The following is a 54,368-nucleotide window of genomic DNA, read 5'->3' as shown; positions in this document are numbered from 1 at the left end:
GTGCTGAAGCGGCGTTGGCGACGGCGAATGCCGTATTGAAGTAAGCGAAATATGCAGGCTGTGTGAAAACGCTGCCTGCACCGGTGAAAGCAAATGCCCTGAAAAGAGATCTGGACGTCTGGTATTTCCAGTGCTCACTTGTTTCAAAGACGCTGATGTTTAAACGACTACTTTCTCAACCATGGCAGGACGCCATGAGCTGCACAGTTGCACCCATCCCACTTATTTCATCTGCTGCCATACATTTCACGTCTATACAGCGTGGCCATATAGCCTCATCCACTACAAGACAACTGAAAAGTGTAGTCCGGGCTATTGAAGGTCTTGCCGGTCATGCTTTCAAGAAGGCCGACTTGCGCTGGTGATAGGTCGTACTCATAGATCGCGTCTTCAGGCTCACTCCAGGACATTAGCTCCGATAACTTGTCGTACCGGTCGGCAGGAATTTCAATACTGAAAGCCAACTCCTCGGTTTTTTTATTAAATGCAAGAATTTCATGCTGCATGTCTGATGCTCCTATCGAAATTATTTTGGCGTGGTTCGGCCTGGCTCGGCGTCCTTTGTGCGCTCTCCCGTATCAGGGTTGAACTCTCCAAGATGTTTGCCTTGCTTGTCGTAAAGTTCAACCCGGCCATTTTCATAGTCCCACTCATAAATGCGTCCCTTGCGATCTTTCCAGCGCTTACGCTTTTGCCCCCACGCCTTTAACTGAACTCTTCGAGGGGCTGAGTACCGCATCGGGAAACGCTGTCAGCCCCTTGGGGGCAGGGTGGTAGCTGTGATCGCGGCGGAACTGAAAGCGGACGCGGGTTGGTGCGCGGCTCATTTGGCGCAGTGCGTCGTCGCTGTAGAGCGTTCCGTCACCCATCTGGGTAAGGGAGCATTCCCGCAATGAACACTCCGGCAGGATTGCCGCGAAGAGTCCATCTGAATCCCTGCTGCAAGATGCCGCTACCGGCTATGCGTCCCAATACCGCGTCGAAGCCTACCGCGAATGCAATTGCTTCGATTGACGAGGGAACAAGCATCGGCGCGGCAAGCATGACCTTCCCAAAGTCTGAGGCGGGGACGGTGGCAGAGCCAGGCTTGGTACAGCTCCAGTTTTCAGCGACACAGGACTTGGCAAAGACCAAGTCTGTACGTTCCTTGGGGCGCGGCCATTCATCTTTTTTGATATAGGCCGCCGGCTCTGGCTCGCGGGGTGGATTAAACGCGGCCCATGAGGCACCACCGTTCGGAAGTTTCCGGCTCCATTCGTTGTCAAAAATGCTTTTCGGTGTGTCCTTTTCCATGACAAGTCTCTGTATCACTTGATGTCGAGTCGGGGAGATTGTCGTCCAAAAAGGATGACGGTCAATTTTGCTCGGTAACCTGAAGTTCCAGAGTGCGTTGAGCATGAGCCATATGACGCACAAAGCTCATGTAGCGCTTTTGTCCATTTCTGGGACGGAGTTGGGCGCATCTGTGGAATTTGAATCATCTGGATACGCGATAAGCAAAAGGTGAAAACGCGACAGGCTTTCGCCTGATATGTATACATCTTAATAATCAAACGCGATGAAGTAGTCGCTTTCTAAAAGAATAATCTCACGAGCGAAGTACGCTTAGATCAGTGGTAACCACCTCTGTCGCAGTTCAAACATGCCGTTATTGACGTCCTCGTTTATTGGCAGCCCGAGTTTGGAAATCACGGCGCAATCGTTTCCTAAGTCCGCAGGTTCATCCCTTTCGCTTAGCCACTTTTTGGTTCTGTCGAACCATTCCAATCTAACTTTTAGTCCCGTGTGGCCCCTATCTCGGAACTGGTCACTTACTACCAGTACATAACTCAGTATGGCCAAGACTCCTGATGGTGGAATGATATCTGATAGTCGTAGTTGTCTTGTTTTATCTCATGTTTGAAGTGAGGCTGTAGGACCGTTACCCACTTACTTGTGAGGTCATAAGAACCGTCAAAAATCTGATAGTCGCTTTCTAGCTCAAGCGAGGCGAGTATTGAATGGTTGTTTTCAAATATAGCTGATGGTTCTTCTCCAATTCCAAGCCCAGTATTTTTTTCAAACCATTCGAGTATTACTCTGAAACTCATAAACCTTTTTCCTCACGGGATTTTAGAGAGGAGCGTTCAGGCATGACGGGCTCACTTCCTTGTGTGGGGGAGTGAGCCTACGCGGGAGGAACAAGGGCCTGGAATCGGCATTTATTCGATGGGAAACGTGGGAAAAGTAGACGGAAAATTCAGCTTGTTTCGAATACATTTTTTCGAGAGCCATTCACCGGCTTTTTAAAATCACACCACTCATGTATTGATTCAAATCGCGAAAATCCTCAACGCTCCACGCATGCGGCGGTACGCGCACACCGTTTTCCTGCAATGTTTTTGGAATCAGGTTCCCATTGGGACGAAGGATCACCGAAGAGACAATCACGCCCGGATAATCAGCCAGGCGTTTTTTGAACGCGGCGGTTGTAAGGTCAGGTGTGGGCGGGCTGCTTTTCCTGGCCAATGGTCCCGTTGCCTTGAGGTCCGCTCCATGGCACATGGCGCATCGCTGGGAATAGAGATTCTTGCCGTTGGCACTATCGGCGAAGGCCTGCGCAGTTTGAATGAGTGATAAAGTGCCTAGCACAGCGATCAAGGGTATTTTCATTTTTACAGGTGGCCTTGTTGTCGATGTTGTTCCACGTTTGGCTTATCCGTTGCCTAAGGTCTTTGATTCATGCTGGTCATTTCCAACAACGTGCACCTGCCCGACGCCGAGATCGAGTTGACGGCCATCCGTGCGCAGGGCGCCGGCGGGCAGAACGTTAACAAGGTGTCGAGTGCGGTGCACCTGCGCTTTGATATTCCGGCGTCCTCGCTGCCCGAGTTCTACAAGGAACGCCTGCTGGCCCTGCGTGACAGTCGCATCACCAGTGACGGCGTGTTGATCCTCAAGGCCCAGCAATACCGGACCCAGGAGCAGAACCGTGCCGATGCGCTGGAGCGCCTGGTGGAGCTGATCCTCAGCGCCACCAAGGTGGAGAAAAAGCGCCGTCCGACCAAGCCCACCCTGGGCTCGAAAAAACGTCGCCTCGAATCCAAGACCAAGCGCGGCAGCATCAAGGCGGGGCGCGGCAAGGTCGACTTCTAGGCGTCGCGTGTTTCGCGGGCCTTGGGCGCCTGCCGGTACAGGTACACGCTCAGCAGCAAGCCACCCAAGGCGGCGAGAGCGGCGAACAGGAAGATCGACGCAAAACCGAAGCCTGCCGCTACGGCCCCGGCCAACGGGCCGGTGATTCCCAGGGACAGGTCGATAAACAGTGAGTAAGCCCCCACCGCCGAACCGCGGCTGGAGGCGGGCACCAGGTTGACGGCCTCGACCCCCAAGGCCGGGAACACCAGGGAAAACCCAAAGCCGCTCAACGCCGCGCCGGCCAACGCCAAGTTGGCATCCGGCGCCAGCCACAGTAACAGCAGGCCAAGGATCTCCACCGACAGGCAGGCGATCGCCACGCGAAAACCGCCGATGCGGTTGATCAAATTGCCGAACAGCAGGCGCGCGCCGATAAAGCTGGCGCCGAACAGGCTCAGCGCCCACACCGCGTTATCCCAGTGCTGGGTGGTGTAATACAGGGTGATGAAGGTGGCGATGGTGCCAAAGCCGATCGAACCCAAGGCCAGGGCGCAGCCGTGCGGGAGTACCCGGCCAAGGACATTCATGAACGGCAGGCGTACCCCGGCCACAATCGGCGCGGCGACCTTGTTCCACGCCAGCAACAAGCCCACCGCCGCCAGCAGGATAATGCTGACGCCCATGCTCCACAGCCCAAATTGTCTGACCAGCAACACCCCCAACGGTGCACCGACCGCCAGCGCCCCGTAACTGGCAATGCCATTCCACGAGATGACCTTGGCGGTGTTGGCCGCGCCTACCCGGCCGATGCCCCAGCCGATCGCGCCGGACCCCACCAGGCTTTCCGCGCTGCCCAGTACCAGGCGGCCGACCAACAGGCTGCCCAGGCTCAGCGCCGGCAGGCTTGAAAACCACGCCGCGAATAACATGAACACACCGCTCAGGCCACAGCCCGTCAAGCCGATCAGCACCGCACGCTTGCTGCCCAGGTTATCGATGATTTTGCCCGCATACGGCCGGCTCAACAGGGTCGCCAGGTATTGCACGCTGATCACCAGCCCGGCAATCACCGCGCCGTAGCCCAACTCGCTGTGGACATAGCCGGGCAACACGGCCAGGGGGATGCCGATATTCAGGTAGCCGATAAAGGTGAACAACACGATGGAAACAACTTGCAGCGTGACCGCCAAGGGGCGCTGGGTATCTGGCATGGGGAGAGGTCCACTGTCGCAGCAGGTAAAGATAGGCTGCTAATGATAGCGGTGCTTTGGCCCGAACAGGGTAGTAAAACGCAAAAACGTCAGGGGTCAGGGCTTGGCGGGTGCCAGCAACTGGGTAGTAACCAAGGCGGCCAGGGCGTTTTCCTGGGTGCCGAAGCGCTTGAGCAGTACGGCTTGCTTGTCGGCGCTGAGGCGGTTCCATACCTCGACCATCTGCAAGGCAGCATCGAGGACGGCGGTGTCCGGGGTGTCGGGGAGCGTGTCGGTCATGGCGGGTACCTCGGGTGATTCAGGCAGTGTGGAAAGCGCTCAAAGCTGCGCTTTCCACACGGTCTGGTACGGCGTCAGTCCTGGCGTTTGCTGTCGACTGGTTTGGCTTCTTTGGCCTCAGGCTGCTTTGGGCTGGCCTGCTGCGGTGTTGGCTGCTCAGTTTCGTGCAGGCTTGGGAAGGGGAGATTAGGTATCTCGTGCATCGTCGTCGCTCCTCGCAAAGTCTGTTTTTTCAATCGCAGGTGATTCCGCGCTCTCAAAAAGCCTTGGCAGGATACCGCACTGCAAATGACAAAAAGACTTTTATCTCCACCCGGCCTAGAACGGCACTTTGCCCAGAATCATGTCGCGATACATCACAAAATCCCCCAGCAAGCTGTAGAACGGGTGCTGAAACGTGGCCGGGCGGTTCTTTTCAAAGAAGAAATGGCCGACCCAGGCAAAGCTGTAGCCGGCGATCGGCAGCGCCAGCAGCAGGCCTAATGAGCCCCGGCCGATGGCATAGGCCAGAATGCCGATCACCAAGGTGGTGCCGATAAAGTGCAGGCGTCGGCAAGTGCTGTTGCCGTGTTCGCGCAGGTAGTACGGGTAAAATTCGGCAAAACTGTTGAATTGCTTGACGTTTTCCACGTGGCCGGCCCTTTGATTGTTGTGCCGCCCAACAGATGTTCGGCGGGGGGATTATTTGAGTCTAGAGTGATCAGTGGTAACAGCCAGTGACATTAAATGCCACTTTAGTATCCTTGACTTCCTGGCTGCCGTTTTGAGCCTGCTTTATTAAGAAGACGCCATGAGCGAACGAACAACTTCTGCAAGCTGGGCGATGGGGATAGTCAAGGCGCTGGAAATGGATGGCCTGGACTGCCGCACTCTGTTCACGCAACTGGGCCTGGATTACGCCGCCCTCAACGACCCCGACGCGCGATTCCCGCAGGATTCCATGACGCGCCTGTGGCAGCGCGCGGTCGAGTTGTCGGGCAACCCGGCGATCGGCCTGAACATGGGCAAGGTGGTGCGTCCGGCGTCGTTTCATGTAGCCGGCTACGCCTTGATGTCCAGTAACACGCTGGCCGAAGGCTTTATGCGACTGGTTCGCTACCAGCGGATCATCGCCGAAAGCGCCGACTTGAGTTTTCGCCTGTTGCCCGAAGGCTATGCGCTGATTCTGACGGTGCATGGCGACCATCTGCCGCCCACCCGGCAAAGCGCCGAAGCCTCGCTGGCCTGCGCATTGGCGCTGTGCGGCTGGCTGACCGGGCGCACCCTGCAACCGCGCAAAGTCATGTTGCAAGGCGAGCAACCGGTGGACCTGGCGCCCTACAAACAGGCATTTCACGCGCCGCTGCAATTCAACGCGGCCTACGACGCATTGATCTTCGAGCGCGCCGACATGGACGCGCCGTTGCCCACGGCCAACGAAGCCATGGCGCTGCTGCATGATCGGTTTGCCGGTGAATACCTGGCGCGTTTTTCCGAAAGCCGCGTGACCCACAAGGCGCGACAGGTTTTGTGCCGGTTGTTGCCTCAGGGCGAACCCAAGCGCGAAGTGGTGGCCCAGACGCTGCATCTGTCCCAGCGCACCTTGCAGCGGCGTTTGCAGGAGGAGGGCACCAGTTTCCAGACCCTGCTCGACGACACCCGCCGCGAACTGGCCGAGCAATACCTGGCGCAGCCAAGCATGACGTTGTTGGAGATCGCCTACCTGTTGGGGTTTGCCGACCCAAGCAACTTCTTTCGCGCGTTTCGCCGCTGGTTCGATACCACGCCCGGCGAGTACCGGGCGCGGTTGTCGACGATCAGTGACGCCAGAACGCCGGGATGCACAGAACAAAGACAGTGATGATTTCCAAGCGGCCCAGCAGCATGCCCAGCGACAGGATCCACTTGGCCGCATCCGGCAGGCTGGCGAAGTTGCCGGCCGGGCCGATGGTTTCGCCAAGCCCCGGGCCTACGCCGGATACGGTACTGGCGGCGCCGGTGAGCGCGGTCATCCAGTCCAGGCCCAGCAGCGATAGGGCCAGGGCGATGGCGCAGATGGTGATGGCGAAGAAAAACGAAAAGGTCAGGATCGAACGCACAATCTCTTCATCCAGACGGTGGCCGTTGTACTTCTGCTTGATGACCGCGCGCGGGTGAATCAGCTGGTTCAAGTTGGCCTTGAGCAGGATATAGGCGACCTGGAAGCGGAAGATCTTGATCCCGCCGGCCGTCGATCCCGAACAACCGCCGATAAAGCCCAGATAGAAGAACAGCATCAGTGAGAAGTTGCCCCACAGGCTGTAGTCCCCGAGTGCAAAACCGGTGGTCGTCACGACGGAGGTCACGTTCAGCGCCACATGGCGCAGGGCTTCCAGCCAATGCAGGTTGGTGGTCCACCAATACCAGGTGCCGAGCACCAGCCAGGTCACCACCAGCAAGCCGAGCAAGCCCTGAACCTGTTGGTCTTTTATCAGTGCCTTGCGGTTGCCACGCAAGGTGGCCACGTACAGGGTGAACGGCAGGCTGCCGAGGATCATCACCACCACCGCCACCCAGTGCACCGCCGGTTGTTTCCAGTGGGCCAGGGACTCGTCGGAGGTGGAAAACCCACCGGTGGAAATCGCCGACATCGCGTGGTTGATCGCATCGAACAAGCCCATGCCGGCCCACCAGAACGCCAGGCTGCCGAGGATGGTGATGCCCACGTAAGCCGCCACGATCAAGCGTGCCACCATGTGCGAACGCGGCATGACCTTTTCCGAGCGGTCCGAGGACTCGGTCTGGAACAGGCGCATGCCACCAATGCGCAGCAGCGGCAGGATCGCCACCGCCATGCCGATAAAGCCGATACCGCCCAGCCAGTGGAGCAACGAGCGCCATATCAGGATGCCCGGCGACATGCTGTCCAGCCCGCTCAATACCGTGGAGCCGGTGGCGGTGATGCCCGACATGCTTTCGAAGAACGAGTCGGTGTAGCTGATGTGCTGGGTCAGCAGAAACGGTAGCGCAGCGAACACGCAGACCACCAGCCAGCTTGTGACGGTCAGTAGGTACATGTCGCGGGGGCGCAGGTTGACGTGTTCGGGGCGGCCGGGGATCACCAGGGCCAGGCCGGCGACAAAGGTAATCATGCTGGCCCAGAGGAACGAGGGCAGGTCGCTGGTGCGTTCGAAAATCACCAGGGTCGCCATGGGCACGACCATGGCGATCGCGAGGGTGATCAGGAAGATGCCGATGATGAAACCGATGATACGTAGGGTCGGCAACGCCATGAAGTTCGCTCGATATAGGGCAGAGGCGCCATTCTACCTGGGGTGTGGGGCATGTAAACCGGGCCCTCCACATGGGTTTGCCGGTGGTGGTACTACTGTGGACAACAGGCATGAAAAAGGCGACCCGAAGGTCGCCTCGTTCAACGCACCACTGATCAGAACTCGTGATCAGCGCTGTCGGGGTTCAGGTCGCTGATGCCCAGCTTGCCTGCCGCGGCTTCGATCGAACCGGTCTGCTTGACCAGCGAGGCGATGGCGTCGCGCACGATCTGGTTGCCCGCGTCGTTGCCGGCCGCGATCAACTGGTCGTAGTGCTCACCCTTGTTGGCGTGGTCAACCATGACCTGGATCTTCGCTTCGGTCGCGGCCAGGTCGGCCTTCAACGCGGTGTCGGCGGCTGGGTCCACCTTGGCCACCAGGGACGACAGGCTGGCGCCGGTCAGTTTGGTGCCGTCAACACGGGTGTACTCGCCCAGGTAGACGTTGCGGATGCCCTTGGCGTCATAGAAGTGCGAGTAGTGGGTGTTGTCGCTGAAGCAGTCCTGCTCATCTTCCGGCGAGTTGGCTTCCAGGGACACTTTCATACGCTCGCCGGCCAGCTCGCCCAGGGACAGGCTGCCCATGCCGAACAGCATCTTGCGCAGGCCGTCGGTGGCAGGTTCTGCCTCCAGGGTGGCGCGGTAGTTATCGTCAACCTTGGGTTTCCAGTTGCCGACCATTTCTTGCAAGTCGCTGACCAGCAGTTGGGTCACGGCGCGCAGGTAGGTACGACGACGCTCGTTGTGACCGCCAGTGGCGCCGTCGCCGGTCAGGTAGTCCGACGCGGGACGGTTGCCGGCGCCTGGGCCGGTACCGTTCAGGTCCTGGCCCCAGAGCAGGAATTCGATGGCGTGGTAGCCAGTGGCGACGTTGGCCTCGGAACCGCCCAGCTCGTTGAGGCTGGCGAGTTTTTCCGGGGTGATTTCCTTCACGTCGACCTTGTCTTCGCCGACCTGGACTTGAGTGTTGGCGATGATGTTGGCGGTGGCGCCTGGGTTACCCAGGGCGTGCTCGTAGGACTTGTCGACATAGTCGATCAGGCCTTCGTCCAGGGGCCAGGCGTTCACCTGACCTTCCCAGTCATCAATGATGGTGTTGCCGAAGCGGAATACTTCGCTCTGCAGGTAAGGCACGCGCGCGGCAACCCAGGCAGCACGGGCGGCCTTGAGGGTTTCGTCGTTCGGCTTGGCGAGGAAGGCGTCGATGGCGGTCTGCAGGGTTTTCGCAGTGGCTTCGGCGTCGCTGTACACCGCGAACACCATGTCGGCGTAATGCGCGACCACGGCTTTGGCGGCGGCTTCGTCGACCTGGCCGGCAGGAGTGGCAGCCGCTGGAGCGGTAGTGCTGGCAGCCGGGGTCGGCGCCTGGTTGGCTGCGGGCTTGTCTTTACCTTCGCCGCAACCGGCGAGAGAAATGGCAATAGCCAGCAGACTGGCGGTGGCCAGGGGCATACGAATCATGGCGAACATCCTGCTTCGGTTGTTGATGGGACGCGCGGGGGAGCGCAAAAACTGCGACATAATGCGAAAGATTTGCATTTTGTGTAAAGGGGTACACGCGGGAAATATTCAGTATCGTATTGCCGCGTCAGAGAATGGCCGCGTTATTGCGCTCGGCCTGCTTCAAAAAAGCCGCCAGCTCGCGTGCCTGCAAGGGTTTGCTGTAGTAGTAGCCCTGACCTTCGTGGCAGCCCTCGGAAATGACGTAAGCCTCCTGTTCCGCAGTTTCCACGCCTTCGGCGATCACCTGCATGCCCAGGCTTTTACCCAGTTGGATAATGGCGCGCACGATGGTCGCATCGTCGTCATCGTCCAACAGGTCCTGGACGAAGCTCTTGTCGATCTTGATCTTGTCCAGCGGCAGGCTCTTGAGGTAGCTCAGGGACGAGTAGCCGGTGCCGAAGTCATCGATGGCGATCAACGCACCGGAGCGGCGCAGGCTCAACAGGTGCTGGGCGGCGGTGCTGATGTCTTCCATCAGGCCGGTCTCGGTGACTTCCAGCTCCAGGCTGCGCGGCGGCAGGCGGTAGATCTGCATCAGGTTGTTGACCACCCTCGGCAATTCGGAGTGGTGCAACTGCACGGTGGACAGGTTGACCGCCATGCGCAGGGCGGTGAAGCCCTGGTCGTGCCATTCGCGCAATTGGCGGCAGGCCTGGTCCAGCACCCATTCACCGATCGCAATAATGGTGCCGTTCTGCTCGGCCAGTGGGATGAACAGGTCCGGCGGTACCAGCCCATGCTCCGGGTGCTGCCAGCGAATCAGCGCTTCCACGCCCACCACGTGCTGATCGCGGTAGCTGATCTGCGGTTGGTACACCAAGTGAAACTGGTCGCGGCTCAACGCGTCGCGCAGGTCTTTCTCCAGTTCGCGGCGGCGGCGCATTTCGCTGTCGACGCTGGCGATATAGAACTGATAGCGGTTGCGCGAACGGCTCTTGGCCAGGGTCATGGTCTGTTCGGCCTTTTGCAGCAGCTTTTCGGTGCTGTCGCCGTCTTCGGGGAACAGGGTGATGCCGATAGTGGCGCGCAGACGGATCTGCTCGTGGTCGAGGGCGAATTCCGCTTCCAGGTCGTCGAGGATGCTTTGCGCCAGCTCGGCGGCTTCGTAAGGTTGGTCGATGTCGGCCTGCACCAGGGCGAACTGGTCGCCGCCCAGACGCGCGAGGGTCCCAAGGCGGCCACTATGGGCACGCAAGCGGTCGGCCAGGGCCAGCAGCAATTTGTCGCCGGCCTGGTAGGTGAACTGCTCGTTGATGCTTTTAAAGTCATCCAACCCTACACATAACACCGCCACCCGGCGTTGCCGGCGACCGGCATCGATCAGGATCTTGTCCAGTTGCTCCTGCAGCTTCTGGCGGTTGGGCAGACCGGTCAGGAAATCGTACTGGGCCATGCGCAACAGGCTGCTTTCGGCTTCGTGGCGCAGGTGGGTGTTGCGTTCGATGGATTCCAGCAACTGGTTGGCGGTGTTGATCCACAGCCCCAACTCGTTGTGCTCGTGCCCCTTGAGTTGCGGGATCTTATGCTCGCTGGGCCGATCCGGATTGATGGAGGTCAGGTGTTCGATTATCCGCGACAACGGTTTGGTCAGCAGCCAGTGATACACCAGGTACAGCACCAGGCCCATGGCCAGCGCGCGTAACACGCCGGAAATAAAGATGACCACCGAGCTGACAATAAAACCCTTGCCGTAGGTGGCGGTGTCGAGGGTCAGGCTCAGGTCGCCGTAATACTCGCTGTACGGGCCTTTGCCAACCAATGCAGTGGTGAAGGTGCGTTCCTGGCCAAGAATCAGGTCGGTCAGCCAGCGGCTGGGGGACTGCTGCAACGCGCGGCTTTTTTCCGCCAGCATGGTCTCGTTGGGATGGCCGATGGAGGCCATGCGCACGGCCTCGTCCTGAAACAGCCCTTCGATCACCTGCATGCCCATTTCGCGGTCCAGGCTGTAGACGGCCTGGGTCGAAGGGTCGCGAAACATGTCGAGGATGCGCTGGGCATCGCCGGCTACGGCCTGGCGTGTCTTATAAGCATCGAACACGATCTGCGCCACGCTCAGCGCCACGCCAACGATCAATGCCGAGAGCAGCACCACCCTTAGCAACTTCACCGACAAGCTGTTTTTGAGTTCCAGCTTCAAAGGGGCATTCCTTGTCTCATGCGGGTGGCCTTCAATATGCCATGAGTATTGGCAATCTGATGGCGGCCGTCAAAGGAACATTGGGGCGTGGGGTAACGGGAAGCGGTCGAATGCAGGTGGGGCAGGAAGAGGGCGGATAAAATCCGCCGCTCTCTGGTGTGGCGCGGGGCCCAAAGGGCGCGAACCTTTTGGCTATCCCGCCTGGCGGGACCCGCTGTTTTATGCGTTGTAACTGATCTGAACAGTGTTGCTCTGGTGCGTATCGGCGCCGATTTTGCCTGGGTCCTGATTGGCGCTCGTGCTTTTTGCGTCCACGATCTTCCCGAGCACATCCAAGCCTTTGCCCAGCAAATCCAGGCCTTGGCCGACGACTGGCATCACTGATGACAATGCCGACATACCCATCGATAACGGATCCATTGCGGAGTCTCCTACATGAACTGAGAGAGGTATTTCTCTCGTCGTCTGGGTGGCGAATTCGTTTCAGTGAGTTCCACACTTCCTGCACGGCGTGCATTTTCAAGCGCCCACAAAAAAGCCCGGCGATCGCCGGGCTCTTTCTACTGCACGCGTTGCTTAGGCAGTGAAGGTCTTGCCTTCGAACTGCTCAGCCACGAACTTCCAGTTGACCAGGTTCCAGAACGCTTCCACATACTTGGGACGCACGTTGCGGTAGTCGATGTAGTAGGCGTGTTCCCATACGTCGCAGGTCAGCAGCGGGGTGTCGCCGTTGGTCAGTGGGTTGCCGGCGCCGATGGTGCTGGCCAGGGCCAGGGAACCGTCAGCTTTTTTCACCAGCCAGCCCCAACCGGAACCGAAGGTGCCGACGGACGTCTTGGTGAATTCTTCCTTGAACTTGTCGAACGAACCGAACGCTGCGTTGATAGCTTCAGCCAGTGCGCCGGTAGGTTGGCCACCGGCGTTTGGCGCCAGGCAGTTCCAGTAGAAGGTGTGGTTCCAGACCTGAGCGGCGTTGTTGAAGATACCGCCCGAAGAGGATTTAACGATCTCTTCCAGGGTCTTGCCTTCGAACTCGGTGCCTGGCACCAGGTTGTTCAGGTTCACGACATAGGTGTTGTGGTGCTTGTCGTGGTGGTACTCCAAGGTTTCCTTGGAGATGTGCGGCTGCAGGGCATCGTGTGCGTAGGGCAGCGGCGGCAATTCGAAAGCCATGATAATTCTCCTAATCAGGTCAGTTGCGGTGAGCGCAAGGCCGATCACGGGCGGCCAAACAAGCGCCGGGGAGTTTGTACTCTTTGCGGCGCAGGGGCAGGATCATAGCACCGGGGGTGCGGCAAAACCACGCAACAACTGTGTGGGATAGAGGTTCCAGAGCCTTTTGGAATAAGTTCAAGGCGCGCTTATTAACTGATAGGCCACGCTGAACATCATCACGGCCACCAACAGATCCAGCAGCCGCCAGGTCGCCGGGCGTGCGAGCCAGGGCGCCAGCCATGCCGCGCCGAGTGCCAGCGTGGCGAACCACAGGAACGACGCGCTGGCCGCCCCCGCCACGTAAGCGCCCGGTTCGGTTTGTTGCGCGCCCAGGGAGCCGATCAGCAGCACGGTGTCCAGGTAGACATGGGGGTTGAGCAGGGTCACCGCCAGGGCACTGAGCAGCACGGCGCGCAATGAGCGGGTCTTGAGACTGGCGCCCTGGTCCAGGCTCTGTTTCGAACACGCCCTGCGTAGCGCGCACGTGCCGTACCACAACAGGAATGCCGCACCGCCCCAACGCGCCACGGCTAACAGTATCGGGCTCTGCGCCAGCACCGTCGCCAAGCCGAAAACCCCGGCAGCCACCAGCACGGCATCACAGATCACACACAGGGCAGCGACGGGCAGGTGATGCTCGCGGCGCAGGCTCTGAGCCAGGACAAACGCATTTTGCGTACCGATTGCCATGATCAGGCCAAGGGCCACCAGCAGTCCGTTCATATAGCTTTGCCACATAAATAAAGATCCTCAAGGCGATGCTGGTCATTCTCGGGGTCGAGGCTGTATAAGAAAAACCAATATTGCTGATCGCTCATTAGAGAAACTGATGTTCGACTATAAATTACTGTCTGCCCTCGCGGCCGTAGTGGAACAGGCTGGCTTCGAGCGCGGCGCCCAGGTGCTGGGGCTGTCGCAATCGGCGATCTCCCAGCGCATCAAGTTGCTGGAGGCGCGCGTCGGCCAGCCGGTGCTAGTGCGGGCCACGCCGCCGACGCCCACCGATATCGGCCGACGCCTGCTCAATCACGTGCAACAGGTGCGCTTGCTGGAACGTGACCTGCAAAGCCAGGTGCCGGCGCTGGATGAAGAGGGCATGCCCGAACGCCTGCGTATCGCCCTCAACGCCGACAGCCTGGCGACGTGGTGGGCCGAGGCGGTCAGCGAATTTTGCGCCGAGCAACATCTGTTGCTCGACTTGGTTGTTGAAGACCAGGCCGTCAGCCTCAAGCGGATGCGCGCCGGTGAAGTGGCGGCCTGCATTTGCGCCAGCGAACGCCCGGTAGCCGGAGCCCGCAGCCTGCTGCTCGGCGCCATGCGCTACCGCGCATTGGCCAGCCCGGCCTTTATTACCCGGCATTTCCCGCAAGGCGTGCGCGCCGATCAACTGGCGCGCACGCCCGCGCTGGTGTTTGGCCCGGACGATTTCCTGCAGCATCGCTACCTGGCATCCCTCGGGGTGGACGGTGGTTTCGAGCATCATTTATGCCCATCGTCCGAAGGCTTTATCCGGCTCACGGAGGCCGGGCTGGGCTGGGGGCTGGTGCCGGAATTGCAGGTGCGCCACCAGTTGGAAAAGGGCGTGTTAGTGGAGTTATTGCCCGATAAACCGATCGATGTGCCGTTGTACTGGCATCATTGGCGCAGCGGCGGGCAATTGTTGGGCCTGTTGACCGACCATCTGGCCCAGGCGTGTGGTCAATGGTTGGTGCCGTTGGACTGACAGCGGGCGTCAAGGCAACAGCAATGAAAAACGAAAGAACACGGGGTAACACATGAAGATTCTGGTCACCGGCGCAAGCGGCTTCATTGGCGGGCGCTTTGCGCGTTTCGCCCTGGAGCAGGGCCTGGACGTGCGGGTTAACGGGCGCCGCGCCGAGGGCGTGGAGCACCTGGTACGGCGCGGTGCCGAGTTTATCCAGGGTGACCTCAATGATGCCGACCTGGTGCGCGACCTGTGCCGCGATGTCGAAGCGGTGGTGCACTGCGCCGGTGCCGTGGGGCTGTGGGGGCGTTACCAGGATTTTCACCAGGGCAACGTGCTGGTCACCGAAAACGTCGTCGAGGCCTGCCTGAAACAGCGGGTTGGGCGCCTGGTACACCTGTCGTCGCCGTCGATCTATTTTGATGGTCGCGACCATCTGGGCCTGACTGAAGAACAAGTGCCCAAGCGCTTCAAGCATCCCTATGCGGCCACCAAGTACCTGGCTGAGCAGAAAGTGTTCGGTGCCCAGGAGTTCGGCCTTGAAGTGCTGGCCCTGCGCCCACGTTTTGTTACCGGCGCCGGCGATATGAGCATCTTCCCGCGCCTGCTTAAAATGCAGCGCAAGAACCGCCTGGCGATTGTCGGCGACGGTCTGAACAAGGTCGACTTCACCAGCATCCACAACCTCAATGAAGCACTGCTCAGCAGCTTGCTGGCCCCTGGCTCGGCGCTGGGCAGGGCCTACAACATCAGCAACGGCGCGCCGGTGCCGGTGTGGGATGTGGTGAACTACGTGATGCGCCAAATGGAGTTACCCCAGGTGACCCGTTATCGATCCTACGGCTTGTCCTACAGCGTGGCGGCGTTGAACGAAGCTTTCTGCGCCCTGTGGCCGGGGCGACCGGAGCCGGCGTTATCGCGCCTGGGCATGCAAGTCATGAACAAAGATTTCACCCTCGACATCAGCCGGGCCAGGCATTATCTGGACTACGAGCCCAAGGTCAGCCTGTGGGCCGCCCTCGACGAGTTCTGCGGTTGGTGGAAAGCCCAGGACCCGGGTGGCAAGTAAGGTCACACCAGGCAACACATCGGGAACCGAATGGGTGGTTCCCGGTCGATCAGTGCGATGGGACTGCGGTTTATACTCCCGTCGCCTGGCGTTCCCGCCAGCCATTTCAGCGATTCAGGGTTGATTCATGCGTAACGATGCCAACGACGACTTCGACAACGTTCCCAGCCTGCGGGCCGATCCAGGGGATGACGATGATTTCGAACCTTCCCCGGCCACTTCGGTGCGTTCGCGCAACACACCGGTAGTCAAGGTCAAGAGTGCCAGCACCGGCCCGTTGTGGGCATTGATCGGCGCGCTGCTGATCGCCTTTGCCGGCTTGGCCTGGTGGAGTTTCCAGCAGATCTCCCTGATGGGCCAGCAGTTGGTTGCCACCCAGGAAAGCTTTGCACGCATCAGCGAAGAAGCGGCGGGGCGCCTGCAGGACATTTCCGGCAGGGTCGTCGCCAGCCAAGCCAGCGTGAATAACGGCAGCGAAGCGCTGAAGTCGCAGATCAAACAGTTGGAAAGCCAGTTGCAGGAGCAGGGCAAGCAGCAACTCGGCGTCGCCGGCCAGGCCACCGAACTGGACAAGCGCCTGGCGCAAATGACCGCCAGCACCGCCGACCTCTCCACTGCCAACAGCAAGTTGCAAGGCCAGGTACAAGCCCTGACCGACGCCGTGGCCAGCCTCAAGGCCGCGCAAGGCGATGCCGGCAAGCGCGATGCCGAGATAAAGGAACTGGTGGCCGACGTTGCCGCCCTGAAGAAACAAGGCAACCCGAGCGCGGCCATTGCCCGCCTGGAGCAGGACCTCGTAGTGCTTAAAAGCGCACAGGACGCCCAGCCGGCCAACAGCGATGCACCCACCAATAAAGAGTTCGACGTCTTCCGCATCCAGACCACGCGCAATATCACTACCTTGCAGAGCCAGGTGCAGAACCTGCAGCAGCAGCTCAATACGCCGGCGAAGATCACCCCGCAGGCTCAATGACTAAAGCTGGCCAAAATGTGGGAGGGGGTTTGCTCCCACATTTGGATCATTGTCGAGAGTTGAATCACGCTCGCTTGTAGCATTGTCACTGCTTGGTGACATTTATGATCCCCTTCGTTACTTGCCCCTCTCACGCCCTTGTTTAGACTCCCGTCACCCCACCAAAAACAATAAGGGCCACCCATGACCACGCAACCACTGCCTGCCAGCAGTTGGCTGAATGCACCTGCCCATCACGCCTGGCTTGCCGCCGAAGGCCAGCGCCTGCTGTCATTCGCCAAGTCGTCCCGTCTGCCGGACGGGTTCGGCAACCTGGACGATAAAGGCCGCCTTGCGGCCAGTGCCCGCGCCGAAACCATGAACACCGCCCGCATGACCCACAGTTTCGCCATGGCCCATGCCATGGGGCTGCCGGGGTATGCCGAATGGGTTGAACACGGTGTGGCGGCCCTGCGTGGCCCTTTGCGCGATAGCGAGCACGGCGGTTGGTTCGCCGCGCCACACGCCCAGGATGGCAACACTGGCAAGGCGGCCTACCTGCATGCGTTCGTCGCCCTGGCGGCCAGCTCTGCGGTGGTGGCGGGGGCTCCCGGTGCGCAAACCCTGCTCAATGACGCCATTCACATCATCGACCAGTTCTTCTGGAGCGAGGAGGAGGGCGCGATGCTCGAATCGTTTGCCCAAGACTGGAGCGGTATCGAAGCCTATCGCGGCGCCAACAGCAATATGCACGCCACCGAAGCCTTTCTGGCGCTGGCGGATGTCACGGGTGACACGCGGTGGCTCGACCGCGCGTTGCGCATCGTTGAGCGGGTGATCCACCGTCATGCCGCCGACAACCAATTCATGGTGATCGAGCATTTCGACAGCCGCTGGCAACCCGTGCACGGTTACAACGAAGACAACCCCGCCGACGGCTTCCGCCCTTATGGCATCACCCCTGGCCACGGTTTCGAGTGGGCGCGCCTGGTGCTGCACCTGGAGGCTGCGCGCCTGCAGGCCGGCCTGGTCACGCCGGATTGGCTGGTCAGCGATGCCAAGGGGCTTTTCGCCAGTGCCTGCGAATACGCCTGGAGCGTGGACGGCGCCCCCGGCATCGTCTACACGCTGGACTGGCAGCATCAGCCGGTGGTGCGCGAGCGCCTGCATTGGACCCACGCCGAGGCCAGCGCCGCGGCCCAGGCCCTGCTCAAGCGTACCGGTGAGCTTCACTATGAAACCTGGTACCGACGCTTCTGGGAGTTTTGCGAGACCCATTTCATCGACCGCCGCCACGGCAGCTGGCACCACGAACTCAGCCCGCACAACCAGCCCAGCTGCAACATCTGGGGTGGCAAGCCGGACCTGTACCATGCCTGGCAAGCGGTAGTGCTGCCTGCACTGCCTTTGGCACCTAGCATGGCCAGCGCTTTAGGCGCTGGACGCTATGTCACCAGGTGGTGACATTTGTGCATCCCTTTGTTACCTGCGCTCAAAAAAACCATGTTTAAACTCCGTGCAGCGCAAGCTCCAGACTTGCATGCATAACAACAAGAAAAGGTATTCAGATGAACGCGATTAATCGCCTCGCCGTAGCTATTTCCGTTGCCTCGTTGTTCCCCCTCAGTGCATTTGCCGCCGACTCCAAAGGGACGGTTGAAGTTGTGCATTGGTGGACCTCGGGTGGCGAAAAAGCGGCTGTAGATGTCCTGAAGGCCCAAGTTGAGAAAGACGGCTTCACCTGGAAAGACGGTGCCGTCGCAGGTGGCGGCGGCGCCACGGCCATGACCGTGCTCAAAAGCCGCGCGGTCGCCGGCAACCCGCCAGGCGTGGCCCAGATCAAAGGCCCCGACATCCAGGAATGGGCGTCCACTGGCCTGCTCGACACCGACGTCCTGAAAGACGTGGCCAAAGAAGAAAAATGGGATTCCCTGCTCGACAAGAAAGTCTCCGACACCGTGAAGTACGAAGGTGACTACGTGGCCGTGCCGGTGAACATCCACCGCGTGAACTGGCTGTGGATCAACCCGGAAGTCTTCAAGAAAGCCGGCATCACCAAGAACCCCACCACCCTTGAAGAATTCTACGCAGCCGGCGACAAGCTGAAGAAAGCGGGCTTCATCGCGCTCGCCCACGGTGGCCAGCCATGGCAGGACAGCACTGTGTTCGAAGCGGTGGTTCTGTCGGTGATGGGCGCTGATGGCTACAAAAAAGCCCTGGTCGACCTGGATAACGGCGCTCTGACCGGTCCGGAAATGGTCAAGGCCCTTACTGAGCTGAAGAAAGTCGCGACCTACATGGACGTCGACGGCAAAGGCCAGGACTGGAACCTCGAAGCGGGCAAGGTCATCAACGGCAAGGCCGGCATGCAGATCATGGGTGACTGGGCCAAGTCCGAATGGACCGCCGCCAAGAAAGTCGCGGGCAAGGACTACGAGTGCGTAGCGTTCCCTGGCACCGACAAAGCCTTCACCTACAACATCGACTCCCTGGCGGTGTTCAAGCAGAAAGACAAAGGCACGGCTGCCGGTCAGCAGGACATCGCCAAAGTCGTGCTGGGTGAGAACTTCCAGAAAGTGTTCAGCATCAACAAGGGCTCGATCCCTGTGCGCAACGACATGCTGAACAAAATGGATTCCTACGGCTTTGACTCCTGTGCCCAGACCGCCGCCAAGGACTTCCTGGCAGACGCCAAGACCGGTGGCCTGCAGCCGAGCATGGCGCACAACATGGCCACCACCCTGGCTGTGCAAGGTGCGTTCTTTGACGTCGTGACCAACTACATCAACGACCCGAAAGCCGACCCGGCCGACACTGCCAAGAAACTGGGCGCTGCGATCAAGTCCGCCAAGTAACACCGTTGTAGGAACCCGGCTTTTGGAGTGAGGGAGCAAGCTCGCTCACCCCACGAGCCGGCCCCTGCAAGCTGTAGTCCTTTTTCTCTGTATTGGATTTTCCCATGAGTTCTGTTGCTGTGTTCAGCAAAGCCTCGCCGTTCGATGCACTGCAGCGCTGGCTACCCAAACTGGTGCTGGCGCCCAGCATGTTCATCGTGTTGGTGGGCTTCTACGGCTACATCCTGTGGACGTTCGTGTTGTCGTTCACCACCTCCACATTCCTGCCGAGTTACAAATGGGCGGGCCTTGCGCAATACGAGCGGTTGTTCGACAACGATCGCTGGTGGGTGGCGAGCAAGAACCTGGCGCTGTTTGGCGGCATGTTCATCGGCATCACCCTGGTGATCGGCGTGACGCTGGCGATTTTCCTCGACCAGAAAATCCGTCGCGAAGGCTTTATCCGCACCATTTACCTGTACCCGATGGCGCTCTCGATGATCGTCACCGGTACCGCCTGGAAATGGCTGCTCAACCCAGGCATGGGCCTGGACAAACTCCTGCGTGACTGGGGCTGGGAAGGTTTCCGCCTGGACTGGCTGATCGATCCGGACCGTGTCGTTTACTGCCTGGTGATCGCGGCTGTGTGGCAAGCCTCGGGTTTTATCATGGCAATGTTTCTCGCTGGCCTGCGTGGTGTTGATCAATCGATCATCCGTGCGGCCCAGATCGACGGCGCGAGCCTGCCGCGCATCTACTGGAGCGTGGTGCTGCCCAGCCTGCGTCCGGTGTTCTTCAGCGCGGTGATGATCCTGGCGCACATCGCCATCAAGAGCTTCGACCTGGTGGCGGCAATGACCGCCGGTGGCCCGGGCTACTCGTCCGACCTGCCTGCCATGTTCATGTACTCGTTCACCTTCAGCCGTGGCCAGATGGGCATGGGGTCGGCCAGTGCAATCCTGATGCTCGGTGCGATCCTCGCGATCATCGTGCCTTACCTCTACTCCGAGCTGAGGACCAAACGTAATGACTAGTCTCGCTTCCAAACCTGCCATCAGCCTGAGTCGCATCGCGATCTACGCGGTGCTGATTCTCGCGGTGCTGCTGTACCTGGTGCCGCTGGTGGTGATGTTGCTCACCAGCTTCAAGACCCCGGAAGACATCACCACCGGCAACCTGCTGAGCTGGCCGACCGTAGTCACCGGCATTGGCTGGATCAAGGCCTGGGATACGGTGGATGGTTACTTCTGGAACTCGATCAAGATCACCGTTCCGGCCGTGCTCATCTCCACCGCCATCGGTGCGCTGAATGGCTACGTGCTGTCGTTCTGGCGTTTCCGCGGTTCGCAGTTGTTCTTCGGCTTGCTGCTGTTCGGCTGCTTCCTGCCGTTCCAGACCGTACTGCTGCCGGCGTCGTTCACCCTCGGCAAGATGGGCCTGGCCAGCACCACCACGGGCCTGGTGTTTGTGCACGTCGTCTACGGCCTGGCGTTTACCACGCTGTTCTTCCGTAACTACTACGTGAGCATCCCGGATGCGCTGATCAAGGCGGCACGCCTGGACGGTGCGGGCTTTTTCACCATCTTCCGTCAGATCATTCTGCCGATGTCGACCCCGATCATCATGGTCTGCCTGATCTGGCAGTTCACCCAGATCTGGAACGACTTCCTGTTCGGTGTGGTGTTCTCCAGCGGCGACTCCCAGCCCATCACAGTGGCGCTGAACAACCTGGTCAACACCAGCACCGGGGCCAAGGAATATAACGTGGATATGGCGGCGGCGATGATCGCCGGGCTGCGGACCCTGCTGGTCTATGTGATCGCAGGCAAGTATTTCGTGCGCGGCCTCACGGCCGGCGCGGTCAAGGGGTAATCATGGCTACGCTTGAACTTCGCAATGTAAACAAGACCTATGGCGCCGGCCTGCCCGACACCTTGAAGAACATCGAACTGTCGATCAAGGAAGGCGAATTCCTGATCCTGGTCGGCCCATCGGGCTGTGGTAAATCCACGCTGATGAACTGCATCGCCGGCCTGGAGACTATCACCGGTGGCGCGATCATGATCGGCGACCAGGACGTGAGCGGCATGAGCCCCAAGGATCGTGACATCGCCATGGTGTTCCAGTCCTACGCGCTGTACCCGACCATGAGCGTGCGCGAGAACATCGAGTTCGGCCTCAAGATCCGCAAGATGCCGCAAGCCGACATCGACGCTGAAGTGGCGCGCGTGGCCAAGCTGCTGCAGATCGAGCACCTGCTCAATCGCAAGCCGGGCCAACTCTCCGGTGGTCAGCAACAGCGGGTGGCCATGGGCCGTGCGCTGGCGCGTCGCCCGAAGATCTACCTGTTCGACGAACCGCTGTCCAACCTCGACGCCAAGCTGCGCGTCGAGATGCGCACCGAAATGAAGCTGATGCACCAGCGCCTCAAGACCACCACGGTTTATGTGACCCACGACCAGATCGAGGCGATGACCCTGGGCGACAAAGTGGCGGTGATGAAGGACGGCATCATCCAACAATTCGGCACGCCGAAAGAAATTTACAACGACCCTGCTAACCTATTTGTGGCAAGCTTTATCGGTTCACCACCCATGAACTTCGTTCCCATGCGCCTAAAACGCAAAGACGGTCATTTGGTTGCGCTGCTCGACAGCGGCCAGGCCCGTTGCGAATTGCCGCTGAGCATGAACGACACGGGCCTGGAAGACCGCGATGTGATCCTGGGCCTGCGCCCGGAGCAAATCGTGCTGGCGACGGGGGAAGGCAATGGGTCGTCGAGCATTCGTGCCGAAGTCCAGGTCACCGAGCCCACCGGCCCGGACACCCTGGTGTTCGTGCAGCTCAATGACACCAAGGTGTGCTGCCGTCTTGCACCGGACGTAGCACCCCAAGTGGGGGAGACGCTGACCCTGCAATTCGACCCGGCCAAGGTCTTGTTGTTCGACGCCAACACCGGCGAGCGCCTGGGCACCGCTTCTTCATTGCCCGCACAGGGGCATGCCGACAATGTGGCCCAATTCAAGGGTCGCTGAAGCAGGTAACGTATTGTTTTAATTGAAAAAAATGTAACCCGCGTTAGATAAAAACAGTTTAATAACAATAAAGACGAGGATGTAGGGATGAAAAAGCAACACAACAACACCCGGCTGATCTGCCAATTGTCAGCGGCAGCAGCCCTGGTATTGTCCGCCAATGCGATGGCGGCCGATGCATTCAGCGCCGATTCCAAGTGGATGACCGGCGATTGGGGCGGCGAACGTACCAAGCTGATCGAGCAAGGTATCGACATCAAGGCTGACTACGTAGGGGAGATGGGCTACAACGCCCACGGTGGCTTCAACGACGACAAGACCGGTCGCTACTCCGACCAGTTCGGTCTGGGCGTGGCACTGGACCTGCAAAAACTGTGGGGCTGGGACAACACCCAAGCCAAGATCCAGTTCACCAACCGTAATGGCCAGAACATTTCCAACGACCGCATTGGCGACCCGCGTGCCGGCACGCTGAGTTCGTCCATGGAAGTCTACGGTCGTGGCCACATGGTGCGTCTGACCCAGTTCTGGATCCAGCACCAGATGTTCGACAACAAACTGGATGTGAAACTCGGTTACTTCGGTGAAGGCGAAGACTTCAACACCTTCCCGTGCGACTTCCAGAACCTGTCGTTCTGCGGCTCCCAGGTCGGTAACTACGTGAACACCTGGTACAACTGGCCGGTCAGCCAGGCGGCGATCCGCGTGAAGTACAACATCACGCCAGAGCTGTATGCGCAAATCGGTGCCTACAACCAGAACCCATCGCAGCTGGAACACGGCAACGGCTTCAAGCTCAGCGGCAGCGGCACCAAGGGCACCGTGATTCCGGTGGAATTGGTCTGGTCGCCGAAGGTTAATAACCTGCCGGGCGAATACCGTGTGGGTTACTACAAGAGCGCGGCCGATGCTCCGGATGTACGTGAAGACGTCAACGGCGGCAATGCTGTCCTCACTGGCGCAGACTTCCGTACCCGCAGCAGCAAGAAAGGCTACTGGTTCGTTGCCCAACAGCAACTCACCACGCATAACGGCGACGCTTCCCGTGGTCTGAACATCGCGGCCAACGCGACCTTCCACGACAAGGAAACCAACCTGGTCGACAACTATCAGTCGCTCATGCTGGTGTACAAAGGCCCATTCGATGCGCGTCCAAAAGACGACGTCGGCATTGGCGCCGCGCGCCTGCACGTCAACAACGACGTGAAGAAAAACGCCGAACTGCTCAATGCCGCCAATGGTGTCAGCGATTACGACAACCCGTTGTACACGCCGATCCGCGAAACCGAATACAACTTCGAAATCAACTACGGCTTCCACGTTACCAACTGGCTGACCGTGCGTCCCAACCTGCAGTACGTCGTGCAACCTGGCGGCGTGGATAAAGTCGACAACGCGTTGGTGGCTGGCCTGAAAATCCAGTCTACGTTCTAACGCTGTTGCGATAAGCTCCTTCTCTCTGTGCGCATTTTGCGGGTAGCCATGGCTATCCGCTTTTTTTTGGGTGGCACTGTGAAGATATTCAGGACCGTGGCACATGCATGAGCAACCGCTGCAACGCTTTTTCAAATCCCTGCGCGAGCGTCCGGTGTTTGCCTGGGAGCGCTTTCAGATGCGCGACGTGTTGGTGATCGACCATCCGCTGTGCCAGGCGGTGTTCAGTCGTCAGGGCGCGCAACTGCTGCATTTTCAGCCCCGTGGCCAGAAACCATGGCTGTGGTGCGCGGCCAAGTGGCCGCAAGTCGGTGCCATACGGGGTGGCGTGCCGGTGTGCTGGCCGTGGTATGGCCGCCACCCCAGCGAGAATGCCTGGCCGTCCCATGGTTGGGCGCGCTTGATCGACTGGAAACTGCTCGACAGCAGCACCGACGACGAAGGCGTGCGCCTGCACTGGCAATTGCAGCTGTGCGATTGGCAGGTGGACTTGCATGCGCACCTGGGCGAAACCCTGGAGCTGCGCCTGAGCACCGAGCATCAGGACGAGTTGCCGTGCCAGTTGAGCCATGCTTTGCACGCTTACTGGCGTATTGGTCACGTCGACGAGATAGCGCTGTCTGGGCTCGACGGCGCTCAAGGTTATGACCAGCTCAATCGTCAGGCTTGCCAGCAGGAAGGCGAATTGCGGGTGGACGGTGGGTGCCAGCGGGTATTCCAGCATGAGGGTGAGTTACACCTCAAGGACCACGCCTGGCAGCGCGAACTGTGTATCGACACCGGCGACAGCGCTGACACCGTGGTATGGCATCCTGGCAGCCGGCCGCTGTTGGGCGTCAGTTTCAACGAGGCGTCGGGGTTTGTGTGCGTGGAGTCGGCGATGGCCGGTGCCAGTTTGGCGCCGGGGGAGAGGGCGCACCTGAGTTTGCAGGCGAGAGCGGGGGTTTAGCGGTGCGACGATTCGACTTGCCCCCGATAGGGCCAGTGAAGCCAACACACAGGCCGGCTTAGTTGAACTCATCCCCAACCGGATACCGGCTGTCATTCAAACTCTCTTTGATCTTGCGCAAATGCGGCTGGAAATCCACCCCGCGACGCAAGGTCATGCCGGTGGCCAGCACGTCCAGTACCGTCAGCTGGATGATCCGCGAAGTCATCGGCATGTAGATGTCGGTGTCTTCCGGCAACGGAATATTCAGGCTCACTGTACTGGCCTTGGCCAGCGGCGAGTTCTCGGCGGTCACGCCCAGCACGGAGGCACCGTTTTCGCGGGCGATACGGGCTACTTCCACCAGTTCACGCGTACGCCCGGTGTAGGAAATAATCACGAACAGCTCGCCGGTATGCGCCACCGACGCGATCATGCGCTGCATCAGCACGTCGGCATGGGCGGTGACCGACAGGTTGAAGCGGAAGAATTTGTGCAAGGCATCCATCGCCACCGGGGCTGAAGCGCCCAGGCCGAAGAAGTGGATCTGCCGCGCCTGGATCAACAGGTCCACGGCCTTGCTGATAAGGGCGGGGTCCAGCGCCTGGCAGGCACTGTCCAGGGAGGCGATGGCGCTGCCGAAGATCTTCTGGGTATAGGCCTCAGGGTTATCATCGGCCTCCACGGCGCGGCTGACATAGGCCGCGCCACTGGCCAGGCTTTGCGCCAGTTGCAATTTGAGTTCAGGGTAACCGCTGACGCCGAACGAACGGCAGAAACGGTTGACCGTCGGTTCACTGACCGACGCGGCTTGGGCGAGAGCGGCGATAGAGAAGCGGGTCGCCTGCTGCGGGTTGAGCAGGATGACCTCGGCGACTTTTTTCTCGGCCTTGTTCAATTCTTCGAGGCGGTTCCGGATCTGTTCCAGAAGATTTCGCACGCGGTCCATTCAGTCTTTCCTTCGGGCGACGATGCAAATAAAGGGCGGCAGCCAATCGACGAGTGGCTTTTCGCGGTGGCCTATCCTACTGAGGGTAGCTGAACACCACCACTCGGAATGCGCATTTCGGCAAAATGTTGTGGTTATTACTACATTTTTCCTTGAGTGATACCTTGAAAAAAGGTATTTGTAGCTTAACTTGATAAAAGAACAAACATCATGCCTTTGATAACCGTAGAACCCTGCACCTTTGCCCTGTTTGGCGCCTTGGGTGATCTGGCGCTGCGCAAGTTATTTCCTGCCCTCTATCAACTCGATGGCGCCGGGCTGCTGCACGACGATACGCGCATCCTGGCCCTGGCCCGTGAAGCCGGCTCCGAGCAACAGCACCTGGCCCATATCGAAAAAGAACTGCGCAAATACGTCGGCAAAGAACTGGAAGAGACCATCGCCCAGCGGTTCCTGGCGCGCCTGACCTACGTACACGTCGACTTCATGAAGGCCGACGATTATGTGGCCTTGGCCGAAATAACCGGCACCGAGCAATGCCTGATCGCCTACTTCGCCACGCCAGCGGCGGTGTACGGGGCGATCTGCGAGAACCTGTCCAAGGTCGGCCTGGCGCAAAACACCCGCGTCGTGCTGGAAAAGCCCATCGGTTCGGACCTGGAGTCCTCGCGCAAGGTCAACGACGCCGTGGCGCAGTTCTTTGCGGAGAACCGCACCTACCGCATCGACCACTACCTTGGCAAAGAGACCGTCCAGAACCTCATTGCCCTACGGTTCGCCAATAGCCTGTTCGAAACCCAGTGGAACCAGAACTACATTTCCCACGTGGAAATCACCGTGGCCGAGCAGGTCGGTATCGAAGGCCGTTGGGGTTATTTCGACAAGGCCGGCCAACTGCGCGACATGATCCAGAACCACCTGCTGCAACTGCTTTGCCTGATTGCCATGGACCCGCCGGCCGACTTGTCCGCCGACAGTATCCGTGACGAGAAGGTCAAGGTGCTCAAGGCCCTGGCGCCCATAAGCCCGGATGGCCTGACCACCCAGGTGGTACGCGGCCAGTACATCGCCGGCTACAGCGCCGGCAAACCGGTGCCGGGTTACCTGGAAGAAGAGAATTCCAATACCCAGAGCGACACCGAAACCTTCGTCGCGCTGCGGGCCGATATCCGTAACTGGCGTTGGGCCGGGGTGCCGTTCTACCTGCGTACCGGCAAACGCATGCCGCAAAAACTGTCGCAGATCGTTATCCACTTCAAGGAACCGTCCCACTACATCTTCGCCCCCGAGCAGCGCTTGCAGATCAGCAACAAACTGATCATTCGCCTGCAGCCGGATGAAGGTATCTCCTTGCGTGTAATGACCAAGGAACAGGGCCTGGACAAGGGCATGCAACTGCGCAGCGGCCCACTGCAACTGAATTTTTCCGACACTTATCGCAGCGCGCGCATCCCCGATGCGTACGAGCGTTTGCTGTTGGAAGTGATGCGCGGTAATCAGAACCTGTTTGTTCGCAAAGATGAAATCGAAGCCGCGTGGAAATGGTGTGACCAGTTGATCGCCGGGTGGAAGAAATCCGGTGACGCGCCCAAGCCGTATGCGGCGGGGTCTTGGGGGCCGATGAGCTCCATTGCACTGATCACGCGGGATGGGAGGTCGTGGTATGGCGATATCTGAATTGAAACTGCCTCAGGGCGTAACGGCCCATGAGTACCGTTCGCCGGTGCTGCTGGCGGAGGGCCTGGCCAATGACGTGGCCGAGCAATTGCGCGTGGCCATCAGCGCCCGTGGCGAAGCGACCCTGGTGGTGTCCGGTGGCCGCAGCCCCGTGGCGTTTTTCCAGAACCTGGCCAAGCAAGGCCTGGACTGGTCAAAGGTCACCATTACCCTGGCCGATGAACGCTGGGTGCCGGTGGAGCACGCCGACAGCAATGCCGGTTTGTTGAAGCAGCACCTGTTGCAAGGCCCGGCGGCCAAGGCCAGGTTTTTGAGCTTGTACAGCGCGACGCCAACCCTTGAAGACGCTGCCGAGCAGGCCGATCGCCTGCTGGCCGAACTGCCGGCCATTGATGTGCTGGTGCTGGGCATGGGCGATGACGGCCACACCGCTTCGCTGTTTCCCAACAGCCCGAACCTCGCCGAAGCGCTGAAGGCCGACGGTACCCGCCGTTGCTGGCCGATGCTGGCGCCGACCGTGCCGCATCAGCGCCTGACCATGAGTCGCGCGTTGCTGGCCACGGCCAATTACACCGTGCTGTCGATTTCCGGCAGTTCGAAGTTGACCACCTTGAGCGCGGCCCTGGCCAGTGACGATGTTGCGGCCATGCCGATTCGCGCGTTTTTGCAACCTACATTAGAGATTTACTGGTGCCCATGAGCCAAGGATCAGCCGCTATGAAAAGCCCACAACCGACCGTGTCCATGGCGGATAAAGTTGCCCTGATCGACAGCCTCTGCGCCAAGGCGCGGATCCTGCCGGTGATCACCATTGCCCGTGAACAGGACATTTTGCCGCTGGCCGATGCCCTGGCAGCCGGTGGCTTGACCGCATTGGAAGTGACCCTGCGTTCCGAGTTCGGCCTCAAGGCCATCCAGGTGTTGCGTGAGCAGCGCCCGGAACTGTGCACCGGTGCCGGCACTGTGCTCGACCGCCATATGCTCGAAGCGGCTGAAGTGGCAGGCTCGCAATTTATCGTCACCCCCGGCATCACCCGCGACTTGCTGGAAGCCTCGGTACACAGCCCGATCCCATTACTGCCGGGCATCAGCAATGCCTCCGGAATCATGGAAGGCTATGGCCTGGGCTACCGCCGCTTCAAGCTGTTCCCGGCCGAAGTCAGCGGCGGCGTTGCCGCAATCAAGGCCCTGGGCGGCCCGTTCGGCGAAGTGAAGTTCTGCCCGACCGGCGGCGTCGGCCCGGCCAATATCAAAAGCTACATGGCGTTGAAAAACGTGATGTGCGTGGGCGGTAGCTGGATGCTGGACCCGGAGTGGGTCAAGAACGGCGACTGGGCCCGCATCCAGGAAGTCACCGCACAGGCGCTGGCGCTGCTCGATTGAGCTGATTTATCGAATCGTTGTTGCTGTGCTTAACGGCATTTTTGCGGTGCACTTGGTCGGTGTACCGCTTTTTTTTGCCTGTAAAAAATCGCGACAGCGCCACAAAACCGAAGGTGGGAAGGGGCGAGCCCCTCCCACATTTTCAGCGTGTGTTTAGCTGGGTAATGGCGTCGACCAGCACACTCATGTCTGCCGCCGATGTCAGCAACCCCGGCGTCACCCGAATGCAGGTACCGAACGCCGCTCCTGTTCGCGTCGTGGTAAACAGGCCGTACTCCTTGAGCAACCGATCCACCATGACTGGCTGATCGCGCCCCATGAACTTGAACGCGGTGATCCCGCAATAAAGCCGCGGATCATCCGACGTCAGCACCTCGATCCCTTCCAACGGCCGTACCCGGCTCACCCAAAGGTCGCGCAGGTAATTGACCCGCGCCCCCTTGGCCGCCGCGCCGCCCAATGCCCGATGTTCTTCAAACACCAGCGGAAGGGTCATCAGCGCCGGAAAATTCGGCGTGCTGTAGGACGTACGTGCGCGTACATCGGTGGCGGGGTAGTGGAACTCGCCCATATCCGGGTCGATATCGGCCAAGCGCTCGGGAGCGATATAGAGAAAGCCGAGCGTCAGCGGCGCGCCAATCCACTTGTGCAGGTTGAAGCCGGCGAACTGGATACCCAAGTCGGCCAGGTTGAACTCGATTTGGCCCAGGGCGTGGGCACCGTCGAGGATCACATCGATGCCATGCTCGCGAGCGGCCTTGGCAATCGCCGCAACCGGCATTACCAGACCGGTGCGGTGGGTGACGTGGGTCAGCGCCATCAGCTTTAAACGCGGGTGCTGGGCGAAGGCATCGCGATACGTCTGCACCAGGCTGTCGAAACTCGCCGGGTGCGTGTGGGACAGTTCGACTACTTCGACCCCGCGAACATCCGTCAGCCAGCGCATGGCGCCTTTGACCGTGTCGTACTCCAGGTCACTGATCAACACCTGGTCGCCCGGTTGCAGACGGTTGTAGTTGCGGATCAGCGACTGCAAGGCTTCGGTGGCATTGCGCGTGAAGGCGACGGACTCCGGGTCGACATCGATCAACCCGGCCAGTTGGCGTCGGATCTCGACGTTTTCGCCGGTCTCGAAGCGTTGGCGCACGTGCAGCGAATTGCTGCGGTTGATAAACGCGACGTGGTCCAGGTACTGCGCCTGCACCGGACGGCTCATGCGCCCGAAGTAGCCGTTTTCCAGATTGATCGGGCCCGGTTCCACGTCATAGCACCGGGCGATGGCCTGCCAGTGATCTTCGTTATCTGCGTTCCTTGGCATGGCGGGGCTCTTAGTCAATGGCGAGGGGCTGGTTTGCCGTGTTTCGCGCGTAGCGGTTCAAGTAATTCGGCCAGGCCGTTGTGGTCGATTTCCTGCATCAACGCCAGCAAACCACCCAGCTCGCCGTGGGGGAAGCCTTCGCGGGCAAACCAGTTCAGGTAAGGCCCCGGCAGGTCGGCGATGATCCGGCCCTTGTATTTGCCGAAGGGCATTTGGCGGGTGATCAGTAGTTCGAGTTTTTCGGGGTTCATGGGGATCGGCCGCTTGCGTCGAGACCTTGGAAAATACAGGCATTCTGCATGAAGGCCAAATGACAGATCATGCAAATAACGTACATACAGATGGTTCAATAATTCATAACTTATTGAAAATTCAAAGGAAAATAATTTTTCAAAACCTGGCATGAGCGCTGCAATCATCTAGGCAACCTTCCTCAACCCACATAAGGAATTGAAAAATGACTGACATCAATAAAGAATCGATCTCTGTACTCAACGACCTGATCGAGACCAGCATCGACGGCCAGAAGGGTTTCAAGGAATGTGCCGAAGACATCAAGCACCCAGAACTCAAAGCGCTGTTCGCCAAGCGCTCCGCTGATTGCGCGACTGCCGCTGCCGAACTGAAAACCGCTGTGCGTGCATTGGGTGGTGATCCGGAAGATTCCGGCAGCGTCGCCGGCGCACTGCACCGTGGCTGGGTCGACGTGAAGTCGATGGTGACCGGCAAAGACGAAGAGGCTGTGCTGAACGAAGCCGAGCGCGGTGAAGACCATGCACTCAAGGCTTACCGTGAAGCGATCGAGAAGATCAACCAGCACAACCTGCTGGGCATTCGTGACCTGGTTGAGCGCCAGTACCATGGCGCACAGCGCAACCATGATCAGGTAAAAGCCCTGCGTAACCAGGCACGCGCTCAGTCGTAAGCCCTACGCAGTAAAAAAATCTGGGAGGGGGCTTGCCCCCGATGGCAGTGGTTCAGTCACCGATAAAGTGCCTGACCTACCGCGATCGGGAGCAAGCCCCCTCCCACATTTGTTGTGTGTTGATGATGAAAGTGCAATCAACCAATGCTGATCGGCGGCAGTTCGGTCAGGGTCACGACTTGCTGCTTGCGTGGCGCGAGGATCTCGGCCTCGCCATCCACTACCAGTTCATCGCGCTGGTTGAACACACGGGTGGCGATGCGTACGCGAAACTTCGGCAGTTTTTCAAGGATTTCCAGGCGCACGGTCAGGGTGTCGCCGATCTTGACCGGTTTTTGAAAGCTCATCTGCTGGCCAATATAGATGGTGCCCGGCCCAGGCAGCTCGCAGGCCACGGCTGCACTGATCAACGCGCCGCTGAACATGCCATGGGCGATACGCTCCTTGAACAGGGTGGCCTTGGCGTATTCGGCATCCAGGTGCACCGGGTTGTGGTCGCCGGACATGGCGGCGAACAACTGGATATCGCGCTCTTCGACGGTCTTGCTGTAGCTGGCGGTCTGGCCGACTTCGAGGGCTTCGTAAGGGGTATTGGTTACCTGGGTCATCTAAAGGTGCATCCTGTGGCTAATCGGTAATTTAACAGGCTGATTTTTAAGCGGAATTTATTCGCAGTGGACCGGCCTGCGCAGGGTCAGGGCCTGGTCGAGCCACGTCAGCACATCCGCGGTGACTTCATCGCGGTTGGTTTCGTTGAACACTTCGTGACGCGCCTGCGGGTAGATATTGAGTTGCAAATGCTGACAGCCGGCCTCACGCAGGGCGGTGGCCAGACTGTTGAGACGCTTGCCCTCACTCACCGGATCACATTCGCCGCCTATGACCAGGATCGGCAGGCCCGGATCGATCTGCGCGAGGTTGGACGCTTTGCTGATTTGCTGCAAGCCGCCGAGCAAATCGACCCACAGTTGGTTGGTGCAGCGAAAACCGCAAAGCGGGTCATTGATGTACTTGTCCACCTCTGCGGGGTCGCGGGTGAGCCAGTCGAACGCCGTGCGGTTGGGCTTGAACGCTTTGTTGAACGAGCCGAACGACAGGAACTCGATCAGCGCGCTGCGACCGCGCAAACCCTGGCGCACACGCTCGGCGCGGGCGATCACGCGGGCGGCGCGGTATAGCGCCACCGGCTGGAAATTCGACCCACTGAGAATCGCCCCGTGCAGGCTGGCGCTGTGGTGCAACAGGTAGGCCTGGGCGATGTAGCTGCCCATGCTGTGGCCCAACAATATGATCGGCAACCCTGGGTGCTGCTGGCCAATGTGCTGGTTGAGACTCGCCAGGTCGCCCACCACTTTGTTCCAACCATCCTCCTCGGCGTACAACCCCAGCGTGCCTTCATCGGCGGTGCGGCCGTGGCCACGCTGGTCCGGCGCATAGACACCATAGCCGGCGGCGCACAGGGCCTTGGCCAACCGCGCATAGCGCCCGCTGTGCTCGGCCATGCCGTGGGACAGCATGACCACCGCATGGGCCGGCTCGTCGGGCATCCATTGATTGACGTACAGGCGGCTGTGGTCATTCGCGGTCAGCCAGTGGGTGCTGTGGTTCATGACGCGTCCTTTCTTCAAGGTTGCTCGGGGGTCGTTGCAGTGTATAGCTCATCTGCCAGAGGGCGGGGTATCTGCCTACGCGTCAGGGACAAGATTCATACAATCAATGACACGATTGAGTGTATTTGCCTGTTTGGCTATAGCTGCTAACGTCCCCAAAGCTCCGCTTTTTATAAGCGGCCGGACACCTTCAGGTACAGAGGACAAGAATAATGCAACCTGATTTCTGGAATGACAAACGCGCGGCGGGGGTTCCCAATGCCATCGACCTCTCGGCCTACAAGTCGGTGATCGAGGTCTTCGAGCGTTCCTGCAAGACCTTTGCCGACCGTCCGGCGTTCAGCAACATGGGCATTACCCTGACCTACGCCGAGCTTGAACGCCAGAGTGCGGCGTTCGCCGGCTACCTGCAACAGCACACCGACCTCAAGCCCGGCGAGCGCATCGCCGTGCAAATGCCCAACCTGCTGCATTACCCGATTGCCGTGTTCGGCGCCCTGCGCGCCGGCCTGATCGTGGTCAACACTAACCCGCTGTACACCCCGCGCGAGATGCGCCACCAGTTCAAGGACGCCGGCGTGCGTGCGCTGGTCTACCTCAACCTGTTCGGTTCGCGGGTACAGGAGGTGTGCAACGATACCGAGATCGACTACCTGATCGAGGCCAGGATGGGCGACTTCATGCCCGCCGCCAAAGGCTGGCTGATCAATACCGTGGTCGACAAGGTGAAGAAAATGGTCCCCGCCTATCACCTGCCGCGCGCGGTGTCGTTCAAGCGCGCGCTGCGCATGGGCGCCGGCCTGGGCGTAACGCGCCATCCGGTGAGCCTGGATGACATCGCCGTGCTGCAATACACCGGCGGCACCACCGGCCTGGCCAAGGGCGCGATGCTCACCCATGGCAACCTGGTGGCGAACATGCAGCAGGTGCGTGCCTGCATGTCGCAAACCGGCGAGGACGGCCACCCGCTGATCAAGGAAGGGCAGGAGGTGATGATCGCGCCGCTGCCGCTTTACCATATCTACGCCTTCACCGCCAATTGCATGTGCATGATGGTCTCGGGCAACCACAACGTGCTCATCACCAACCCCCGGGACATCGGCGGGTTTATCAAGGAGCTGAAAAAGTGGCGCTTTACCGGGCTGCTGGGGCTCAACACGCTGTTTGTGGCGTTGATGGACCACCCCGACTTCAAGAGCCTGGATTTCTCCCACCTCAAACTCACCAACTCCGGCGGCACCGCACTGATCAAGGCCACGGCCGAGCGCTGGGAGCAACTGACCGGCTGTGCGATTGGCGAGGGCTACGGCCTGACGGAAACCTCGCCCGTGGCGAGTACCAACCCCTATGGCAACAAATCGCGCCTCGGCACCGTGGGCATTCCGGTGCCGGCCACCGCGATGAAGGTGATTGATGATGATGGCGTCGAGTTGCCCCTGGGTGAACGCGGCGAGTTGTGCATCAAGGGGCCGCAGGTGATGAAGGGCTACTGGCAGCAGCCGGCCGCCACCGCCGAGGCTCTGGACGCGGAAGGCTGGCTCAGGACTGGCGATATCGCGGTGATTGATGAGGATGGTTTTGTACGGATTGTCGATCGCAAGAAAGACCTGATCATCGTCTCCGGTTTCAATGTGTACCCCAATGAAATCGAAGACGTGGTGATGGCTCACCCGGGGGTGGCCAACTGTGCGGTGATCGGCGTGCCGGACGAACGCACGGGCGAGGCGGTGAAGCTGTTCGTGGTGGCGCGTGCCGAAGGCGTGAGCCTTGAAGAGCTCAAGAGTTACTGCAAGGCCAACTTCACGGGCTATAAGGTACCCAAGCAGATTGTGCTGCGCGATTCGTTGCCGATGACGCCGGTAGGGAAAATTTTGCGGCGTGAGCTGCGCGACATCGCCTGAGTTGAAATAGATTCAAAATGTGGGAGAGGGCTTGCTCCCGATGGCGGCGTTCAGTCACCAACTGTGTGACTGACCCACTGCCATCGGGAGCAAGCCCCCTCCCACATGTGTTTTATGTTGTGCTGAAAGCCTTATTCCAGAGCCTCTCGCTGAGGCATTTCGGCTTTGTTTAAAGTGTGACCAAATATTGTAGGACAGTCATGATAGTGACTGTGGGGCCCTCGTTTGGCTCTAGTCGGCCCTTGGCAAAGCTGCTACTCTCGGCGCGCTTTGTGACGTCTAGGCCTGCTTGAAAGCGCCAGATTCACCTTAAAAAAACATACACCAATAATAATCGCATCAAATGCGATGATGAATTCGCGTCGCTGAGGAGTGGGCTTTCCATGCACGAAGACTTTTGGAAGGATAAGTACCCCGCCGGGATTGCTGCAGACATCAATCCAGACGAGTATCCAAATATTCAGGCGGTACTGAAGCAGTCCTGCCAGCGCTTCGCCAACAAACCGGCTTTCAGCAACCTGGGCAAGACAATCACCTACGGTGAGTTGTACGAATTGTCCGGCGCCTTCGCCGCGTACCTGCAACAGCACACCGACTTGAAGCCCGGCGACCGAATCGCCGTGCAACTGCCCAACGTCCTGCAATATCCCGTCGCCGTGTTCGGTGCCATCCGTGCCGGCCTGATCGTGGTCAACACCAACCCGCTGTACACCGCGCGGGAAATGGAACACCAATTCAACGATTCCGGCGCCAAGGCCCTGGTCTGCCTGGCCAACATGGCGCATCTGGCGGAAAAGGTCGTGCCCAAGACCGCCGTCAAGCACGTGATTGTCACCGAAGTCGCCGACCTGCTGCCGCCGCTCAAGCGCCTGCTGATCAACAGTGTCATCAAGTACGTGAAGAAAATGGTCCCGGCGTACCACTTGCCGCACGCGATCAAGTTCAACGATGTGCTCGCCAAAGGCCATGGCCAGCCGGTCAGCGATGCCAGCCCGGCCAGCAGCGAGGTGGCCGTGCTGCAATACACCGGCGGCACCACCGGCGTGGCCAAGGGGGCGATGCTCACCCACCGCAACCTGGTCGCCAACATGTTGCAGTGCAAGGCACTGATGGGCTCCAACCTCAACGAAGGTTGCGAGATCCTGATCACGCCGCTGCCGCTGTATCACATCTATGCTTTCACCTTTCATTGCATGGCGATGATGCTGATCGGCAACCACAACATCCTGATCAGCAACCCGCGTGACTTGCCGGCGATGGTCAAGGAACTGTCCAAGTGGAAGTTCAGTGGCTTTGTCGGCCTTAACACGCTGTTTGTGGCGCTGTGCAACAACGAAGCCTTTCGCAAGCTGGATTTCTCCGCGCTCAAGGTCACCCTGTCGGGCGGCATGGCCCTGCAACTGGCGGCCGCCGAACGCTGGAAAGCCGTGACCGGCTGTGGCATCTGCGAAGGCTACGGCATGACCGAAACCAGCCCGGTGGCCACGGTCAACCCGATCCAGCATATCCAGCTTGGCACCATCGGCATTCCGGTGCCCTCGACCCTGTGCAAGGTCATCACCGATGACGGCGTCGAGTTGGCCCTGGGGGAAGTCGGCGAGCTGTGCGTCAAGGGCCCGCAGGTGATGAAAGGCTACTGGCAGCGCCAGGACGCCACCGACGAGATGCTCGACAGCGAAGGCTGGCTAAAAACCGGTGATATCGCGATCATCCAGCCGGATGGCTACATGCGCATTGTCGACCGCAAGAAGGACATGATCCTGGTCTCGGGCTTCAACGTGTACCCCAACGAGCTGGAAGACGTACTGGCCACCCTGCCGGGCGTGCTGCAATGCGCGGCCATTGGTGTGCCGGACGAAAAGTCCGGGGAGCACATCAAGATCTTCATCGTGGTCAAGCCGGGCGCCACCCTGACCAAGGAGCAGGTGATGGAACACATGCGCGCCAACGTCACCGGCTACAAGGTGCCCAAGGCCGTGGAGTTCCGCGATGCGCTGCCGACCACCAACGTGGGCAAGATCCTGCGGCGTGAGTTGCGTGATGAAGAGTTGAAGAAACTCGGCCTTAAAAAGTAACCCGGTCCAAATGTGGGAGGGACGGTGCGCCCCTCCCACATTTTTTGTCCTGTGTGCTTACAGGGCGAACTGCGCGAAGCTCACACCCGCACCCGCCGGGCGTACATCCTTCAAGAACGAATCCTTGTCCGCGCTCAGCTCCAGGGTGATCTCCGGGCTGCGCTTGCCCGCGTTACGCACCACCAAGCCTTCGAGCTTCTCACGCAGGAACGCCGTCGGCACCTTCAGGTGCAGCAACTGGTCGGACTCGGCGTTGTGCATCAACAGGTGAATCCACTCGTACTGGCCGACGGCAATACGGCCTACCGGCAGGTCGAACCACCAGATGTTGCGTTTGCGGTCCAGGTCGGTGAAGTGGCAGTTGTTGACGCCGAGTACGGCACCGCCCAATTCCTGGTTTCTGCGGGCGATGGCCTGTGCTTTATTGAGTTTCATAACCTTCCTACGGGATCTGTTATTCAGCGTTATAGCCTGAATGTGCCGGGCATTCTCGTGGGTTGGCCACAAAACATAAAGCCAAACCTGCCGCTTTCGATGAAATGCCTGCCGCAAAATAATTGAAACTCTGTCGAACGGCCTCGGGTCAATCGCTACGCAATGACCAAAACCTTTGATTGTTCCTTCGGAGAAATACCATGAGCAGCACATCAGATAAGGCAAAAGGTTTGGCGAACGAAGCAGCTGGCAACATCAAGCAAGGCGTCGGCAAAGTCACCGGCAACGACAAGCTGCGCGCGGAAGGTGTGATCCAGGAGAAGAAAGGCGAAGTGCAGCAAGCGGTCGGCGATACCAAAGATGCGGTAAAAAAAGCCACCCGGTAAATCGATATGCCGGCGGTCTTGATGCAGCGCTGCGGCCATCCACGGATGGCCGTTTTTGTATCGGTTACTGCAACTAAACTTTCGAAATTGTTTCAAAGTCGCCAAATGGGCTACTTTGATGTAGAAAACGGCCCCTGAGTCGCCCACGACCTCACCCTCTTTGCGGCGAAAGGAGACGCTATGATCTTTCCGGTTCTCGATGGTCTCAAGCTGCACAAGGTACTGGCGCGCACCGTCAAGGAATTCGTCGATGACGAGATGTCCACCTACGCTTCGGCACTGGCCTACCAGATGCTGTTTTCGCTGTTTCCCTTCCTGCTGTTCCTGATTGCCCTGATCGGTTTCCTGCACTTGCCGGACTTTTTCAGTTGGCTGCGCCTGCAGTCGGAGCTGGTATTGCCGCCCCAGGCCCTGGAGCAGGTCAACCCGGTGATCGACCAGTTGCAACAGTCCAAGGGCGGCCTGCTTTCGGTGGGTATCGTGATTGCGTTGTGGACCGCTTCAGCCGGCGTGCGCCTGATGATGAGCGCGATGAACGCCGCCTACGATGTGGTGGAAGGCCGGCCGATCTGGAAGCGTTTCCCGCTGTCGATTTTCTACACCGTCGGCATCGCCGGCATGCTGCTGGCCGCCGCCGCGCTGATGGTGCTCGGCCCGCAGGTGATGGAGTGGCTGGCCGGGCAGATCGGCATGCAGGAGTTCGTGGTTACCCTGTGGACCATCGTGCGCTGGCCGCTGATCGTGATTCTGCTGATGTTCGCCGTGGCCCTCATGTACTACGTGATGCCCGACGTGGAGCAGCAATTCCGCTTTATCACCCCAGGCTCGGTGTTGGCGGTGGTGGTGTGGATCGTCGCGTCGCTGGGCTTTGGTTATTACGTCAAAACCTTTGCCGACTACAACGCCATGTATGGCAGTATCGGCGCGATCATTGTGCTGCTGCTGTACTTCTACATTTCGGCCGCCGTGCTGCTGCTCGGTGCCGAGATGAATGCAGTGATCGAGCACATGTCGGCCGAAGGCAAGGCGCCCGGCGCGAAGGGGATCGATGAGCCCGCGCAAGAAAAACAGCATGTCTCCGGTCTCGGCCGGGACCACTCCAAACCCACCCCCGTCGAGCCTGATCAATGATCCGTGACATCCTGAAAATGGGCGACGAACGCCTGCTGCGCATCGCCCCTGCGGTTCCGCCGGAAATGTTCGACAGCCCCGAGCTGTGGCAATTGATCGACGACATGTTCCAGACCATGGAGCATGTCGGTGGCGTAGGCCTGGCCGCGCCGCAGATCGGCGTGGACCTGCAATTGGTGATCTTTGGCTTCGAAGCCAGCGAACGTTACCCGGATGCACCGCCGGTACCGCAGACCATCCTGATCAACCCGCTGATCACGCCGCTCAGTTCGGTGTTGGAAGAGGGCTATGAAGGCTGCCTTTCCGTGCCGGGGTTACGCGGCGCGGTGAACCGTTACCAGCAGATTCGCTATGAGGGGTTTGACCCGAAGGGCGAGCCGATTGTGCGTTTTGCCGACGGTTTCCATGCGCGGGTGGTGCAGCATGAATGCGATCACCTGATCGGTCGGTTGTACCCGTCGCGGATTACCGATTTCAGCAAGTTCGGATTTATCGAGGTGATGTTCCCGGACATGGATCCGACGGCCGACGAATAACGTCCACACCGATCAAACGGGTGGAGGGCTTGCCTCGCTACCCTGGTTATTGCAAACCCATCGCAATCATTGGCTTATTACGCCTGTAGCGCACCAACCGCTCACTTAGCGACTGCGGCAGCACGGTGTCCTGGGAAAACCCCATGCGCTGATACAAACCTTCCAGATCCGGATGGCACAGCAGCCACACCGTGCCGTCCACCCCGGCGACCGCCTGTTGAATCAACCGCGTCGCCAGCCCCTGGCCGCGATAGGCCGGGTCGACGAACATCCCCGTCAGCCACTGCCCACCCACCACGGGGCTCAGGCACAGCCCGGCCACAATTTCTGTATCCCGCACAACCCATAGTCGTCCACCCTTGAGGGCTTTCATCGAAGAGTCATGGCGGCGATAAAACTTGTTCAGCAGCGGCCACAGGGGCTCTGCCAGCAGATCAATGGGCAACTCGGGCATGGTGTTCAAGCACGCGTTATGAAGAGCCGGCGATTATAAGCGCCTTCTGCCGGGTAATAGGTGGTATACCCAATGCTGCATCCCCTTACAGTGGAGTACGCAGCATGGCCAAAGGTATGGATTCAAAGAAAGCCTCGAAGAAAAAACCGGCAAAGACCGCCGATGAAAAACGTGCCGACAAAAAAGCCAAGAAGACCGAAACCGGGCTGTTCGGGCACTGATCACCTTAGCTTCAGCGGTTTTCAGCGGCCAACGCGGCAATCACCGTTGGCCGTGCACTTACCCGTTGTTGAAACGCTGCCAGCGCCGGCCACTCGCGCAGATTGATCGCGTGAATGTCGGCCCAGCGCAGCACCACGAACAAATACACATCCGCTACCGAAAACTGTGAACCCATCAAGTAGTCCTGCCGCTCCAGCGTCTGTACCAGAATCGCAAAGCGCTTGAATAGCGTGGCCATGAACATCGCCTTGATGTCACCTTGGATCGCGCTGTTGAAGAACACCGCTAACCCGCCATGCACTTCGCTGGCAATGAAGTTCAGCCATTCCTGCAAGCGCACGCGCTCCCAGCTGCCATTGGCCGGGGCCAACTCAGCGTCGGGTTTGAGGTCGGCGAGGTATTGCAGGATGGCGCTGGCTTCGGTCAGCACCTGACCATTGTCCAGTTGCAGCGCCGCCACATAACCCTTGGGATTGATCTGCAAGAAATCTTCGCCATCGGCGGTGGTTTTTGCCTGGTTGTCGACTCGCACCAGGTCAAAGGGCAGCGCCAATTCGCGCAGCACGATATGCGGGGCGAGGGAGCAGGCGTTTGGAGAAAAGTACAGTTTCATCAGGGGGCGGCTCCGCAGAATTTGCGCCAGTCTCGCGGGCATGCCACCGTGGGTAAAATTAAACCTTCAGCGCCCTGCCATAAGGACAGCGACTGCCATGATGAATCTGATGCACTGGCGCCTTCTGGTGGCCGTGGCCGACCACGGCAGCATCACCGCCGCCGCCGAGCGCGTGGGCATGACCCAATCCGCCGCCAGCCAGGCCATGGCCGGCATGGAGGCGGCCCTGGGCGCGCAACTGTTCACCCGAGCCCCGCGCAACACCTTGCCCACTGCCCTGGGATTGAGCGTGATCGAACAGGCGCGGGTGATGCTGGGCGCCTTGCAGACGATTCGCCGCACTGTGGATCATGCCCGGCCGATGCTGCGTGGGAGCATTCGTATCGCCAGTTTCCCGAGTGTGCTGGCTAAGTTTCTAACGCCGCAGTTGCAGCGTTTCGCCCAGTTGTATCCAGGTATCGAGGTCACTCCCCTTGAAGTGACCGACAGCGAAGTGGACACCTTGCTCGAGGCCGGCCTGATTGACCTGGGCGTGGTGCTCAACCCCCAGCCTGAGCGCAATGCCACATTGCTGGGGCGTGACCTGTGGCTGGCAGTATTGCCCGCGGACCATGCACTGGCACAGCGCCCCTCTGAGGCCAGCGTGTCGCTGGAAGAATTACTTCAACAACCCTTTGTACTCGCCACCGGCGGCTGCACCGCCAATGCCCGCAGCCTTGGCGCCGAGGCCGGGCTGGCGCTGGGCGATATCCGCGTGCAAGTGCGCGAATGGAGCAGCGCCTTCAGCCTGGTGCGTGAAGGAGTGGGCGTGACCCTGGTGCCGGAAATGACCTTGCCCGTCGAGCGCCGAGGCTTGCGCGTCATGCCGTTGAAGGTGCCGGTGCATCGTGAATTTGCGCTGGTGGCAACCCCACGACGCCCGCTGTCCTCCAGTGCCAGCGCCTTGTTGCAAATGCTGGCTCAATAGCAGCCTTGCGCAAACCCCTGTCATCGTTTTGATCGCCCGCTCAAACCACACGCATCAGGCCAGCGGCGCGGCCTAGATTGCCGCCAGGGTTTCTTTCACTGTCCGGGCCTGCGGGTCTGCCGTTTTCGCCGCTACCTGCTGCTCTTGCTGCTGCTTGAGGCGCTCGGCCACTTGCTTGGAAATAGCGTCCTGTTTTTCCTGCGACATGGTCTGCACATCCGCCTCGGTCAAGCCTTGCTCCTTGAGCAACTGCTCACGAATCCGCTCGGCCGGGGATTTGCTCATGTAGTCGGTGAACTCGGCGCGCGCGCCCGAAGCTGCCGTGGTCGACGGCACATCGCTGGTTGCTGCGCTGGCCTGTAACTGCACGCGGGTCTTGGCGAAGGCTTCATCGATACGATCGGTCGCCTTGTCCAGTTCCTTCTGCGCGGCCGGCACGGTCACGCTTTGTTGCACCGCTTGCAGGGCACCGCTGTACAGCGCGCTGGCGGCGGCGTTGGCGGGGTCCATGTCGGGCCGCTTGATCTGTTGCACGGTCGACAGGGCTTGGGTGTTGTTGTTAACCAGCATGATCGGTCACCTGGGAAAATGTACGGTGCAACCGCTGGAGCAAATAGCGTGCCGGGCATCAAAGCCCCGTGTTTGTTGGGGATGGCATGGCCGCTGCGGCAAGACTTGTGCCGCCAGCGGCCAGGCGTTGCCGTCCGACTCGGGAAAACGTCTTGCCGATTCTAGTTGTGACCGTCGAGGGCGAAGTTCTTGAAGCCCTGATGTTGCCTGAGGCGTTCGTAGTAGGCCGCGATGGCAGGGTAGGGCGGATGCTCCGGGAGTGTCATGCGCCAACGGTGCACCGAAAGGCCGATGAGGATGTCGGCCAGGGTGAACTCTTCACCGGCGACGTAGGCCTTTGTTTTCGCGAGCTGCTGCTCCAGCAGACCCATCTTGTCGTTCCAGGCCTTTACACCGGCCTTGATACGCTCCGGGTCCTGATAGTCGGGGTGCTGGCGCACCAAGGCATGGAAAGCGTAACCCCAAGACGGATTGAGTTCGGTGGCCTGCCAGTCCATCCATTGCTCCACCCGCGCCCGTGGCGCGGGTTCGGCGGGCAACAGGTCGTGGCGCTGATAGAGGCTGACGAGGTAGCGGCAGATGGTGTTGGATTCCCACAGCACGCCATGGTCGTCGATCAGCACCGGTATTTGCGCGTTGGGGTTGAGGGCGAGGAATTCGGCGGATTGGGTGGGTTTGAAGCCGATGCCCCAGTTGTCCTCGTGCGCGTAGTCGATGCCCAGTTCGTGGCAGGTCCAGAGTACTTTGCGCACATTGATGGAAGAGGTGCGGCCGAGGATTTTCAGTGAGTGTCCCATGGTGATTCCCTGGCAGTGGAGAGGGAGACAATCTAGCAGGGCCTGCACGCTACGGCGAGATGCCCAAGCGGGCACGGTAAAACAAGGGGGCTTGCTCCCGATAGCAGTGGTCCAGCTAATGAATACTTGGCTGACACGCCGTCATCGGGAGCAAGCCCCCTCCCACATTTTGACCGAGTAAAGGTCTTAACAGCGCGGAGTATGTTGGTCCATGGCTTTGCCCACCAGCAAGACGGACAGCTCGCTCAGTTGATGAATGGCCAATGCCACATCACGCTGTTTACCACTGAGGTCATTGGACAGGTCGAGCAACAAGGTGCTCACGGCAGACACGGTTTCGTAGCTGTTGATCAGCAGGGTTTCGGTGGAGGAACCAGGAGTGACAGTGAAGAGCGTATGCGTGGGGATGCTTTGCATTGTTGACGTACCTGATGTGGCTGATACCTCATCGCTACTCAACGAGGGTGGCAGCTGTACGCAGGTTAGTAGACCGGTGGACACTCAAAGCCGGCGCACCCGAAGATGCCCTACGCACAGCCGCCATAAAACAGAAAAGGCTCATGCACTAAGAGTGACCAATAGTCGGGCTACTAAACCCGATCACCGAAAAATTCAGCGACCGGCCAACCTTAAAGACCACCTCCCAGGCACACAAGCCGGCGGATTCTGACGTAAGCGTAGGCAACCGGGCAAGGGGCTTACCGCGATGTCAGCCCCGTCTTACAGGCGTCTTACGTGCTTTCCCGTACCTGCAACTCAAACCCCATATCCACCACCGGTTTGGCGATCTTGTTACCCGCCATGATCGTCAACAAATGTTCCGCCGCGCGCCGGCCAATGGCTTCCCGTGGCGTGCTGATGCTGCTCAAGCGCGGCACCATGAACGCCGACGCGGGCAAGTCGTTGAAGCCCAGCACCGCCACGCGCTCCGGCACTTTAATACCATGGCGCATCGCTTCCAGCAGGGCGCCATGGGCCAGGTCGTCGTTGCCGAAGAAGACCGCATCCACATCCGGATGCGCGGCCAGCAGTTGCAAAAACAACTCACCGCCCAGCCCCACGGAAGACGGGCGCGGCGTGAGCAGTTCCAACGCCGGGTCGTACTTGCCCGCCTGTTGCAATGCCCGGCGGAACCCTTCGCCGCGCAGCAGGGTGCGTTGGTCCAACTGGGCGCCGATATAGGCCAGGCGTTTGCGCCCACGGGACAATAAATGCGCCGCCGCTGTTTCGCCCGCGGCCAGTTGCGAGAAGCCCACGCAGTTCACGCCCGCATTCGGGTCCAGGTCCATCATGTATACGCAGGGCACGTTACTGGCCTCGACCATCCGTCGGGCGCTTTCGGTGCGATCGAACCCCGTCAGCAGCAAACCCCGAGGCTGGTAGGCCATGTAGTTGCGCAGCAGGTTTTCTTCTTCATCGCGCGAATAGTGGGAGTTGCCGATCAGCACTTCGAAGCCCTTGGGCCGCAGCACCTGGTGAATGGCTTCGAGGGTTTCGATGAACAGCAGGTTGGACAACGACGGCACCAATACCACCACCGAATGGCTCTGGGCCGAGGCCAGGGCGCGGGCGGCGGGGTTGACCACGTAGTTGAGTTCGGCGGCGGCGTGCTGCACTTTTTCGACCAGCTCAACGGCCACGGTGCTGATGCCACGCAAGGCGCGGGAAGCGGTAATCGGGCTGACGCCGGCCAGGCGGGCGACTTCGTTAAGGGTCGGGCGACCCGTGGTGCGCGTATTTTTATCGTTCTTGGAGGTCATCAGGCGGCTTGCCAAACAAAAATCGAGGCACTAAGGTAGCGCTGTCTCCAAATGGCTGCAAATTATTGAACTCTGGGTTGCCTGATCCGGTTCAAATGATTGGAGCGGATGCACGCGTCACTCCATAAAAATGACAAGACGGCGCGGGAAAAGCCTGTTTTTGCACTCGCCTCAAGGCGTGCAAAGGTAGCGCTATCTGCGTCTTGAGGTGTTTCATGAGTCAACCTGTTACCGCCCTGGTCATCATGGGCGTCGCCGGCTGCGGCAAGACCAGTGTCAGCGAGGCCCTGTGCCGGCTGAACGGCGCCACTGCCATTGAAGGCGACAGCTTTCACCCCGCCGCCAACATCGAAAAGATGAGCGCAGGCCACCCCCTCGACGACGACGACCGCGCCGGCTGGCTCGACATCCTCTGCGATGAACTGCGCCGCTCTCTTAAAGCCGGTGAACATCCGGTGCTCACCTGTTCAGCCCTGAAGAAGAAATACCGCGACCACCTGCGTGAAGCCGCGCCGGGCCTGGGTTTCGTCTTTTTGGAACTGACCCGTGAAGTGGCCTCGGACCGCGTGTCCCATCGCCCCGGCCATTTCATGCCGGCAAGCCTCATAGACAGCCAGTTCGCCACCCTTGAATCGCCCAAAGGCGAGCCGCTGACCCTGGCCCTCAACGCCAGCGAAGACAGCGTTGAGGCCCTGGCCGAGCAAACCAACGCCTGGTGGCTTCTGCACGGTTTTGAACGAACTGATTAATTTTTTGCCGGAAAAGATAGCGCTATCCCCGGCAGGAAATTCAACACCCGCTTTAATAACAACAACAAACAGGAGAGACCCCCATGTTTGGCATGTCCCACGAGTCGTACCTGCTGCTAGATGCAGTCGTCACCATCATCGGGTTGATCGTTCTGATCACCAAGTTCAAGGTTCACCCCTTTATTGCGTTGATCATCGCGGCCGGCTTCCTCGGCCTGACCTCGGGCATGCCCGTGGACAAGATCATCAAGGCGTTCCAGGACGGTTTTGGCGGGGTGCTCGGCTTTGTCGGCATCATCCTCGCGCTGGGCACCATGCTCGGCAAGATGATGGCCGAATCCGGCGGCGCCGATCAGATCGCCCAGACCCTGATCCGCGCTTTCGGCAAGGACAAGGTCCAGTGGGCCATGATGTTTGCCGCCTTCCTGGTGGGCATCCCGCTGTTCTTCGAGATCGGTTTTGTACTGCTGATCCCGCTGGTGTTTATTGTTGCGCGCCGCACCGGCGTGTCGTTGATCAAGATCGGCATCCCGCTGCTGGCCGGCCTGTCGGCGGTGCACGGCCTGGTGCCACCGCATCCGGGCCCGCTGCTGGCCATCGGCGTGTTTGGCGCGGACATCGGCAAGACCATCCTGTACGGCCTGATCGTCGCCCTGCCGACTGCCATCATTGCCGGCCCGATCTTCGGTACGTTCATCGCCAAGTACATCCCCGGCAACCCGTCCCAGGAGCTGGTCGACCAACTGGCCCGCGAGACCGATAACAAGTCGCTGCCAAGCTTCGGCATCACCCTGGTCACCGTGCTGTTGCCGGTGTTCCTGATGCTGCTCAAAACCTTCGCCGACATCGCGTTTGCCGAAGGCAACGTAGTGCGCAACTGGATGGACATGATCGGTCACCCGATCACCGCCTTGCTGCTGGCGCTGCTGCTGTCGCTGTATACCTTCGGCACTCGCCAGGGCATCCACGCCAAGCAGATCCTCAAGCTGCTCGACGCAAGCCTGGCGCCCACCGCCGCGATCATCCTGATCATCGGTGCCGGTGGTGGCTTCAAGCAGATGCTGGTGACCAGCGGCGTGGGTGACGTGATCGGCCATATGGCGGTGAACGCGCAGATCAACCCGATTCTGCTGGCGTGGCTGGTGGCGGCGGTGATCCGCGTGGCCACCGGTTCCGCGACCGTGGCGACCATCACTGGCGCGGGCATCGTGGTGCCGGTGGTAGGAATGATCCCAGGGGTTAACCGCGAATTGCTGGTGTTGGCGACGGGGGCGGGCTCGTTGATCTTGTCTCACGTCAACGATGCGGGATTCTGGCTGGTGAAGCAGTACTTCAACATGACCGTGGCAGAAACCTTCAAGACCTGGACGGCGATGGAGACCATCCTGTCCATCGTGGCACTGATCTTCATCATGCTGCTGTCGTTGGTGGTCTAACAGACACCCAATGAAACCGGGCTGATAACCCAATTAAAATGTGGGAGGGGGCTTGCTCCCACATTTTGACCGAGTCAGATTCAGGCTTTAGCGACTAGCCCATCCGCCCTGAACATCCCGCGAATCCCGCGTACCGCCTGGCGAATCCGGTCTTGGTTCTCGATCAGCGCAAAGCGCACATGATCATCCCCATACTCACCAAAGCCGATGCCCGGTGACACGCACACCTTGGCCTCCAGCAGCAGCTTCTTGGCAAATTCCAGCGAGCCCATGGCGGCGTACTGTTCGGGGATCTTGGCCCAGACGTACATCGACGCCTTCGGGTTCTCGACCATCCAACCCAGCTCATGCAGGCCCTTGACCAGCACATTGCGGCGCTGGCGGTATTGCTCGGCGATGTCTTTCACGCATTGCTGGTCGCCTTCCAATGCCGCAATCGCCGCCACCTGCAGCGGGGTGAAGGTGCCGTAGTCGTGGTAACTCTTGATGCGGGCCAGGGCGTTGACCAGTTCCGGGTTGCCCACCATAAAGCCGATGCGCCAGCCGGCCATGTTGTAGCTCTTGGACAGGGTGAAAAACTCCACCGCAACGTCCTTGGCGCCCGGCACCTGCATGATCGACGGGGCTTTCCAGCCGTCGTAGACGATATCGGCGTAGGCCAGGTCGTGGATCACCAGCACGTCGTATTGCTTGGCCAGCGCAATCACCCGTTCAAAGAAATCCAGCTCCACGCACTGCGCGGTGGGGTTGGACGGGAAGCCGAGAATCATCATCTTCGGCTTGGGGATCGAGCCGCGAATCGCCCGCTCCAGCTCGTCGAAGAAGTCCACGCCGGGCACCAGCGGCACCGAGCGCACTTGGGCGCCGGCAATCACCGCGCCGTAGATGTGAATCGGGTAGCTCGGGTTGGGCACCAGCACAGTGTCGCCCTGGTCCAGCGTGGCCAGCATCAAGTGCGCCAGGCCTTCTTTTGAACCAATGGTCACAATGGCTTCCGACTCGGGGTCGATGTCCACTTCATAGCGGTCTTTGTACCAGCGCGAAATCGCCCGGCGCAGCCGCGGAATACCTTTGGAGGTGGAGTAGCCGTGGGTGTCTTCACGCTGGGCCACTTGCACGAGTTTTTCGACGATGTGCGGCGGCGTGGCGCCGTCGGGGTTACCCATGCTCAAGTCGATGATGTCTTCGCCGCGCCGACGCGCAGCCATCTTCAGCTCGGCAGTGATGTTGAATACGTAAGGGGGGAGTCGATCGATGCGCGCAAAGCGGCGCGGCGAACCTTGTTCGGCCATTGTTGCCTCGAAGTACGTAAGCGCCCGGAACCGTCCGAGCGACGTCGGCCACTGCGGTGGCCTGCGGGGCAGACAATACGGTCCGTGATGGCCAGTTGTCTAGATGCGTAGGAAAATTTTCCGGTTGAAGCGCTGCGTGAAAATGCCCCTATACTCGATGCGGGTTTGTTCCCTCATAAGAAGGAGACTGTTCGTATGGATCAGCAGACAAGACAACCGCTGGAGCCACGCATGGAAGCAGGCAAGGCGCTGGTGATCGCCGGGGTACAAGGGCGTTATTCGAAGGCCACCGTCGGCGATATACCCAGGTTGTGGGAGTTGTTCGACACCTGCGTCAAAGACATCAAAAAGCGTGTCGGCGGTGTGACCTATGGGGTTTGCCATAACCCCCACCATGGCGAATTCGATTACATGGCCGGCGTGGAAGTCCCGGCTAAAAGCGCGGTGCCGAGCAACTTTGAAGTGATCGAAATTCCACCGCTCAACTATGCCGTGTTCCCGCATCACGGCCCGGTGCAGGCGTTGGAACAGACCTACGAGCGCATCATGTTCGAGTGGCTGCCGCACTCGGGCTACAAGGTGATGGGCGCGGATTTCGAGCGCTACAGCGCCGATTTTGATGCGCGCAAAGGCACGGGCACAGTGGAGATCTGGTTACCGGTTGGAGAGCGCGGCTGACTGCAATCATGCGGGTGCCGGCTTGCCGGCGCCTGCAGAGGCACCTCAGCCACCAAAGCTGCGTTGGTAAACCTCAGCGGATTGCCGTATGGCTTTCGCCACTTCAGGCGCTGACCGGCAGTAATCGTCTTCGCGCTTGAGCACGACTTCAAGCGTCTGGAGGAACGTCTGGATGCGTGTTTGGGGTACGCACTCGAAGCGTTGGGCTATTCATCGAACAAATCCTCTAACTCCTCCAGCGTCGGCAGGGTCACGGGTACCAATTTGACCTCGCTGCCCAAGGCCGCCATCACCCGGGCGTAAGCATTCATGGAAACCGAGAGGCTTCCTTGTTCAATTTCAATCAGTTTCTGCCGGGTAATGCCCGCAAGCTTCGCCAGGTCGGCCTGTTTATAGCCCCGATTGAGGCGCATGGCGCGGATTTGATGACCGAGTCGTTGGGTAATAACCGAGGCGTCCATGTTACGTATTCGTTACTTTTGAAAGGTGAAGTCATATATACGTTACATTTCGGCAGTGTCAACGGTGGCCCGACCAAACACCCACCTCAACCTGCGCTCGTAGCCCACCCGCCCTTTATAGGCCTCGCCGCTGTCCACCCATCCGAGCCCCAGATACAAGCCCATCGCCGCCACATTGTCGGTATCCACCGACAACTCCAACGCCTTGATCTGCGGCCACGCCTCAAGCGCCGCCGCCGGCAATGCCTGCAGGCACGCCTTGCCGAACCCACGGCCCTGTTGCCGGCGATCCACCTGCAAGGCATGCAGCGTGGCGCTGTGTTCGTCGGCCCAGTGCGGCAGGCACGGCGGGCGCTTGAGCAACAGGAAGGCCACGGGGAAATCATCGGCCAGCAGCGCAAAGCCTTTGACGCCGGGGCTGGGTTTAGCCAACAGGCTATTGAGCGCGCAATACATGTCGCCGCAAAACGGTAACTGCTCGGGATGCACTTCGATGGCGCTGACGTGCTGTTGCTGTGTGGCTGTCAGCGCGGCGTAATCGACCAGGCGGGTGTGCATCGGGGTGTCCGAACGGCTGCAAGTAAGGCCGCAGTCTATCGGGTTTGGCGGGGTTGAAATTATTTTTCAACGGTCTGTCGATTGGCCCACGGCGCGTTCGACTAAGGGTGTCTTCCATGATTTTCCATCCCAGGAGTCAACACCATGAGCACTGCAATCAACACCCTGATCGAACACTGGAAACACGCCGTACTGGCCCGTGATATCGACAAAATTGTCAGCTATTACGCCGACGATATCGTCTCGTTCGACGCCGTTAGCGCCCTGCAATTCAAGGGCAAGGCCGCTTACCGCGAACACTGGAAGGCGTGCATGGAGCACTGCCCTGGCCCCGGTATTTTCGAGTTCCACGAACTGCGCATCGTGCAGGCCCAGGACAGCGCCTTTGCCCACTGGCTGGCCCATTGCGGCGGCGCCGGGCCGGATGGCGAGGTAAAGGCCTGCTGGATGCGCGTCACCGCCGGTTATCAGCGATTCAATGGCGAATGGAAAGTGGTGCATGAGCATTGGTCGGCCCCGTTCGATATGGCCACAGGCACCGCGCTGTTCGACCTGAAACCTTGAGCGTCGCGAACTATAGTCAATAGTCCGAAAACGGAGAACGCCATGAAATACCTGTGCCTGATCTACAGCAACGAACAGGTGCTGCACACCTCGCCCGACAGCCCTGCCGACCCGGAATGCCTCGCTTACGCCCAGGCCATCCAGGCCAGCGGGCGCATGCTTGCCGCCGAGCCGCTGGAGTCAGTGAGCACCGCCACCACCGTGCGCATGCGCAACGGCAAGCTGTCGATCACCGACGGGCCGTTTGCCGAAACCAAGGAGCAGCTCGCCGGCTTTTACCTGATCGAAGCCCGGGACCTTAACGAAGCGCTCCAGGTAGCCGGCGGCATCCCGGCTGCTCGGGTCGGCAGCGTGGAAGTGCGCCCGGTGCGCGAATTGAATCTCTGAGTACAACAATCCCAACAATCAGGAGGTTTTTCCCATGTTCCGACAACCTGCCGCGTTTGAACCGTCCATCAGCTGCTTGATCAATGCGCCAAGCCATGGGTTTTCATAATGGCCGGGGCCAGAGCCTCGACCGAAGGCATGCGCGATTGACGCCGCAGATCGAGGCGATCTACCGCAGTGAATCGCGGCGCGTGCTCGCCACGCTGATCCGCCTGCTGGGTGATTTCGACCTCGCCGAAGAAGCCCTCCACGAGGCGTTCTTCGTCGCGGTCGAACGCTGGCCGCAGGACGGCGTACCCAACAACCCCCGCGCCTGGCTGGTCTCCACCGGGCGCTTCAAGGCCATCGACCGCCTGCGCCGCCAGGCGCGGTTCACCCCGTTGTTGCAAGCGCAGGCCGACGAACTGGAAGCGGCCGACTGGAGCGTTGAAGACGTGCAAGACGATCGCCTGCGCCTGATCTTCACCTGTTGCCATCCCGCGCTGGCACCTGATGCCCAGGCGGCGCTGACCTTGCGCGAGATCTGCGACCTCACCACTGAAGAAATTGCCCATGCGTTTCTCGTCACGCCCACCACCATCGCCCAGCGCATCGTGCGCGCCAAGGGCAAGATCCGTGAGGCGAAAATCCCCTATCAAGTACCGTCCCTGGCCGAATTGCCCGAGCGCCTCGACAGCGTATTGCGCGTGATTTACCTGGTGTTCAATGAAGGCTATTCGGCGTCCATGGGCGCCGACCTCACCCGCGAAGCATTAACCGGCGAAGCCATTCGCCTGGCGCGCTTGCTCATGGAATTGCTGGCGGAACCGGAAGTGATGGGCCTGCTGGCGCTGATGCTGCTGCACGAATCTCGCCGCGCGGCGCGTACCTCGGCCAATGGCGAACTGGTGCTGTTGGATGAACAGGACCGTTCGTTGTGGGATGCGTCCCTGATTGCCGAAGGCTGCACGCTGGTGGAACGCGCGCTGACCACGCGGCGCTTCGGCCCCTACTGCCTGCAAGCGGCCATTGCGGCGGTGCATGCCGAGGCGCCGAGCGCAGGGCAAACGGACTGGCCGCAAATTGTCGGGCTTTACGATGTATTGCTCAGGGCCATGCCGTCGCCGGTGATCGAGTTGAACCGCGCGGTGGCACTGGCCATGCGTGATGGGCCGCTGGCGGGGTTGCAGCAGGTGGAAGCGATCCTGGCGCGCGGCGAATTGCTCGATTACCACTTGGCACACTCGGCGCGTGGGGAGTTCTGCCGGCGGTTGGGGCGGTGGGAAGACGCACGCCTGGCATACGAAAAAGCCCTGTCCCTGACCCAGCAGGTCCCGGAACAGCGCTTTCTTGACAGCCGCCTGGCTGAACTCAAATCGTCCATGCAATGAAGATCAAACTGTGGGAGGGGGCTTGCTCCCGATAGCGGTGGTTCAGCCAGCACATCGGATACTGTCACACCGCCATCGGGAGCAAGCCCCCTCCCACAGGTGATCTCAGTGTCAGCACCGGCAGTGCTCGTCACTCCAGCATCTTGCCCAACAACCAACTCCCCGCCGGCCCCGGCGCGTGGTGGCGCGACCACAGCGCATCCACCGCCACCGAACGCGGCCAACTGCGTGCGGTGAGTTCGACCAGTTGCCCGCCGCCAAACCGCTCTACCAGCCAGCGCGGAATCGGTGCCCAGCCGAAACCCAGTTGGGCCATCTCCATCAGCATCAGGTAACTGGGTGCCGACCAGACGCGCCCGGTGGCGCGGGTTTCATTCGGGTTGATGATGCTGGCCAGGCGCAATTCGCGGTGTTGTTGCAGGGCGTGTGCGGTGATGGACTTGAGCGCCGCCAACGGGTGTTTCGGCGACACGAACAACGCAATTTCCGTGCGCTCGTCCACGGTTGCGCAGGTCAGGTCCGGCGGGTAAACCGCCTGGTGCTCAATAAACGCAATCTGCGCCCGACCGCTCTGCACCAAGGCAATCAAGTCTTCGCATTCGGCGATCAGGCATTCCAGCTCTAGGTCCGGATAGCGCTGTTCAAATGCGCTGAGGGCGCACTCGAAACGGTCGGATTGGTAGGTATCGGACATGGCGATGGTCAGCTTCGGCTCCAGGCCCTGGGCCAACTGGCTCGCCGCCAGTTCCAAGCGGCTGCTGGCCTCCAGCACCTGCTCGGCGCGTTGCAGCAACACATGGCCGGCCGGGGTGAGGGCTGGTTTGCGGCTGCTGCGGTCGAACAGCACCACATCCAAGTCAATCTCCAGGCTGGCCACTGCCGCGCTGACGGTGGACTGGCTCTTGCCCAGCTTGCGCGCGGCTGCGGAAAACGAGCCTTGGGTCGCCGCCTGGACAAACGCCTGCAGCACTTCATGAGAGGCCATGACTATCGCCTTGATCGATGGTTATTGGTTATGAAGTATCGAGACAAGGGGTGATCATGGCAACCTTCCTCACTCACGGAGACCGGTCATGAGCCCTACCAAATCCATCGCTGAACGCGTGTGCCAAGCCATTGGTTTCGAAGCCTTGGCGTTGTTGATCTGTACGCCCTTGCTGGCGTGGATCATGGGCAAGCCGGCCCTGGAAATGGGCATGGTCACCCTGGCGATCAGCCTTATGGCGCTGACATGGAACGTGATTTTCAACGGCCTGTTCGACCGCCTCAAGGTGCGCCTGCAACTGGCCAACACCGCCTGGACCCGCGTGCTCCATGCGTTGCTGTTCGAAGGCGGGCTGATCCTGGTGTGCGTGCCGTTGATCGCGGCGTGGCTGAAGATCAGCCTGTTGCAGGCGTTTGTCCTCGACATCGGCATACTGCTGTTCTTCCTGCCGTATACCTATGTGTATCACTGGGGGTATGACGTGCTGCGCGAAAAGCTCCTACAAAAACATACCGCCCGAGGCCTCGATCCGTTGGCCGGTGATCCAGTGGCTGCCGTCGGCCAACAGGCTGGCGATGGCCCCGCCAATGTCATCCGGTAAACCGGCGCGGCCCAGCGCGGTGTTGCTGGCGACCATGGCATTCAGGCTGGCGTTGTCGCGCACGGCGCCGCCGCCGAAATCGGTCTCGATGGCGCCGGGTGCGAGGACGTTGACGCTGATGCCGCGCCCGCCCAATTCCTTGGCCTGGTAGCGGGTCAGCACTTCCATCGCGCCTTTCATCGCCGCATAGGCCGCGTAACCTGGCAGGCTGAAGCGCGCCAGGCCGCTGGAGACGTTAAGGATGCGCCCACCGTCGCGGATCAACGGCAGCAACTTCTGGGTCAGGAAGAAAGGGCCCTTGAATTGAATCGCCACCAGTTGATCGAACTGCTCCTCGGTGGTTTCAGCAAAGCTGGCGTGAATGCCGATACCGGCGTTATTGATCAGAAAGTCGAAGTGATCCTGTGCGAAAACTTCCTTGAGCACGCCGGCCACTTCACCGACGAAAGCGCCGAAGGTCGCGCTCTGGCTCACGTCCAGCTTGAGCATGGCGGCGCGGCCACCCAATTGTTCGATCTGCGCTACCAAGGCTTGCGCTTCGTCGGCCTTGTTGTGGTAAGTGCCGATGATGTCGACGCCTTGCGCCGCCAGATGCAGCGCGGCGTTCTTGCCCAGGCCACGGCTGGCGCCGGTGATGAGTGCGATTTTACGGGTCATGGTGCAGTCCTCTTCAGATGTGAGCGTGGGACCGAGTGTATTTGTCCGCTTATAACGTGATAAACAGAGCAGAACCGGAATCACTGGCCGGATAAGGCGAACAATCCATGAACAAGTTGGAGTTGCTGCGCACCTTTGTGCGCGTTACCGAACTGTCGAGTTTTACCCAGGCCGGCGAGAGCCTGGGGCTGCCGCGCTCCACGGTGTCCGAGC

General features: G+C 59.9%; 63 protein-coding genes (2 of these 63 running past the window's edge). 31 read left to right on the top strand and 32 right to left on the bottom strand.

The window, feature by feature from the left end:
• Positions 1–44, top strand: partial view of an amino acid permease gene (locus tag KSS96_RS22565; protein ID WP_017529173.1) — the 3' portion only. Its footprint begins 1,378 nt before the window's first position; the window shows 44 of its 1,422 coding nt (coding positions 1,379–1,422); its start codon lies beyond the left edge, outside the window; its stop codon occupies positions 42–44.
• A gap of 231 nt (positions 45–275) precedes the next feature.
• Here the strand turns inward: KSS96_RS22565 and KSS96_RS22560 are convergent, their stop codons facing one another.
• The 6 genes from KSS96_RS22560 to KSS96_RS22535 form a co-directional block, all read right to left on the bottom strand.
• A complete protein-coding gene (locus tag KSS96_RS22560) occupies positions 276–506 on the bottom strand; it encodes a DUF7683 domain-containing protein (protein WP_135196404.1) in 231 nt (76 codons plus the stop codon).
• 20 nt (positions 507–526) lie between these two features.
• Complete coding sequence (locus KSS96_RS22555) at positions 527–739, bottom strand: colicin E3/pyocin S6 family cytotoxin (protein ID WP_411736592.1); 213 nt, start codon at positions 737–739, stop codon at positions 527–529.
• Positions 740–861: 122 nt separating this feature from the next.
• Positions 862–1,293, bottom strand: a complete 432-nt coding sequence (locus KSS96_RS22550; protein WP_068937283.1) for a hypothetical protein — start codon at positions 1,291–1,293, stop codon at positions 862–864.
• Between the two features lie 312 nt (positions 1,294–1,605).
• Positions 1,606–1,842, bottom strand: a complete 237-nt coding sequence (locus tag KSS96_RS28065; protein ID WP_262984022.1) for a colicin E3-like toxin immunity protein — start codon at positions 1,840–1,842, stop codon at positions 1,606–1,608.
• Positions 1,830–2,090: a colicin E3-like toxin immunity protein gene (locus KSS96_RS22540; protein WP_068937284.1), complete on the bottom strand. Its 261-nt coding sequence runs from the start codon at positions 2,088–2,090 to the stop codon at positions 1,830–1,832. The genes KSS96_RS28065 and KSS96_RS22540 overlap by 13 nt, the downstream gene beginning before the upstream one ends.
• Before the next feature lie 184 nt (positions 2,091–2,274).
• A complete protein-coding gene (locus tag KSS96_RS22535; protein WP_068937285.1) occupies positions 2,275–2,652 on the bottom strand; it encodes a c-type cytochrome in 378 nt (125 codons plus the stop codon).
• Positions 2,653–2,721: 69 nt separating this feature from the next.
• On the opposite strand from KSS96_RS22535, the gene arfB reads away from it, so the two are divergent.
• Entirely contained in the window at positions 2,722–3,135 is a 414-nt protein-coding gene (arfB, locus tag KSS96_RS22530; protein WP_017529168.1) for an alternative ribosome rescue aminoacyl-tRNA hydrolase ArfB, read from the top strand.
• Here arfB and KSS96_RS22525 read toward each other — a convergent pair.
• From KSS96_RS22525 to KSS96_RS22515, 3 genes are all read right to left on the bottom strand, one after another.
• The gene (locus tag KSS96_RS22525; RefSeq protein ID WP_017529167.1) at positions 3,132–4,328 is read right to left on the bottom strand and encodes an MFS transporter; all 1,197 of its coding nucleotides are present in this window, start codon (positions 4,326–4,328) and stop codon (positions 3,132–3,134) included. The two genes, arfB and KSS96_RS22525, sit on opposite strands and share 4 nt — an antisense overlap.
• A gap of 96 nt (positions 4,329–4,424) precedes the next feature.
• Entirely contained in the window at positions 4,425–4,607 is a 183-nt protein-coding gene (locus tag KSS96_RS22520; RefSeq protein ID WP_017529166.1) for a hypothetical protein, read from the bottom strand.
• A 318-nt stretch (positions 4,608–4,925) separates the two neighbouring features.
• Positions 4,926–5,237, bottom strand: coding sequence for an Mpo1-like protein (locus tag KSS96_RS22515; protein WP_065876690.1), 312 nt, complete (start codon positions 5,235–5,237; stop codon positions 4,926–4,928).
• A 160-nt stretch (positions 5,238–5,397) separates the two neighbouring features.
• Between KSS96_RS22515 and KSS96_RS22510 the strand changes: the two genes are divergently transcribed.
• Positions 5,398–6,447 (top strand): AraC family transcriptional regulator, encoded by a 1,050-nt coding sequence (locus tag KSS96_RS22510; protein WP_065876691.1) that lies wholly within the window; start codon positions 5,398–5,400, stop codon positions 6,445–6,447.
• Here KSS96_RS22510 and KSS96_RS22505 read toward each other — a convergent pair.
• The 6 genes from KSS96_RS22505 to KSS96_RS22480 form a co-directional block, all read right to left on the bottom strand.
• Positions 6,404–7,858 (bottom strand): TrkH family potassium uptake protein, encoded by a 1,455-nt coding sequence (locus KSS96_RS22505; RefSeq protein ID WP_017529162.1) that lies wholly within the window; start codon positions 7,856–7,858, stop codon positions 6,404–6,406. The genes KSS96_RS22510 and KSS96_RS22505 overlap by 44 nt on opposite strands.
• 155 nt (positions 7,859–8,013) lie before the next feature.
• Positions 8,014–9,357, bottom strand: a complete 1,344-nt coding sequence (locus KSS96_RS22500) for an imelysin family protein (protein WP_017529161.1) — start codon at positions 9,355–9,357, stop codon at positions 8,014–8,016.
• Positions 9,358–9,484: 127 nt separating this feature from the next.
• The gene (locus KSS96_RS22495; protein ID WP_017529160.1) at positions 9,485–11,536 is read right to left on the bottom strand and encodes a putative bifunctional diguanylate cyclase/phosphodiesterase; all 2,052 of its coding nucleotides are present in this window, start codon (positions 11,534–11,536) and stop codon (positions 9,485–9,487) included.
• A 219-nt stretch (positions 11,537–11,755) separates the two neighbouring features.
• Complete coding sequence (locus tag KSS96_RS22490; RefSeq protein WP_017529159.1) at positions 11,756–11,956, bottom strand: hypothetical protein; 201 nt, start codon at positions 11,954–11,956, stop codon at positions 11,756–11,758.
• A gap of 156 nt (positions 11,957–12,112) precedes the next feature.
• Positions 12,113–12,709: a superoxide dismutase gene (locus KSS96_RS22485; protein ID WP_003175739.1), complete on the bottom strand. Its 597-nt coding sequence runs from the start codon at positions 12,707–12,709 to the stop codon at positions 12,113–12,115.
• 177 nt (positions 12,710–12,886) lie between these two features.
• A complete protein-coding gene (locus tag KSS96_RS22480; RefSeq protein ID WP_017529158.1) occupies positions 12,887–13,489 on the bottom strand; it encodes a LysE/ArgO family amino acid transporter in 603 nt (200 codons plus the stop codon).
• A 91-nt stretch (positions 13,490–13,580) separates the two neighbouring features.
• Between KSS96_RS22480 and KSS96_RS22475 the strand changes: the two genes are divergently transcribed.
• The 10 genes from KSS96_RS22475 to KSS96_RS22430 all read left to right on the top strand — a co-directional run bounded on the left by KSS96_RS22475 (position 13,581) and on the right by KSS96_RS22430 (position 24,729).
• On the top strand, positions 13,581–14,474 hold the full coding sequence (locus tag KSS96_RS22475) for a LysR family transcriptional regulator ArgP (protein ID WP_017529157.1): 894 nt from the start codon (positions 13,581–13,583) through the stop codon (positions 14,472–14,474).
• 52 nt (positions 14,475–14,526) lie between these two features.
• Entirely contained in the window at positions 14,527–15,525 is a 999-nt protein-coding gene (locus KSS96_RS22470) for an NAD-dependent epimerase/dehydratase family protein (protein ID WP_017529156.1), read from the top strand.
• A gap of 127 nt (positions 15,526–15,652) precedes the next feature.
• Positions 15,653–16,498, top strand: coding sequence for an ATPase (locus KSS96_RS22465; protein WP_065876693.1), 846 nt, complete (start codon positions 15,653–15,655; stop codon positions 16,496–16,498).
• A 183-nt stretch (positions 16,499–16,681) separates the two neighbouring features.
• The gene (locus tag KSS96_RS22460) at positions 16,682–17,941 is read left to right on the top strand and encodes a D-mannose isomerase (protein WP_065876694.1); all 1,260 of its coding nucleotides are present in this window, start codon (positions 16,682–16,684) and stop codon (positions 17,939–17,941) included.
• A gap of 104 nt (positions 17,942–18,045) precedes the next feature.
• Entirely contained in the window at positions 18,046–19,332 is a 1,287-nt protein-coding gene (locus KSS96_RS22455; protein ID WP_017529153.1) for an ABC transporter substrate-binding protein, read from the top strand.
• 104 nt (positions 19,333–19,436) lie between these two features.
• A complete protein-coding gene (locus KSS96_RS22450; protein ID WP_003175732.1) occupies positions 19,437–20,345 on the top strand; it encodes a carbohydrate ABC transporter permease in 909 nt (302 codons plus the stop codon).
• On the top strand, positions 20,338–21,183 hold the full coding sequence (locus KSS96_RS22445) for a carbohydrate ABC transporter permease (RefSeq protein ID WP_217855335.1): 846 nt from the start codon (positions 20,338–20,340) through the stop codon (positions 21,181–21,183). The genes KSS96_RS22450 and KSS96_RS22445 overlap by 8 nt, the downstream gene beginning before the upstream one ends.
• 2 nt (positions 21,184–21,185) lie before the next feature.
• Positions 21,186–22,346, top strand: coding sequence for an ABC transporter ATP-binding protein (locus KSS96_RS22440; protein WP_003175730.1), 1,161 nt, complete (start codon positions 21,186–21,188; stop codon positions 22,344–22,346).
• 87 nt (positions 22,347–22,433) lie between these two features.
• The gene (locus KSS96_RS22435) at positions 22,434–23,780 is read left to right on the top strand and encodes a carbohydrate porin (RefSeq protein WP_017529152.1); all 1,347 of its coding nucleotides are present in this window, start codon (positions 22,434–22,436) and stop codon (positions 23,778–23,780) included.
• A gap of 103 nt (positions 23,781–23,883) precedes the next feature.
• A complete protein-coding gene (locus tag KSS96_RS22430) occupies positions 23,884–24,729 on the top strand; it encodes a D-hexose-6-phosphate mutarotase (protein WP_065876696.1) in 846 nt (281 codons plus the stop codon).
• A 58-nt stretch (positions 24,730–24,787) separates the two neighbouring features.
• On the opposite strand, the gene KSS96_RS22425 is transcribed toward KSS96_RS22430, so the two are convergent.
• Positions 24,788–25,648 (bottom strand): MurR/RpiR family transcriptional regulator, encoded by an 861-nt coding sequence (locus tag KSS96_RS22425; protein ID WP_169875662.1) that lies wholly within the window; start codon positions 25,646–25,648, stop codon positions 24,788–24,790.
• 219 nt (positions 25,649–25,867) lie between these two features.
• Here KSS96_RS22425 and zwf point away from each other — a divergent pair, with 219 nt between their 5' ends.
• The 3 genes from zwf to KSS96_RS22410 are packed head-to-tail and all read left to right on the top strand — an operon-like array spanning position 25,868 to position 28,717.
• Positions 25,868–27,334: a glucose-6-phosphate dehydrogenase gene (zwf, locus tag KSS96_RS22420; RefSeq protein WP_217855334.1), complete on the top strand. Its 1,467-nt coding sequence runs from the start codon at positions 25,868–25,870 to the stop codon at positions 27,332–27,334.
• Positions 27,321–28,034, top strand: a complete 714-nt coding sequence (gene pgl / locus KSS96_RS22415) for a 6-phosphogluconolactonase (RefSeq protein ID WP_065876698.1) — start codon at positions 27,321–27,323, stop codon at positions 28,032–28,034. The genes zwf and pgl overlap by 14 nt, the downstream gene beginning before the upstream one ends.
• Positions 28,035–28,051: 17 nt before the next feature.
• Positions 28,052–28,717 carry a bifunctional 4-hydroxy-2-oxoglutarate aldolase/2-dehydro-3-deoxy-phosphogluconate aldolase gene (locus KSS96_RS22410; protein WP_026067364.1) on the top strand — a complete coding sequence of 222 codons (666 nt, stop codon included), beginning with the start codon at positions 28,052–28,054 and terminating at the stop codon, positions 28,715–28,717.
• A gap of 142 nt (positions 28,718–28,859) precedes the next feature.
• On the opposite strand, the gene KSS96_RS22405 is transcribed toward KSS96_RS22410, so the two are convergent.
• Together KSS96_RS22405 and KSS96_RS22400 are read right to left on the bottom strand one after the other, a co-directional pair.
• A complete protein-coding gene (locus KSS96_RS22405) occupies positions 28,860–30,035 on the bottom strand; it encodes an aminotransferase class V-fold PLP-dependent enzyme (protein WP_065876699.1) in 1,176 nt (391 codons plus the stop codon).
• 14 nt (positions 30,036–30,049) lie between these two features.
• Positions 30,050–30,286: a DUF3820 family protein gene (locus tag KSS96_RS22400; protein ID WP_017529145.1), complete on the bottom strand. Its 237-nt coding sequence runs from the start codon at positions 30,284–30,286 to the stop codon at positions 30,050–30,052.
• Positions 30,287–30,492: 206 nt separating this feature from the next.
• On the opposite strand from KSS96_RS22400, the gene KSS96_RS22395 reads away from it, so the two are divergent.
• Positions 30,493–30,960 (top strand): ferritin-like domain-containing protein, encoded by a 468-nt coding sequence (locus KSS96_RS22395; RefSeq protein WP_017529144.1) that lies wholly within the window; start codon positions 30,493–30,495, stop codon positions 30,958–30,960.
• Positions 30,961–31,097: 137 nt separating this feature from the next.
• Here KSS96_RS22395 and KSS96_RS22390 read toward each other — a convergent pair whose 3' ends face one another.
• Both KSS96_RS22390 and KSS96_RS22385 read right to left on the bottom strand, forming a co-directional pair.
• Complete coding sequence (locus tag KSS96_RS22390) at positions 31,098–31,568, bottom strand: MaoC family dehydratase (protein ID WP_065876700.1); 471 nt, start codon at positions 31,566–31,568, stop codon at positions 31,098–31,100.
• A 57-nt stretch (positions 31,569–31,625) separates the two neighbouring features.
• Positions 31,626–32,570, bottom strand: coding sequence for an alpha/beta hydrolase (locus tag KSS96_RS22385; RefSeq protein ID WP_068937289.1), 945 nt, complete (start codon positions 32,568–32,570; stop codon positions 31,626–31,628).
• Positions 32,571–32,782: 212 nt separating this feature from the next.
• Between KSS96_RS22385 and fadD2 the strand changes: the two genes are divergently transcribed.
• Together fadD2 and fadD1 are read left to right on the top strand one after the other, a co-directional pair.
• Positions 32,783–34,471 (top strand): long-chain-fatty-acid--CoA ligase FadD2, encoded by a 1,689-nt coding sequence (gene fadD2 / locus KSS96_RS22380; RefSeq protein ID WP_217855333.1) that lies wholly within the window; start codon positions 32,783–32,785, stop codon positions 34,469–34,471.
• 383 nt (positions 34,472–34,854) lie between these two features.
• Positions 34,855–36,546, top strand: coding sequence for a long-chain-fatty-acid--CoA ligase FadD1 (gene fadD1 / locus KSS96_RS22375; protein ID WP_017529140.1), 1,692 nt, complete (start codon positions 34,855–34,857; stop codon positions 36,544–36,546).
• Positions 36,547–36,603: 57 nt separating this feature from the next.
• Here the strand turns inward: fadD1 and KSS96_RS22370 are convergent, their stop codons facing one another.
• Positions 36,604–36,981, bottom strand: a complete 378-nt coding sequence (locus KSS96_RS22370; RefSeq protein ID WP_017529139.1) for a hypothetical protein — start codon at positions 36,979–36,981, stop codon at positions 36,604–36,606.
• 200 nt (positions 36,982–37,181) lie between these two features.
• Here KSS96_RS22370 and KSS96_RS22365 point away from each other — a divergent pair, with 200 nt between their 5' ends.
• The 3 genes from KSS96_RS22365 (at position 37,182) to def (ending at position 39,034) form a co-directional block, all read left to right on the top strand.
• Complete coding sequence (locus tag KSS96_RS22365; RefSeq protein WP_017529138.1) at positions 37,182–37,367, top strand: CsbD family protein; 186 nt, start codon at positions 37,182–37,184, stop codon at positions 37,365–37,367.
• A gap of 180 nt (positions 37,368–37,547) precedes the next feature.
• The gene (locus tag KSS96_RS22360) at positions 37,548–38,498 is read left to right on the top strand and encodes a YihY/virulence factor BrkB family protein (protein ID WP_017529137.1); all 951 of its coding nucleotides are present in this window, start codon (positions 37,548–37,550) and stop codon (positions 38,496–38,498) included.
• Positions 38,495–39,034, top strand: a complete 540-nt coding sequence (gene def, locus KSS96_RS22355; RefSeq protein ID WP_217855332.1) for a peptide deformylase — start codon at positions 38,495–38,497, stop codon at positions 39,032–39,034. Before KSS96_RS22360 ends, def begins: the two co-directional genes overlap by 4 nt.
• Before the next feature lie 46 nt (positions 39,035–39,080).
• Here the strand turns inward: def and KSS96_RS22350 are convergent, their stop codons facing one another.
• Both KSS96_RS22350 and gstA read right to left on the bottom strand, forming a co-directional pair.
• Complete coding sequence (locus KSS96_RS22350) at positions 39,081–39,488, bottom strand: GNAT family N-acetyltransferase (RefSeq protein WP_217855331.1); 408 nt, start codon at positions 39,486–39,488, stop codon at positions 39,081–39,083.
• A 232-nt stretch (positions 39,489–39,720) separates the two neighbouring features.
• Positions 39,721–40,323, bottom strand: coding sequence for a glutathione transferase GstA (gene gstA / locus KSS96_RS22345; RefSeq protein ID WP_017529134.1), 603 nt, complete (start codon positions 40,321–40,323; stop codon positions 39,721–39,723).
• 97 nt (positions 40,324–40,420) lie between these two features.
• Between gstA and KSS96_RS22340 the strand changes: the two genes are divergently transcribed.
• Positions 40,421–41,290, top strand: coding sequence for a LysR family transcriptional regulator (locus KSS96_RS22340; RefSeq protein ID WP_017529133.1), 870 nt, complete (start codon positions 40,421–40,423; stop codon positions 41,288–41,290).
• A 72-nt stretch (positions 41,291–41,362) separates the two neighbouring features.
• On the opposite strand, the gene KSS96_RS22335 is transcribed toward KSS96_RS22340, so the two are convergent.
• The 4 genes from KSS96_RS22335 to gntR form a co-directional block, all read right to left on the bottom strand.
• On the bottom strand, positions 41,363–41,860 hold the full coding sequence (locus KSS96_RS22335) for a hypothetical protein (RefSeq protein ID WP_017529132.1): 498 nt from the start codon (positions 41,858–41,860) through the stop codon (positions 41,363–41,365).
• Between the two features lie 161 nt (positions 41,861–42,021).
• Positions 42,022–42,657, bottom strand: coding sequence for a glutathione S-transferase family protein (locus KSS96_RS22330; RefSeq protein ID WP_017529131.1), 636 nt, complete (start codon positions 42,655–42,657; stop codon positions 42,022–42,024).
• A gap of 186 nt (positions 42,658–42,843) precedes the next feature.
• Positions 42,844–43,074, bottom strand: coding sequence for a DUF6124 family protein (locus KSS96_RS22325; protein ID WP_017529130.1), 231 nt, complete (start codon positions 43,072–43,074; stop codon positions 42,844–42,846).
• 314 nt (positions 43,075–43,388) lie between these two features.
• Complete coding sequence (gene gntR, locus KSS96_RS22320; RefSeq protein WP_026067363.1) at positions 43,389–44,420, bottom strand: HTH-type transcriptional regulator GntR; 1,032 nt, start codon at positions 44,418–44,420, stop codon at positions 43,389–43,391.
• Between the two features lie 212 nt (positions 44,421–44,632).
• Between gntR and KSS96_RS22315 the strand changes: the two genes are divergently transcribed.
• Positions 44,633–45,166, top strand: a complete 534-nt coding sequence (locus tag KSS96_RS22315; protein WP_017529128.1) for a gluconokinase — start codon at positions 44,633–44,635, stop codon at positions 45,164–45,166.
• 83 nt (positions 45,167–45,249) lie between these two features.
• Positions 45,250–46,602 carry a GntP family permease gene (locus KSS96_RS22310; RefSeq protein WP_017529127.1) on the top strand — a complete coding sequence of 451 codons (1,353 nt, stop codon included), beginning with the start codon at positions 45,250–45,252 and terminating at the stop codon, positions 46,600–46,602.
• A gap of 80 nt (positions 46,603–46,682) precedes the next feature.
• Here the strand turns inward: KSS96_RS22310 and alaC are convergent, their stop codons facing one another.
• On the bottom strand, positions 46,683–47,894 hold the full coding sequence (alaC, locus tag KSS96_RS22305; protein WP_017529126.1) for an alanine transaminase: 1,212 nt from the start codon (positions 47,892–47,894) through the stop codon (positions 46,683–46,685).
• Positions 47,895–48,089: 195 nt separating this feature from the next.
• Between alaC and KSS96_RS22300 the strand changes: the two genes are divergently transcribed.
• Positions 48,090–48,572 (top strand): GyrI-like domain-containing protein, encoded by a 483-nt coding sequence (locus KSS96_RS22300; RefSeq protein WP_017529125.1) that lies wholly within the window; start codon positions 48,090–48,092, stop codon positions 48,570–48,572.
• A gap of 206 nt (positions 48,573–48,778) precedes the next feature.
• Here KSS96_RS22300 and KSS96_RS22295 read toward each other — a convergent pair whose 3' ends face one another.
• Positions 48,779–49,033 carry a helix-turn-helix domain-containing protein gene (locus tag KSS96_RS22295; protein ID WP_017529124.1) on the bottom strand — a complete coding sequence of 85 codons (255 nt, stop codon included), beginning with the start codon at positions 49,031–49,033 and terminating at the stop codon, positions 48,779–48,781.
• A gap of 42 nt (positions 49,034–49,075) precedes the next feature.
• Positions 49,076–49,591 (bottom strand): GNAT family N-acetyltransferase, encoded by a 516-nt coding sequence (locus KSS96_RS22290; protein ID WP_017529123.1) that lies wholly within the window; start codon positions 49,589–49,591, stop codon positions 49,076–49,078.
• A 144-nt stretch (positions 49,592–49,735) separates the two neighbouring features.
• Between KSS96_RS22290 and KSS96_RS22285 the strand changes: the two genes are divergently transcribed.
• The 3 genes from KSS96_RS22285 to KSS96_RS22275 all read left to right on the top strand — a co-directional run bounded on the left by KSS96_RS22285 (position 49,736) and on the right by KSS96_RS22275 (position 51,912).
• Positions 49,736–50,155 (top strand): YybH family protein, encoded by a 420-nt coding sequence (locus KSS96_RS22285; RefSeq protein WP_017529122.1) that lies wholly within the window; start codon positions 49,736–49,738, stop codon positions 50,153–50,155.
• Positions 50,156–50,197: 42 nt separating this feature from the next.
• Entirely contained in the window at positions 50,198–50,542 is a 345-nt protein-coding gene (locus KSS96_RS22280; protein ID WP_017529121.1) for a YciI family protein, read from the top strand.
• A 146-nt stretch (positions 50,543–50,688) separates the two neighbouring features.
• A complete protein-coding gene (locus KSS96_RS22275) occupies positions 50,689–51,912 on the top strand; it encodes an RNA polymerase sigma factor (protein WP_017529120.1) in 1,224 nt (407 codons plus the stop codon).
• Positions 51,913–52,042: 130 nt separating this feature from the next.
• Here KSS96_RS22275 and KSS96_RS22270 read toward each other — a convergent pair whose 3' ends face one another.
• Positions 52,043–52,897: a LysR family transcriptional regulator gene (locus tag KSS96_RS22270; RefSeq protein ID WP_065876705.1), complete on the bottom strand. Its 855-nt coding sequence runs from the start codon at positions 52,895–52,897 to the stop codon at positions 52,043–52,045.
• An 88-nt stretch (positions 52,898–52,985) separates the two neighbouring features.
• On the opposite strand from KSS96_RS22270, the gene KSS96_RS22265 reads away from it, so the two are divergent.
• Entirely contained in the window at positions 52,986–53,498 is a 513-nt protein-coding gene (locus KSS96_RS22265; protein ID WP_017529118.1) for a multidrug/biocide efflux PACE transporter, read from the top strand.
• Here the strand turns inward: KSS96_RS22265 and KSS96_RS22260 are convergent.
• Positions 53,397–54,155, bottom strand: a complete 759-nt coding sequence (locus KSS96_RS22260) for an SDR family NAD(P)-dependent oxidoreductase (protein WP_217855330.1) — start codon at positions 54,153–54,155, stop codon at positions 53,397–53,399. The genes KSS96_RS22265 and KSS96_RS22260 overlap by 102 nt on opposite strands.
• A 107-nt stretch (positions 54,156–54,262) precedes the next feature.
• Here KSS96_RS22260 and KSS96_RS22255 point away from each other — a divergent pair, with 107 nt between their 5' ends.
• On the top strand, positions 54,263–54,368 hold the 5' portion of the coding sequence (locus tag KSS96_RS22255) for a LysR family transcriptional regulator (RefSeq protein WP_017529116.1). The gene runs 791 nt beyond the window's last position; only the first 106 of its 897 coding nucleotides appear in the window; its start codon is at positions 54,263–54,265; its stop codon lies beyond the right edge, outside the window.

Origin of the sequence: Pseudomonas asgharzadehiana, assembly GCF_019139815.1 — a bacterium.
Taxonomy (GTDB): Bacteria; Pseudomonadota; Gammaproteobacteria; order Pseudomonadales; family Pseudomonadaceae; genus Aquipseudomonas; species Aquipseudomonas asgharzadehiana.
This window is presented reverse-complemented; position numbering and strand designations above follow the sequence as displayed.

Bases quoted from the DNA above. Each gene is read 5' to 3' on its own strand.
- KSS96_RS22325 (WP_017529130.1), bottom strand. From the start codon at position 43,074: ATGCAAAGCATCCCCACGCATACGCTCTTCACTGTCACTCCTGGTTCC.
- gstA (WP_017529134.1), bottom strand. From the start codon at position 40,323: ATGAAACTGTACTTTTCTCCAAACGCCTGCTCCCTCGCCCCGCATATC.
- arfB (WP_017529168.1), top strand. From the start codon at position 2,722: ATGCTGGTCATTTCCAACAACGTGCACCTGCCCGACGCCGAGATCGAG.
- KSS96_RS22455 (WP_017529153.1), top strand. From the start codon at position 18,046: ATGAACGCGATTAATCGCCTCGCCGTAGCTATTTCCGTTGCCTCGTTG.
- KSS96_RS22295 (WP_017529124.1), bottom strand. From the start codon at position 49,033: ATGGACGCCTCGGTTATTACCCAACGACTCGGTCATCAAATCCGCGCC.
- KSS96_RS22365 (WP_017529138.1), top strand. From the start codon at position 37,182: ATGAGCAGCACATCAGATAAGGCAAAAGGTTTGGCGAACGAAGCAGCT.
- zwf (WP_217855334.1), top strand. From the start codon at position 25,868: ATGCCTTTGATAACCGTAGAACCCTGCACCTTTGCCCTGTTTGGCGCC.
- alaC (WP_017529126.1), bottom strand. From the start codon at position 47,894: ATGGCCGAACAAGGTTCGCCGCGCCGCTTTGCGCGCATCGATCGACTC.
- KSS96_RS22395 (WP_017529144.1), top strand. From the start codon at position 30,493: ATGACTGACATCAATAAAGAATCGATCTCTGTACTCAACGACCTGATC.
- KSS96_RS22340 (WP_017529133.1), top strand. From the start codon at position 40,421: ATGATGAATCTGATGCACTGGCGCCTTCTGGTGGCCGTGGCCGACCAC.
- KSS96_RS22350 (WP_217855331.1), bottom strand. From the start codon at position 39,488: ATGCCCGAGTTGCCCATTGATCTGCTGGCAGAGCCCCTGTGGCCGCTG.
- KSS96_RS22335 (WP_017529132.1), bottom strand. From the start codon at position 41,860: ATGCTGGTTAACAACAACACCCAAGCCCTGTCGACCGTGCAACAGATC.
- KSS96_RS22490 (WP_017529159.1), bottom strand. From the start codon at position 11,956: ATGGATCCGTTATCGATGGGTATGTCGGCATTGTCATCAGTGATGCCA.
- KSS96_RS22435 (WP_017529152.1), top strand. From the start codon at position 22,434: ATGAAAAAGCAACACAACAACACCCGGCTGATCTGCCAATTGTCAGCG.
- KSS96_RS22385 (WP_068937289.1), bottom strand. From the start codon at position 32,570: ATGAACCACAGCACCCACTGGCTGACCGCGAATGACCACAGCCGCCTG.
- KSS96_RS22260 (WP_217855330.1), bottom strand. From the start codon at position 54,155: ATGACCCGTAAAATCGCACTCATCACCGGCGCCAGCCGTGGCCTGGGC.
- KSS96_RS22265 (WP_017529118.1), top strand. From the start codon at position 52,986: ATGAGCCCTACCAAATCCATCGCTGAACGCGTGTGCCAAGCCATTGGT.
- KSS96_RS22315 (WP_017529128.1), top strand. From the start codon at position 44,633: ATGAGTCAACCTGTTACCGCCCTGGTCATCATGGGCGTCGCCGGCTGC.
- KSS96_RS22560 (WP_135196404.1), bottom strand. From the start codon at position 506: ATGCAGCATGAAATTCTTGCATTTAATAAAAAAACCGAGGAGTTGGCT.
- fadD2 (WP_217855333.1), top strand. From the start codon at position 32,783: ATGCAACCTGATTTCTGGAATGACAAACGCGCGGCGGGGGTTCCCAAT.
- KSS96_RS22525 (WP_017529167.1), bottom strand. From the start codon at position 4,328: ATGCCAGATACCCAGCGCCCCTTGGCGGTCACGCTGCAAGTTGTTTCC.
- KSS96_RS22535 (WP_068937285.1), bottom strand. From the start codon at position 2,652: ATGAAAATACCCTTGATCGCTGTGCTAGGCACTTTATCACTCATTCAA.
- KSS96_RS22390 (WP_065876700.1), bottom strand. From the start codon at position 31,568: ATGACCCAGGTAACCAATACCCCTTACGAAGCCCTCGAAGTCGGCCAG.
- KSS96_RS22300 (WP_017529125.1), top strand. From the start codon at position 48,090: ATGGATCAGCAGACAAGACAACCGCTGGAGCCACGCATGGAAGCAGGC.
- KSS96_RS22450 (WP_003175732.1), top strand. From the start codon at position 19,437: ATGAGTTCTGTTGCTGTGTTCAGCAAAGCCTCGCCGTTCGATGCACTG.
- KSS96_RS22540 (WP_068937284.1), bottom strand. From the start codon at position 2,090: ATGAGTTTCAGAGTAATACTCGAATGGTTTGAAAAAAATACTGGGCTT.
- KSS96_RS22290 (WP_017529123.1), bottom strand. From the start codon at position 49,591: ATGCACACCCGCCTGGTCGATTACGCCGCGCTGACAGCCACACAGCAA.
- pgl (WP_065876698.1), top strand. From the start codon at position 27,321: ATGGCGATATCTGAATTGAAACTGCCTCAGGGCGTAACGGCCCATGAG.
- KSS96_RS22370 (WP_017529139.1), bottom strand. From the start codon at position 36,981: ATGAAACTCAATAAAGCACAGGCCATCGCCCGCAGAAACCAGGAATTG.
- KSS96_RS22550 (WP_068937283.1), bottom strand. From the start codon at position 1,293: ATGGAAAAGGACACACCGAAAAGCATTTTTGACAACGAATGGAGCCGG.
- KSS96_RS22465 (WP_065876693.1), top strand. From the start codon at position 15,653: ATGCGTAACGATGCCAACGACGACTTCGACAACGTTCCCAGCCTGCGG.
- KSS96_RS22520 (WP_017529166.1), bottom strand. From the start codon at position 4,607: ATGACCGACACGCTCCCCGACACCCCGGACACCGCCGTCCTCGATGCT.
- KSS96_RS22460 (WP_065876694.1), top strand. From the start codon at position 16,682: ATGACCACGCAACCACTGCCTGCCAGCAGTTGGCTGAATGCACCTGCC.
- KSS96_RS22270 (WP_065876705.1), bottom strand. From the start codon at position 52,897: ATGGCCTCTCATGAAGTGCTGCAGGCGTTTGTCCAGGCGGCGACCCAA.
- KSS96_RS22505 (WP_017529162.1), bottom strand. From the start codon at position 7,858: ATGGCGTTGCCGACCCTACGTATCATCGGTTTCATCATCGGCATCTTC.
- KSS96_RS22555 (WP_411736592.1), bottom strand. From the start codon at position 739: ATGCGGTACTCAGCCCCTCGAAGAGTTCAGTTAAAGGCGTGGGGGCAA.
- KSS96_RS22405 (WP_065876699.1), bottom strand. From the start codon at position 30,035: ATGCCAAGGAACGCAGATAACGAAGATCACTGGCAGGCCATCGCCCGG.
- KSS96_RS22360 (WP_017529137.1), top strand. From the start codon at position 37,548: ATGATCTTTCCGGTTCTCGATGGTCTCAAGCTGCACAAGGTACTGGCG.
- KSS96_RS22470 (WP_017529156.1), top strand. From the start codon at position 14,527: ATGAAGATTCTGGTCACCGGCGCAAGCGGCTTCATTGGCGGGCGCTTT.
- KSS96_RS22285 (WP_017529122.1), top strand. From the start codon at position 49,736: ATGAGCACTGCAATCAACACCCTGATCGAACACTGGAAACACGCCGTA.
- KSS96_RS22410 (WP_026067364.1), top strand. From the start codon at position 28,052: ATGAAAAGCCCACAACCGACCGTGTCCATGGCGGATAAAGTTGCCCTG.
- fadD1 (WP_017529140.1), top strand. From the start codon at position 34,855: ATGCACGAAGACTTTTGGAAGGATAAGTACCCCGCCGGGATTGCTGCA.
- KSS96_RS22330 (WP_017529131.1), bottom strand. From the start codon at position 42,657: ATGGGACACTCACTGAAAATCCTCGGCCGCACCTCTTCCATCAATGTG.
- def (WP_217855332.1), top strand. From the start codon at position 38,495: ATGATCCGTGACATCCTGAAAATGGGCGACGAACGCCTGCTGCGCATC.
- KSS96_RS22485 (WP_003175739.1), bottom strand. From the start codon at position 12,709: ATGGCTTTCGAATTGCCGCCGCTGCCCTACGCACACGATGCCCTGCAG.
- KSS96_RS22500 (WP_017529161.1), bottom strand. From the start codon at position 9,357: ATGATTCGTATGCCCCTGGCCACCGCCAGTCTGCTGGCTATTGCCATT.
- KSS96_RS22510 (WP_065876691.1), top strand. From the start codon at position 5,398: ATGAGCGAACGAACAACTTCTGCAAGCTGGGCGATGGGGATAGTCAAG.
- KSS96_RS22475 (WP_017529157.1), top strand. From the start codon at position 13,581: ATGTTCGACTATAAATTACTGTCTGCCCTCGCGGCCGTAGTGGAACAG.
- KSS96_RS22445 (WP_217855335.1), top strand. From the start codon at position 20,338: ATGACTAGTCTCGCTTCCAAACCTGCCATCAGCCTGAGTCGCATCGCG.
- KSS96_RS22440 (WP_003175730.1), top strand. From the start codon at position 21,186: ATGGCTACGCTTGAACTTCGCAATGTAAACAAGACCTATGGCGCCGGC.
- KSS96_RS22430 (WP_065876696.1), top strand. From the start codon at position 23,884: ATGCATGAGCAACCGCTGCAACGCTTTTTCAAATCCCTGCGCGAGCGT.
- KSS96_RS22480 (WP_017529158.1), bottom strand. From the start codon at position 13,489: ATGTGGCAAAGCTATATGAACGGACTGCTGGTGGCCCTTGGCCTGATC.
- KSS96_RS22400 (WP_017529145.1), bottom strand. From the start codon at position 30,286: ATGAACCCCGAAAAACTCGAACTACTGATCACCCGCCAAATGCCCTTC.
- KSS96_RS22280 (WP_017529121.1), top strand. From the start codon at position 50,198: ATGAAATACCTGTGCCTGATCTACAGCAACGAACAGGTGCTGCACACC.
- KSS96_RS22310 (WP_017529127.1), top strand. From the start codon at position 45,250: ATGTTTGGCATGTCCCACGAGTCGTACCTGCTGCTAGATGCAGTCGTC.